Source organism: Rossellomorea aquimaris, from assembly GCF_003315075.1.
GTDB lineage: Bacteria > Bacillota > Bacilli > Bacillales > Bacillaceae_B > Rossellomorea > Rossellomorea aquimaris_C.
Genome location: NZ_QNRJ01000013.1, coordinates 1 through 49,636 on the forward strand (window position 1 = coordinate 1; position 49,636 = coordinate 49,636).

The window sequence follows — 49,636 nt, forward strand, 5'->3', positions numbered from 1 at the left end:
CGGAGGCGCAGCCGAGGAGGCTCACCGCCAGCCCCGCGGAAAGCGAGCATCCTGGAGCGGAAATCAACTATTACTTTCTCCTCTACAATAGCAACGAACTATACGAAAAGAGCCTATAAAAACATCCTGAAAAAGAGGCGGTTGCTACTGAGAAGGATAAACCAAAAAACCCCACGAAACCATCTGGGCTCATAGGGTTTTACAATCATACTATTGGGTTGAAAATATGATGGCTCTAGTCCTTACTCTTTCATGAAGCCATGTGCTCTAAACGAAGCTTATCAGCAACCATCGCGATGAACTCTGAGTTTGTCGGCTTTGCTTTCGACATACTTACTGTATATCCGAAAAGAGAAGAAATGGAATCGATATTCCCTCTGCTCCAAGCCACTTCAATTGCATGACGGATGGCCCTTTCTACTCTTGATGCTGTAGTGTTATATTTTTTGGCAATATCAGGGTAAAGTACTTTTGTAATTGAACCAAGTAATTCGATATCGTTATAAACCATAGAAATCGCTTCTCTTAAATATAAGTAACCTTTAATATGTGCCGGAACGCCAATTTCGTGGATGATGCTTGTAATACTCGCATCTAAATTTCTTGGTTTCTGTTCTGTATGCATTCTGGATGAGGAAGGTTTTTTGATGATTGAGTTTGATTTACCGCTTACTTGTCTAATGTGACTCACTAGATTTTCCATATCGAATGGCTTCAGGATAAAGTAAGAAGCTCCAAGGTCGACGGCTTTCTTCGTAACGTCTTCTTGACCGAAAGCTGTCAGCATGATGACATTAGGAATGCTCTTCTTTTCACGAAGTCGTTCGAGCACAGCAAGCCCGTCCAAATGAGGCATAATAATATCCAATACCAGGACATCAGGCTCCACTTCTTCTAACAAATCTAAACAATCTTGGCCATTATGAGCAATTCCTACTACTTCCATATCATTTTGTGAAGCAATGTAGTCTTCCAATAATGACGTAAGTTCACGGTTATCATCCACAACACATACTTTAATCGATTTCACTACAGGTTTCCTCCTCAATCCTAATTAATTCTTCTCTGTAATTTTATTCTAAATTACTTTTTCGACAATGCAACCTAAATTCCTTTTATTTTTGAAAAAAACTTAAAAAATATTATATTTTCTTTGATTTTCTAAAGATTTCTTTATATTTCGACCCTATTCGATATTTACTCAACGGTTTGTCGAATAATCTTTATTTTAACAATCTTACCGTGCTTTTGGCAAACCTTCGTTCTTTTCTAATGTCCTGTTTCTTGAATCAGGTTGATTTCACAAATCCAATTGTCAGGATAAAAAAGAACCCTTATAAGCACCCACGATCGGGACTTTAGTAAGGGTTTTCCACTTTTAGCTTGCTCGGTCATGATCTTTCTTGTAAATATCGATTCCCGCTTCACTCAGCATCCATTCAATGTGAACGCCATAGCCGCTTGTAGGATCATTTACAAACACATGCGTGACGGCTCCGATGACTTTACCGTTTTGAATAATGGGACTTCCACTCATGCCTTGGACAATTCCACCGGTTTTATCCAATAGCTTCGGATCTGTTACTTTCAAAACCATTCCTTTTGTTGCCGGATATTTCTGTGGAATGGTGCTGACAATTTCAATATCGTACATTTCCACATCTTTTCCATCTACCACAGTCAATATCTGGGCAGGTCCTTCTTTCACTTGATGAGAGAGAGCGATGGGCATTGGTTTATCCATTAGATCGTTATCGATGGATTGATTTAATTCACCAAAAATCCCGAATGGACTGTTCCTGGTAATGTTTCCAATGACGTTCCGATCAGAAGAAAAACGGGCTAATTTTTCACCTGGTTTTCCATCGGTCCCTTTTTGAATGGACGTTACTTCTGAATGAACGATCTCTCCGTTTTCAACGACAATCGGTTTTTTTGTATCCATATCAGAAATGACATGGCCAAGCGCCCCATACTTCTTGGACTTCGGGTCAAAGAACGTCATCGTACCGATTCCAGCTGCAGAATCACGAATATATAACCCTAATTTATAGTTCTTTTCTCCTTTTTCTTTTAACGGGAGCAATTGAGTTTTTACGGTCTTCTGTTCACGCTTGATCACAACGTCTAAAGATCGGGATTCTTCTCCTGCTTTCTGAACAAAAGGAGCAACATCCGCAAGTTCTTCAATTTTCGTTCCGTTTATTTCTGTAATCATATCCCCTACCTGAATTCCGGCTTTTTCGCCGGGAGACATCTTACCTGCATCTGTTTCAACCAGATGATGACCTACGACTAACACCCCGACTGTATTTAATTTCACCCCGATGGATTGACCACCCGGGATCACCTTGAAATCTTTCAGTACTTCTACATCTACTTTTTTAATGGGTAATCCAGCTAACTCAAATACCACTTCATCCTTGCCTACAGAACTTCCTTGGATTGAGAGCTGACCTTCCCCTTCTTTCAATTGAACATGTTGATTATCAGACGAACCCATCGTCGTAACGGATGCAGCCTTAGGGAGAGCAACTTGATCCCCTTCCATTACCCTTACAGAGTTCGGAGTATTGATAAATTGTTGAACCGGTTTGTAAAAACCAATAAGACAAAGCGAAACAAGGAGAATTCCACCTATACATTTTCTTAACCAATCTAAACTCAATATATTCACTCTCCTCGCTTCTAATCCACACACACTAACTATTGGCTACAGTCTTAATTTTGCCTTTAAAAGCCACATTTATAACTGGTAATCATGAAAAAAAAGCTACCCGAATTGGATAGCTTTTCATGTTTCTTTAATGGAACCTGCTAACTGCAACAATTCCTTTGCATGTTCCAATGTTAAATCTGTAATTTCCACTCCTGAAATCATTCTGGAGATTTCTTTGATCTTTTCCTTCTCTTGAAGACGTTTAACCATTGTGCTCGTTCTGCCACCTGAAAGTTTTTTCGAAATAAACAAATGACAATCCGCCATGGCAGCTACTTGCGGCAAGTGAGATATACACATCACCTGGGAATGAATGGCCACTTGATAAATTTTTTCAGCGATCGCTTGAGCCACTCTTCCACTCACTCCCGTATCCACCTCATCAAAAATGATGGAGGTGATTCCCTGGTGCTTGGAAAAGATCGTCTTCAAAGCTAACATAATGCGGGAGAGTTCTCCACCTGAAGCCACTTTGGACAGCGGCTTTAAAGGCTCACCCGGATTGGTGGATATGTAAAACTCCACTGTATCCCAACCATCCTTTTTAAAATGATGGAAGGAAAACGATTCATTTTCCCCACTTTTCACAAAACGAACGTCAAATTTCGTTTTATCCATGTACAGTTGCTTTAACTGCTCATGAATACTTGTGGTTAATTTCTTCGCCCACTGTTTTCTCGATTGCGACAGATTTCTCGCCTCTAATGATAAGTCTTTCTCAAGTGATTGTAATTTACTTTGTAAATGTTCGACATGAGAATCTTTGTTCACGATGGTTTCAATTTCTTCTTCAATCTTTGAACTATATGCAAGAATTTCTTCTACAGAGGATCCATACTTTCTCTTTAAACCGTTAATCTCGTTCAGTCTCGTTTCGATAAGATCCAAACGGTTCGGTTCAAATTCAAGTTGATCTAACTCTCCTCTTACTTGTTGAGCAGCATCTTCAAGCATATAAAAAGCATTCGAAACAGATTCCAGAGTCTTGTCATATTGTGAATCCACTTCTGCCGCTGTCTCGAGGTGACTCATGGCAAGGCCTGTCCAGTCCAGCCCTTTTCTCTCGCCTTGAATGCTGTCATACGAAGTCTGCAGCGCTTCAAAAAGCTTTTCAAAGTTCATAAGCTTCCGTTTCTCTTCCATAAGCTCATCATCTTCGTTTAATTGCAGATCCGCATCATGAATTTCTTTCAGCTGAAACTGAATGAGATCCAATCGATGCGCCATCTCCTGCTCGTTCTCATTAAGCCTGTTTAGCTGCTTATAAATGGAAAGGTACTCTCTGTATACTTCTCCGTAACTCGCGAGACCAGAAGCAATCTCATCCCCACCGAATTGATCCAATAAGGAAAGATGAAGACTTTCATTCATCAGCTCTTGATGCTCGTGTTGTCCATGAATATCAATAAGTGAAGCACCGATTTCCCTCATGATCGCAATCGTCACGAGCTTACCATTGATCCTGCAAACACTTTTTCCTGTACTCGAGATATCTCTTCTGAGGATGATCATGCCTTCTTCGATCTCTATCCCGAAGCTCGCCGCTTTCCCAATGCAAGGATGCGTTTCATTATCAAGAATAAATAACCCTTCAATTTCAGCCTTTTTCTCCCCATGCCGAACGTATTCCGAGGATCCTCTTCCACCAACCAATAAGTGAATGGCATCTATGATAATCGACTTCCCAGCTCCAGTCTCACCCGATAGAACGGTAAGGCCTTCTTCAAAGGAAAGAGAGAGGGATTCAATTATGGCGAAATTTTTGATTGATAGTTCTTGTAGCAAAACATTCACCTCAAATAAAAAGGAACTTTTCCCTCAAACAATTTAAAAGAAAAGCTTCCTATTGGATTTTGTATGAAGGGCTGCAAATACACAGCACATTAATTTAGAATTGATCCTACCCTTTATAGCATATCTAAAAAACGTTCTGAAACAATCTTTGTCTCTTCTTCAGTGCGGCAGATGATCAAACATGTGTCATCCCCACAAATCGTCCCCAGAATCTCTTCCCAGTCCAAGTTATCAATTAAAGCACCGATAGCATTGGCATTACCAGGTAGGGTCTTCATGACCAGCATATGCCCTGCCTGGTCCACCTTAACAAACGCATCAGTCAGGGTACGCTTAAGTTTTTGCAGAGGATTAAAGCGCTGATCAGCAGGCAAACTATATTTGTATCTGCCATCCATCAACGGTACTTTAACCAAATGCAATTCTTTAATATCCCTCGATACGGTAGCCTGGGTCACATTAAAGCCAGCATTCTTAAGACTTTCCACCAGCTCATCCTGTGTTTCCACATCTCTATTCGTAATGATTTCTCTGATTTTTATATGTCTTTGCCCTTTGTTCATCATAGAACATACACCTCTTACATTTGATTAAAACCTGTATAAATATACCTCTACGCTTATGTTAGCCTATTTTGTATCAGAGTACAATAAAAAAGAAAAGCGGAAGGGGCTCGTTCTGGGGCGACAAGCATAAGTCGAGTAATCCGGAAAGGCGCTCTTTGCCTTTTTGGGTTGCTTGACTTATGACCTCGAGCCCCAAGCCCCTGGAGCTGGACAATGAAAAGCGGAGGCGGCTTGGGGAGGCCCGACAAGCATAAGGGTTAGTTCAATACAGACGTCAAAAAGCCACCCTCCGAAGAAGAGTGGCCCTATTTTACTGCTGCGTTTTCGCCTTTAATTGATGATGCGCTTCCTCAATCACTTCATCGGGTGTGGTGGTGAGAAGCGATTCTCCTTCACCCTCTTGCCCCGACCATTTCAGATGAATGAGAAATTCAATATTCCCATCTCCACCTGTGATAGGAGAATAGGATAAGCCGGCGATATGGTAGCCTTCTTTAATCGATAACGTCATGATTTTCTCGATGACCATTTTGTGCACGGCAGGATCTCTCACAATCCCCTTCTTCCCAACCTGGTCCTTCCCTGCTTCAAACTGTGGCTTGATTAAAGCGACACAGTCCCCACCAGGCACCAATAGGGTTTTCAGGACAGGCAATATCAGGGAAAGGGAAATAAAGGATACATCGATGGATGCAAAGCTTGGCATTTCTCTTTGCAAATCAGCCGGGGTAACATAACGGAAATTGGTCCTTTCCATTACCACGACCCGCTCATCCTGCCTAAGCTTCCAGGCTAGTTGGTTGTATCCTACATCAAGGGCATAGGACATCTTAGCCCCGTTTTGCAGTGCACAATCCGTAAACCCTCCAGTGGATGCCCCGATATCAATCATCACTTTATCGGCCACATCCACATCAAAGACCTGCAGAGCTTTCTCAAGCTTCAAGCCGCCACGGCTCACATAGGGGATCACTTTCCCCTTTATCGTAAGGGGAATATCTTCACTTACTTTTTCCCCGGCCTTGTCCAATCTCATTTCATTGGAATAGACAAGTCCCGCCATGACAGCCCTTTTCGCTTTTTCTCTCGTTTCAATTAATCCTCGTTCTACAAGAAGTACGTCTACACGTTGTTTTTTTACTTTCATCATTAAGCCCTTTTTTGTTTTTTTGGTGTGATCGTTAAAATACGGTCTACGACATTTTCTTTGGTCATGCCGATTTCGTTCAGCAATTCCTTCACGCTTCCATGCTCGATGAAGTAATCAGGAATCCCTATGCGGTCAATCACGGCGTTATGGTAACCCTGTTCTTGCGCGAACTCAAGAACACCACTTCCGAATCCTCCTTGAAGAACCGCCTCTTCTATCGTTAAAATAGGCATTTCTTCTCCAAGGATACTCTTTAGCATCGTTTCGTCCATTGGTTTAATGAATCTCGCATTCACGACCCGAACGGAAAGACCTTGCTTCTCAAGCTCATCAGCCGCTTCCATCGCCATTGGGATCGTGGTACCAAATGTCAAAATGGCAGCATCTGTACCTTGCTTCAATACTTCCCACGTTCCGATTGGAATAGTTTTCAGCTCTGAATCCATAGGCACTCCATATCCGTTTCCACGGGGATAGCGTAACGCAATTGGACCATCATTATACTGAAGAGCCGTATTAACAAGGTGTTGACCTTCATTTTCGTCCTTCGGCATCATGATCACCATATTCGGTAAATGCCTTAAAAAGGCAATATCAAATACCCCTTGATGCGTTTCACCATCGGCACCGACTAATCCGGCACGGTCAATCCCGATGAAGACATTTAAGTTTTGTCGGCAAATATCGTGAACCACTTGGTCATACGCTCTTTGCAGGAATGTTGAATAAATGGCCAGGAATGGCTTCATATCCTGAGTAGCAAGACCCGCTGCAACCGTGGTGGCATGCTGCTCAGCAATCCCTACATCAAACATTCGATCGGGGAATTCTTCAGCAAATCCAAGCAGCTTGGACCCTACCGGCATGGCTGGAGTGATGGCGACAATTCGTTCATCCTCACGGGCAATCTTTCTGACGGTCTCACTTACAAGCCCACTCCAGGAAGGTGGTGCATTTATAGGTTTAATCAGGTCTCCTGTGTCAATCTTGTATGGACCCGTCCCATGCCATGTGCCCTGCTTATCTGATTCAGCTGGATGAAACCCTTTTCCTTTTTTCGTTATGACGTGTAATAGGACAGGACCTTTTGTTTTCTTCGCATACTGGATGTTTTCAGATAGATCATGATAATCATGGCCATCGATTGGCCCAAGATAGGTAAATCCTAATTCTTCAAAGAACATACCTGAAACAAATAAATACTTTAAGCTATCTTTCACCCGCTCAGCCGTACTTGCTAATTTGCCACCGACAGCAGGGATCCGTTTAAGGATATATTCCATTTCATCCTTCACCCAGTTGTACTTCCCGGCAGTGCGCAATCGACCAAGAACACTGTGAAGGGCTCCAACATTTGGGGCAATGGACATTTCATTATCATTTAAGACGACGATCATATCTTTCTTTTCATGACCAATGTGGTTAAGTGCCTCGAGTGCCATTCCCCCCGTTAAGGCACCATCTCCGATCACTGGGATGATGAACGAATCTTCTTTTTTGACATCCCTTGCGATTGCCATACCCATGGCAGCGGATAGTGAAGTAGAGCTATGCCCCGTTTCCCATACATCATGATCGCTTTCATTGCGTTTAGGGAAACCACATAACCCTTTATATTGTCGCAACGTATCAAACTGACACGCACGGCCAGTCAAGATCTTATGTACATACGACTGATGACCAACATCCCAAAGGATTTTATCTTTTGGACTTGAGAAATGCTTATGAAGGGCAACTGTTAATTCGACCACCCCTAAGTTTGGACCAATATGACCGCCAGTCTTAGATAGATTCTTTATTAAGAAATGGCGAATCTCTTGACTGAGCTCTTCTAATTGTTCATTCGACATATTTTTAAGAAAAGAAGGCTCCTTTATTGATAATAAATCCATGGGGTCCACTCACTTTCATCACTAAATATTTTGTTTCGCACGCTTGTAACGTTTTTTCTTGTTTTTATCTTTTTTGTCTTTTTTATCTTTAATCACTACGATGTGAAATCGATCTTCAAAAAATTGTAGAACTTTACCAACTCTAAATATTATATCCTTAGAATAGGTGATAGCAAACGTTTTTCCAAGCGCTTTGCCTCCAACGGTCAAGGAAGCTATGATACTTGTCAGTGTTACGCTTACAATATACTCTCTCAATGAGCCGCCTTCAAGCTGAAAGGATACGGCTAATTGTATAATGACAATCGCTGATGCAGTACCACTTATAATCCCTGAAATATCACCGATTACGTCGTTACAGAAGCTTGCGAAACGGTCTGCGTTCCGGACGATTTTGATTGAATAACGTGCACCGTACACTTTTTTGGCCGCCATGGCATGAAAAGGGGTTTCATCAGCAGCGGTTGCAGCAATCCCCAGCATATCAAAGAAGATTCCGATAAAGACGATGATGAGTACAACAACCAGCCCTGTATACCATGCGACTCCATTTAACACCATATTGGATGTAACTGAAAAAATAGCCGCTAACACAAATGTGATAACGGCAATGCTGACACTCCACTTTATTGAGTTTTTCATTGTTTCATTCATTATCGTTTAAACACACCGTTTCTACTGTGTAAATAGTTTGTTTATATGTAATTGGGGGGTCATATAAAGAGTAAAAATTGCAGCTTAGGTCCAGTAGGTTTTCCCAATCAGATACCGGATGTTGCCATACCGGCGGTTTCCCATTAAACCCGACTTAGCTGCGTCACCACAAGCTAGACTGGATTACCACTTAGTCCGCACTATAATCCTCTTTATATGTCCGAATATGAACAGTCTAGGAGTTTTCCTCAACAGTCCTTAACGCAATCCTTAGCCTCTTTTGCAAAGAGGATTTCATATGGGCGAAAAAGCACATATCAATGGCCAACTGATGTGTACCTTGTAACCATAATCCCCTCACTCTTCACTCAAGGCAGGCTACGCTGCTAGTGAATCATCACATCGCAGGTTCATACTTTGTTCTTATTGCATATGCTTAATGCCAGCATAAGAAACAAAGCCTCCGCGGCTCGCGGGTCAACGCCCACATGCCATTGTGGATCGCCCTCAAGCCTTACTCCCAGATATGACCCAAGGCTGGGCGCCTCAAGCCAATTCCAGGAACTTCATCGATGTGCCCTTTAGTGGATTTTTAGGCCCACCTTCAGGATTGGTGGACTGACTAGAATACTGCACCACCCCAAAATTTATTCTACTCACATTATAACATATGTTAAATAATATGCTCAAACATAGAATGGTTTTAATGATTCCGGGCAACGATCAATTGGGCAATTTCGGTAAGAAGTCGGGTATCAATAGGCATTTGTTTCAGTGATGCTAACGCTTCGTTCAAGTGGAAGTGAAGCTTTTCCTTAGCTCCTGCCATCGTCAGGAGGCTTGGATAGGTACTCTTAAGTTTTGATTCGTCGCTCCCTACAGGCTTTCCAATCATTTCTTCCGATCCTTCAATATCCAGGATGTCATCCTGGATTTGAAAGGAGAGTCCAATATGATAAGCAAATCTTTCAAGTAATTCCAGCTCTTCCTCCGACGCCTCAGAAACAATCCCGCCTGCCAGCACACTAAATATCAATAACTTACCTGTTTTATGCTCATGGATGCCTTCAAGTTCTTTCACTGATAGCTGCTTATTTTCCCCTTCGATATCCGCAACTTGTCCGCCAACCATGCCTTGAGGTCCTGCGCACTTCGCTAAAAGACCGATGAGGCTTATCTTCATGTCACTTGTAAGGTCATTGTCCTCTGCAATCAGTTGAAAACTATAGGTCAGTAAACCGTCACCGGCCAAAATCGCCATCGCTTCCCCAAACATTTTATGATTGGTCGGCTTCCCTCTTCTCAAATCGTCATCATCCATGGCAGGAAGGTCGTCATGAATCAAGGAATAGGTATGAATCATTTCGAGGGCAGACGCAGTGTTTAACCCGAGTAAAGGGTCCTTGTTAAAGGCTTTAATCGTTGCTAAAAGGAGGATGGGACGAATCCTCTTTCCTCCTGCTTGCAATGAATAGATCATAGCTCCCTTCAAGTTCGGGGGCATAGCAAGGCTTTCTATTGTCTCGACCATATGATTGGTAATCAATTCTCCATGCTGTTGTTGAAATTCTTTCAGATCAACGTGAGGATTCACCCTTTATTCCCCCTCATCCAGGTCGAAGGCTTTTTCCCCTTCATCTGTCATCATCTTTGTTAATTGGTTTTCTGCTTTTTGCAACGTATCATGACAGTATTTCGAAAGATCCATTCCTTTTTGATAGAACTCTAACGCTTTCTCCAATGGAACTTCTCCCTCTTCCAGTTTCTCCACAATCTCTTCCAATTGTTCCATAGCTGTTTCAAATGATAGTTCTTCTTTAGACTTCGCCATTATTTTCACGCTCCTCAACGGATTCAACTTCGCAATGTATTTTACCATCCCTGACATTTATCTCCAGATGGTCACCAGCTTTGACCTGCTTGGATGATTTGATCAATGTACCTTCCTCCTGATAAACCAGGCTGTATCCCCTGTCCATGACCTTTAAAGGACTCAGGGCATGCAAGGTAGACAGGGAAGAACCGAAACGATTATTCTTTTCTTTCAGCACCTGTTTAAATTGCTTTTCTACCCGCGTCTTCATAAATAAGACTCTCTCGTGTTGAATGGTGATGAGTTGTGAAGGATGTACACGTTGAAGTCGTGAGTGAAGACGGGTTAATTGATCGTGATTTTGCCTCACATGAAGGCTTATATTTTTTTGCAGCTGGTCGGTCAGCCGGTCGACGGTTTCAATTTTCTGTTGATATAGATTACGCGGGTTTCTTAAAGCGTAGGATTTCATTAAACTATTTAAGCGGCTGCGCTCACTTTGAAGCTTTGCCTTGAACGATTTGATCAGTCGTAATTTACGATTCATGATTCTTTCCAGCAAATCATCCACATGTGGAACCGCTAATTCCCCCGCTGCTGTTGGTGTAGGTGCTCTTAAGTCGGCTACAAAGTCGGCAATCGTAAAGTCTGTCTCATGTCCGACAGCAGAAATGACGGGAACTTTTGACTCAACGATGGCTTTGGCCACGATCTCTTCGTTAAACGCCCACAACTCTTCAATCGAACCACCGCCACGGCCGATAATCAATACATCTATATCCCCCAGATCATTTACCTTTTTCATTGCCCCGGCAATCGATCCTGCGGCTTGTTCCCCTTGAACCAAGGCAGGGAAAATAAGGATTTCTCCAATTGGATATCTTCTTTTGATGGTTGTAATGATATCTCTGATTGCAGCACCTGTTGGAGATGTCACAACGGCGATTCGTTTCGGAAACTTAGGAACCACACGCTTCCGGCCTTGATCGAAATAGCCTGCTTTCTCAAGCTTCTCTTTCAACTGCTCATAAGCCAAATACAGCTCACCGATTCCATCAGGCTGCATTTCTTTTACATAGATCTGATATTGCCCACCTGATTCATAAACAGAGACGTCTCCCCGAATCAACACATTCATTCCATTTTCAGGTCTGAATTTCATGGATTGATTATTACTTGAAAACATGACAGACAAGATACGGGCTTTTTCGTCTTTCAAGGTAAAGTACATATGGCCGCTTGAATGTCTTTTGAAATTAGAAATTTCCCCCCGTACGAATAGATTGGACAGGTGGGGATCTCTATCGAATTTACGCTTTATGTATTTTGTCAGAGCTTGTACCGTTAAATAACGTGATTGATCGAGTTCCATGCTCAAGTGACTCCTTTGTTTCCTGCAATTTGTGAAGGCTTTTGTATGTAGGAATACGGAAAGGGACCAGCGATGAGCTGTCCCTTTCCGTTTTATGTTACCTATAGTGTACTATTTTTCAACCGTTTTGGCGATTGGCAAGAGCCCATTCGGCAGATTTCACTGTATTATACAGTAGCATCGTAATCGTCATAGGGCCGACACCACCAGGAACAGGTGTGATTTTTCCGGCTTTTTCCTTCACTTCTGAAAAATTCACATCCCCACAAAGTGCACCGTTTTCATCACGATTCATTCCGACGTCGATGACTACGGCTCCCGGTTTAATATCCTCTGCGCCGATTAGATTGGCTTTCCCTACCGCAGATACGATAATATCTGCCTGCTTTGTATAGAAAGACATATTCTTCGTTTTCGAATGGCAATACGTAACCGTCGCATTACGATTGAGGAATAAGTGACCTGCCGGTTTGCCGACAATGTTACTTCTTCCTAAAATCACGACGTGTTTACCTTCTACTGAAATGTTTTCATATTCAAGCATCTTCATGATTCCAAGTGGCGTACAAGAATAGAAGGTATCTTGATTGGTCACCATTTTCCCAATGGAAACGGGATGAAATCCGTCCACATCTTTTGATGGGGAAATCGTTTCAATCACGGTTATTGGATTAATATGCTCAGGGAGAGGCAGTTGAACAAGAATGCCATGAATATGGCTCTGTTCATTTAACTCTTCAATTTTATTCAGCAGTTCATCTTGAGTTAAACTGGATTCATATTGATAAAGCTCTGAATGAATGCCCAGATTACTGCACGCTTTTCTCTTCATTTTGACATATGAATGAGAAGCATGGTTATCTCCTACCAGGATGACAGCCAAGCCTGGAATGACATCCTTTTCCTTAAGCTCCTCGATCTGACTGTTTAATCGTTCACGATAATGACCTGCAATGAGTTTGCCATCAATTATAGAAGCTGACATTCCACTCGACCCCTAACATTGTTAAGATTGACTTACCTTTGAAAGAACACCATTGATAAACTTGCTTGATTGATCATCTCCAAAGATCTTTGCAATTTCAACTGCTTCGTTAATGACTACATTATTAGGGACGTCTTCTACAAACAGCAGTTCATACACCCCTAAACGCAAGATGTTACGATCTACCTTTGCCAGGCGGTCAAAGGACCATTTCTCCAGGTTTTCACGAATGTGTCCATCGATACGTTCCTGATTCTCGATGAACCCGAGAACAAGCTGTTGAAGATAGGCATCCATCTCTTGATCTTCCTCCAGCACATTGGTTAACGCAACATCCGGCTCAATCCCACTCATATCTATTTGAAATAACGCTTGTAAGGCCTTTTCACGAGCAACTCTTCTCTTCATCTTATATTTACTCCTTTTACTCCATCAATTTTCATACCTTTGATAATAGCACAAACTAAGGGTAATACGCACGTCTATGTAAAAAAATCAATATTCTGACAAGAAAAGCGGAGGCGGGTTGGTCAGGCCCGACAAGCATTTCTGGGAAATCCCTGAAGGCGTTCTTTGCCTTTGGGGATTTTTCAGAAATGACCTCGAGGGACTACCCGCCGGAGCTGGACAACAAGAAAAGCGGAGCCGACTGGGTTGGCACGACAAGCACATTGGAGAAATTACAAAAGGCGCTTTTTGCCTTATGTAATTTCTCCAATGTGACCTCGAGGGACAAGGAGGCGGAGCTGGACAAGTAGAAAAGCGGAGGGGCTTTGAAAGAGGCAACAAGCATATGGCGAACCAGCCAGAAAGGCGCTTTTTGCCTTTTTGGCTGGTTTGACTTATGACCTCGAGCCTCTAAGCCCCGGAGCTGGACCAGTAGAAAAGCGGAGGCTGGAGTGCGGCCACCTCATTAGAAGAATCCGGCCAATTCACGCAATAATCCAGCCACTTTACAAAAAACACCAATTATGACACAAACCCACAAAAAAAGAACGGCCCCCTAAAGGACCGTCCCTCTCTTACATTTCGTCTTCAATTTCAGCTTCAAATTTCTGATTCTCAAATTGAATGCCTACGATATGAACATTTACTTCATCTGCTTCTAATGCAGTCATGTTAAGCAGGGCTTGACGAATGTTATCCTGGATCTTTTGAGCCACTGTCGGGATGGCTACACCGAATTTCATGATGCAGTATACATCCACGATGATTCCTTCCTCTGCAAGCTCCACTTTGACACCTTTACCGTGGTTTTTCTTTCCGAGACGCTCGACCACACCTGTTGCGAAGTTACCACGCATTTGTGATACGCCTTCTACTTCTGAAGCAGCGATTCCTGCAATCACTTCAATCACTTCAGGTGCGATTTCAATCTTCCCAAGGCCGTCTTTACCGTGAGACATTTGTAAAAGGTTTTGATTTTCCGCCATTTTAAGGCACCTCCTGAATTCACACTAGGATTTCATTACTTCGTACTTCTCTAAGAATTTCGTATTAAATTCCCCACCAACAAAGGTTTCATGATCTAATAGTTTCAAATGGAACGGGATCGTTGTGTGTACTCCCTCAACCACAAATTCACTCAAGGCACGTTTCATTCTCGAGATCGCTTCTTCACGAGTCGCTCCATAGGTGATGACTTTGGCAATCATACTATCGTAGTATGGAGGGATCATATAACCAGGATATGCGGCTGAATCGATTCTTACGCCTATGCCGCCTGGTGGAAGATACATTTCAATGCGCCCCGCTGAAGGCATGAAATTCTTCTCAGGATTCTCTGCATTGATACGACATTCAATGGCCCAACCAGTGAACGTTACTTCTTCCTGTGTAAGAGAAAGTTTTTCTCCTGACGCTACGAGAATTTGTTCTTTAATCAAATCGACTCCTGTTACCTGTTCTGTTACAGGGTGCTCTACCTGAATACGGGTATTCATTTCCATAAAGTAGAATGATTGATTTACGTAGTCATATATAAATTCTACCGTGCCGGCACCAGTATAATCAACCGCTTGGGCTGCTTTTACTGCTGCTTCCCCCATTTTAACACGAATTTCTTCTGTTAAAGCGGGTGATGGCGTTTCCTCGATCAGTTTTTGAAGACGGCGCTGAATCGTACAGTCACGTTCCCCAAGATGGATCACGTTCCCGAAATTATCAGCCAGCACCTGGATTTCCACATGCCTGAAGTCTTCAATGTATTTTTCAATGTAAACACCAGGGTTACCGAATGCAGTCATGGCTTCTTGCTGAGTGATCGTTACCCCTTTAACAAGCTCTTCCTCACTTTTCGCAACACGGATCCCTTTTCCTCCACCACCGGCTGTGGCTTTGATAATGACAGGATACCCCATGGATTCTGCAAGCTGTACAGCATCTTCTGCGTCCTTCACGATACCTTTTGAGCCTGGCACGATGGGAACGCCTGCTTCTCTCATGGTTTCACGAGCCACATCTTTCGTACCCATCTTCGAGATCGCTTCTGGTGAAGGACCAATGAAGATGATGTTACAATCGCGGCACAGGTCTGCAAAATCAGAGTTCTCGGCTAAAAATCCGTAACCCGGGTGAATGGCATCACAGTCTGTCAATTTTGCCACGCTAATGATGTTTGTGAAATTCAGGTAGCTGTCTTTCGATGCAGTCGGTCCGATGCAATAAGCTTCATCCGCTAATTGAACATGGAGTGCTTCTTTATCTGCTTCAGAATATACGGCTACACTTTCGATGCCTAAATCTCGGCATGCACGGATAATACGTACCGCAATTTCTCCTCGATTGGCGATTAATACTTTTTTTATCATATCTATTTTCGCTCCTTATTCAGGTTTGACCAAGAATAACGGCTGTCCATATTCAACCAATTGACCGTCTTTTACTAAGATTTCAGTAATTTCACCTTTTACTTCCGCTTCGATCTCATTAAATAATTTCATCGCTTCTACGATGCATACGACAGAGCTTTCATCGACTTTATCTCCAACTTTTACGTATGGACCTGATTCCGGGGAAGAAGATTGATAGAACGTCCCTACCATAGGAGACGTGATTTTATGTAAGTTTGAATCTTCTGCTTTTGGAGCTGCTTTTTCTTCTGTATTTACGGAAGGAGCTGCTTCCTGTACAGGCGCTGGAGCCTGTTGTACTGCTTGAGCTGCAGGTTTTACTTCCTCTACTGCCTGAACGACTTGTGGTTGCCCGGAAACTGATACACCATTATTCTTTTTAAGTTTAATTTTCGAACCATCATGCTCGTATGTAAACTCATCAACACTAGAATGATCTACGAGTTTGATTATTTCACGAATTTCTTGAATTTTTAACACGGTTGACACCCCTCTTATAGTTTAAAAAATTATGACTAGCTACTAATATCATACGATAATACCTCGTATAAATTCAATATGCGATTCCTACCATTCTGTAAAGCGCATACAACCCTATTCTCTATTCTAGACCTTTTTTGGAAAAAAATAAAATAATAGAAGAATTTTTTTGATTTCTGAGGAAGTTTAGGTGTGATGCAGATCAATGCATTACCTTTTTTCAAACAAAAAATGGCCGCCTGAAGGTTCCCCTTCGGCGGCACTGGTGTACACGTTAATTTGTTGGCTGGAATTCTACTGCTACCGGTTTCATCTGCCCGACTTCACTCATCACGAGGCGGATGATTTCATTCGCATCGGCGGTTGAGTGCTCTTTGTCGGATTTCACTGTAATGCGGATATTTTCACCGTTAGCTCTGACTAACGCATCTTCATAACCCATTGTTTTAATCATGGTTTCCAATACTGATTCTGTCATGGCCAACTCTCTTAAGTTCTCCATTTCTTCATAAGCAGCGCTTTTTTCCTCTGCTGATACATCAGCGTTCGCCACTTTCGCTTCCAGTTCTTCGCGAAGCTGTTCGCGTTGATCCAATACTTCAATTCTTAAAGCTTCGAACATTTCATTTCCAGCTGCGTCTGTCACGACTTCCATGTCAGACATGGTTTCCTTCCCATCTTCTTTCGCTTGCTCTTTTCCGTCCTTTTCTTCATATGCCATATCTGTCACTTGCTGTGTAGGAGAAGTAATGTAATACACTGAAAGCACGATCACAAGACTTAACATCGTTAATAACCAAACCGTTTGTTTTTTAAGTAACATCTATCATTTCCCCCTTATTTTTTGGGCAGAACCGATACCCTGTGACTTGGTACGTCTAATCCGCGGGTAACAGCTTCTATGATCCATTTTTTGATTTGTATATTATCGGCCCCTTTTGCTACAACAAGGACACCGCTGACTTTAGGTTTTTTAGTTTCTTTCACGATGGGAACTTCTTTCTCTCCATCCCTGACGATGACCATTTCTTCATCTCGCGATTTATCCTCTATCGATCGTTTTCCACCTTGTTTATCTTCTTCTGAGGTTGTTTGTGACTGTGTGGATTCATTCTTTTCATATACTTTTGACTCGGTTGCCTCTACATTGACCACAACATGCACTTCGCTGACCCCGACAATTTGATCAAGTGCTTCTTTCAATTGGTTTTCGTATTGATCTTCGTACCCTCTCATGGAGCCGTCCGATTCCTTATGGCCGGAGCCGAATGTCGCGACCTCTTCAGGTACTCCTTCGTCTACTGATTTCGAGACCTCCAAGCTGCTATCCCTGCTCCAAAGATCACTGATCAGCATAAAGGCGACACCTACTAACAGCACAATGAGAAAGTATTGAAACTTATTCCCTTTTTTATCCTTTGGCGGTGAATTGGAATTTTCTTTTGACAACCATTCCTTCAATGCGTTAAGCGGACTTTTATTAAAGTTCATTGGCTTCCCCAGTCCCCCCTTCAACTGTAATGATTATTTTGTCTGGTGTAAGATTCCATTGCTCGGCAAGTAAGGAGGCCATTTGGGACGTACTTTCTTCAGGGGTTTTCTTTCTCGGCTCAGCTCCCGTATCGATCTCCACGTTTTGAACGGTTTCAATCGTAGTGTTTTCTTGTTTGTCTTTCACTACCACTGTCACTTCTGTGATACTATCCGGGACATTCTCCAAATCATCTGCTTTTACTACAACCTTCTCAATGACCTTACCGTGTTCAACCATCATCTCCTTTTCAGCTTGTTGTTTCATTTGGACAGCCATCTGTTCTAAAATATATGCACGTTGCGAGGCTTGTATTTCTTTTTTCTTCATTTCTATTAAATTTTCTACTGAATTATTCCGGGAATCTCCATTTATATCAATTGACTTCATCACTGTATCAAAATCGGTTGACATTAATTTAAACAAAGGGGTAAGGATAATGGTGATCAACAATAAGCCAGTCACGATTTTCGCATATTTTTGCATATTGGAACTGGGAAGAAGCATGTCAATGACGGTGGCTAAGAGAACAAAGATTATTATATTTGTAATCCAATCGGTGAGAAATGACATGACGATACTCCTTCCTCTTTATCTCATCATCATCGTGATATTTCCTGCTGCAATGATGACGGTAAGACTCAAAAAGAACATAAAGGATACAATGGCAAGGGCCGCAAAGACATAAATCACACTTTTGGCAATGATATCGAGACATTCTATCACCGGTCCGCCACCGAGGGGTTGCAAGAGAGCCGCTGCTAATTTATAAATAAACGCAATCATGAGGATCTTGATTGCAGGAAAAGCTGCAATGATCAGAACAATGGCCACACCAGCGATTCCCACTGTATTCTTTAAAAGAACGGAAGCGCTGATCACTGTGTCCGTCGCATCCGTGAACATTCTGCCGACCACAGGTACAAAATTTCCTGTTACAAATTTCGCTGTTCGAATGGTAATCCCATCTGTCACCGCTGCCGTGGCTCCCTGCACGGATATGACACCAAGAAAAATGGTCATGAAGGCTCCTAATAACCCGATACTCCATGTGCGCAATAACTGTGCCAGCTGCGTCACTTTATAATGAGCGGAAAGGGTACTTACGATACTTAATAGCGCGGCCAGAAACAGCAGGGGAAGCACGACATTTTGGATCAACAAACCGCTCGTGTTCATTAAAAAGATAATCACAGGATGGAAAAATGCGGCAGATACAATTCCCCCGGAAGCTGCAATAAGGGCTAACAACAGAGGTATGAGGGCAATGATGAAGTGAATCATGGTGGAGATGGCATCCCGGGTGTAATCAATCGCCACATGAAAACTATTAAGGGCGATGATGATCAGCACCATGAACACAATGCTGTATGCAACCTTGCTGACACTCCCTCCTTCGAATGCATTCTGCAGGGATTGAAGAAACATACTGAAAATGGTGAGCATAATCAGCGTTCCTAATAGCTTCCCATTCATCACAAGCTCCTGGAAGGCGAACTTGAAGATTCCACTAAACCATGCTTTAAAGGAAAACTCTTTTTCTCCTTTTATAAAATCAACCAAACTGCCCTTTTGACTTTCAGGAAGATAGCCACCGTATTGATCCACGATACTGTTCCAGAATCCTTTTAATTCTTCGATTCCTAATTGATCTAACTGCTGATCGATCATTTGCTGTTGAATCGTCGAATCGGGCGGATTCTGTTCTTTCCCCTCTTCAGCTTGTCCACTGGAGGCTCCTACGAAAAAGATTACAAGTGCTATGACGAGTATTCGATATATTTGCAACAATTTTTTCCACCTCTTAACGTTTCGCTTATCCAGTTGGGATCATGTTGATAATCGTTTCGATAATCACCGTTAGAATAGGTACCGCCATTGCTAATATCAAGATCTTCCCTGCAAGCTCCACTTTCGCCGCAAGTGCTCCCTGTCCGGCATCCTTTGTAATGTGAGAAGCGAATTCCGCTATGTAGGCGATGCCGATAATCTTGAGAATGGTTTCTACATACACCATATTCACATTTGCATTCGCAGCAAGCTTCTCAATCATATGAATGATGGAGTAAATTTGATCGATCAGAAATAAAAAAATCGAACATCCTACAAACACAATAAGCAAAAAAGCAAAATTTGGTTTCTGCTCTTTCACGATCAAAGCCAGAAAGGTCGCAACCAGTGCTATACCAACAATTTGAATGATTTCAATCGCGGACGCCCCCTAACCCTGATATAAGAAGACCGATTTAATCTTCTGGAACAGATCATCGACAATCGAGGCTACCATAAACAGAATATAGATGAACCCAAAGAGGGTAACCCACTGTGCATATTCCTTCTTCCCGACCTGATCTAAAATCGTATGCAAAAAGGCCACTACAATCCCCACCCCTGCGATCTTGAAAATAATATCCACATCAATTCCCATATTCATTTCCCTCCTGGTTTCTAAACTTCTCGCAAGCGATTGGCATGTATAAAAGCATTGACCTATGAAGCATCGTTAGAGTAATAGAATGATCAATAATAAACCTGACAAAAACCCCAAGCTCTTCGTCATCTTTTCATATTTCCTCTGCTTTTCTATCGCCTCTGACTCTTCTCTTTCCAGATGTTTTAACGCTAACTGTATATGTTTCTGCTGGGTCATCATGTCGTGTTTGCCCAGGTTTTCTCCAAATTGTTTCAGGATTTCGTATTCACCTATTTTAAAAGCCGTTAATTTCCATATATCATTCAGGCTTTCTTCCCACGCTTTCTTCACTGAAATCTCCTGCTCCGTTAATTTCTTTGAGAACGTTTCAAAGAACCATGAAACAGGTTTTTGCAACTGCTTGGAGATCTTTCTCGTTGCTTCATGCAAAGGGGTATGGCTGTAAGTGATTTCTGCTTCCAATGACTGGAGGGCCACCTTCAACAACCGAAGCTGCCTCGGCCTTTCCGTTAAATATTTTGACGCTTCGAAACCAGCCCAGGAAGTAGAAAGCAGGATGAAAACAGCACCGATTAGTTTAATCATTTATGTCACACTCACTTTTTTCAGAAGAGATTGACCGTGTTCATTCCAGACTTCATGAACCTTACCAGGCTCATCCCCTCTCCTTAGTTCAACAAACCGCTCAATGGTTTGAAGATTCACAATGTCCTTGATCACCGGTCTCTTCGCTACTTCCGCAAATGTGGATCCATGAGTCGTCATCACAAGGGTAATACCGGCATTAACGGCTTCCTGGATAGCTTGACCATCTTCCACGCGGCCAATCTCATCCACAATCAGGACGTCGGGACTCATGGAGCGGATCAGCATCATCATCCCTTCAGCCTTCGGACATGCATCCAGCACGTCCACCCTGGGTCCGAACATCAGCTGAGGGATTCCATTTACACAGCCGGCAATTTCGGACCGTTCATCGACAATCCCTACTTTAAAAGGCGGGATCTTTTTCTCCGCGACGCCGGTCGAAATCATACGTGCAAGATCTCTTAGCAATGTCGTTTTCCCTGTCTGAGGCGAGCCGATAATCATCGTATGCTTCCAGCCGCTATCATAAACATATGGAAAGATTGATTGAGCTATGCCAAGCTTTTGTCTCGCAATCCTGATATTAAAGGAAGACAAATTCCGAATCCCTTTCACGACACCCCCCTCTAGAATGACCTTGCCGGCAAGACCGACTCGATGTCCGCCTTCAATCGTGATATATCCTCTCTTCAGTTCTTCTTCCAATGTATAAAATGAATGCCTGGATAGTTTGTTAATGAGCTGCTCGCTATCTTCCTCGGTAACAGTATAGGAAAGAAAATATGGCTTCCCCCTGGCCGTGACCTCCAACACACGGTTGGTACGAACCCTGATTTCTTCAATTCGGTCAATAAGATCTTGTGGAAGGGTCAGGACATTGTCAGAAATAGTGCTGGGTAGTAAGGCTAGAACTTCTTGCATATAGGTACCTCCTAATCTTGTTCCACTTCGGAATGTATGAACATGGAAATGAACCTTCGTACATGCTTCCCGATAATACAATGTATTCTAGTCGAATGAGATTATGACAGTAGAGTTGGAAGATTTGGGGTGGGGATTGGGAGATTTAATATAAAAAAAAGCCCGAACGAGAATAATCTCGCTCAGGCTTTTCACATTCAATTATCCACGTGATACGTAAGATCCGTCCGTTGTGTTAATGATCAATGTGTCTCCTTCGTTGACGAAGAACGGTACGTTAACCACTAATCCTGTTTCCACAGTAGCAGGCTTTGAACCACCGGAAGCTGTATCGCCTTTGATGCCCGGTTCTGTTTCAGTCACTTTCAATTCAACTGAGTTAGGAAGCTCGACTCCAAGAGTTTCTCCACCGTACATCATGATGGACACTTCCATGTTTTCTTTCAGGTATTTCAATTCATATTCAATGGAAGCAGCCGGGAGTTCGATTTGATCGTAGCTCTCATTGTCCATGAATACATGCATGTCACCATTAGCATACAAATATTGCATTTTACGGTTATCGATTTGGGCTTTTCCCACTTTTTCCCCTGCACGGAACGTTTTTTCCTGAATGGCACCTGTGCGCAGGTTACGAAGTTTGGAGCGAACGAACGCTGCCCCTTTACCTGGTTTAACGTGTTGGAAATCAATTACTCGCCAAATCCCGTTATCGACTTCAACCGTCAAACCTGTACGAAAATCATTTACTGAAATCATGTTTATTTCCTCCTATTGTCTAGTAGACCCGTCTTTAGGACTACATTGGCAGAATGATTAGATCTTTTGTGGAATGTGTCAGTGTTTCATTGGAATCTTCTGTTATGAGTGTATCATCTTCAATACGAACACCGCCAACACCTGGTACATAGACCCCCGGTTCAACCGTTACGATCATTCCAGGCTCCAGTACCACATCGGAACGGGAAGACAATCCTGGTCCTTCATGGACTTCAAGGCCGATTCCGTGTCCCAGAGAATGTCCGAAATACTCTCCATAACCTTTTTCTGTTATGTAATCACGTGCAATAGCATCCGCATCTTTACCTGTCATACCAGGCTTGATTTTTTCCATAGCCAGAAGCTGTGATTGTAGAACGACGTCATAGATCTCTTTCAATTTCTCACTTGGTTCTCCTACAGATAATGTACGTGTCATATCAGAGCAGTACCCTTTATAGTATGCTCCATAATCCAACGTTACAAAATCACCTTTTTCAATGACTTTATCACTGGCAACCCCATGAGGAAGTGCAGAACGATTACCTGAAGCAACGATGATATCAAAAGATGAAGATGTCGCTCCCGCTTTTCTCATGAAGAACTCTAATTCATTGGAAACTTCTAACTCTGTCACACCCGGTTTAATAAAATCTAATATATGCTTGAATGCTGCATCGGCAATATCCGCCGCATCCTTAATTATCTTAAGCTCTTCAGGTGTCTTAATCAAGCGTAACTTTTCCACAAGACCTGATACCGGTACAAGTTCTGCTTCCAGCACTTCACGATAGCTGTCATAAGCACTGAATGTCATATAGTTCTTCTCAAAGCCCAGTTTCTTGATCCCCAGGTTTTTCACTTGTTTGGCTACTTCCTCTTGGATGGGTCCAGTATGCTGGACGATTTCAAAATCGGCAGCCTGCTCGGTTGCTTGCTCGATGTAGCGGAAATCTGTTATGAATAATGCTTTTTCTTTAGAAATCAGAGCAACACCTGATGAGCCCGTAAAGTTTGTCATGTACCGACGGTTGTACGTACTTGTAAGTAAAATCCCGTCAAGTTCGTTTTCTGAAAAAGTCTCTCTTAATCGTTCAATCTTCATTCAATTCCACTCCCTTAATGTTCTTTATGATCGCTTGTAAAGCCAGTTCATAACCAAACAGTCCAAAACCGACGATCTGGCCAACCGTTTCAGCTGCCACGACAGATTGATGTCTGAACGCTTCACGGGCATGGATATTAGATATATGCACTTCCACTACCGGTACTGATACCGAAGCCACTGCATCTCTTATCGCATAGCTGTAATGAGTGAAAGCACCGGGATTCAGGATGATTCCCCCATACCCTTCATCCTCTGCTCTGTGTATGTAATCAATCAGTTCCCCTTCATGGTTCGATTGAGCTGAAAAGAGTTGAAATCCTTCACCTTCTGCTTGTTTCGAAAGCTTCCCCTCAAGTTGTGGCAGGGTGACATGTCCATAAATATCGGGTTCACGTTTCCCGAGCCTATTTAAGTTAGGACCATTTAAAAGCAAGATTTTTATCATATGTAAACCCCTAAAAAAATAGAATGTTCATCATGAACATTCTAACACAAACCTTATACCTATACCTACATAATTGTCTGATAATGAGGATTTGTTAATGGGATACTTCCCCTGATTTTTCTTTCTCATTCTGATGTCTCAATTCATTTTCTTCATAAGAAATCGAATAGCCGATAAATACGCCATATAAAATATACAGACAGAAGGTTGTAATCAAAGTGTGATAATCAATGGATGTAAAGGATTTAATGCTTGGGAAAAGCGGATTGAGCAGTAAAAAGAAAGCGAAGTATAACGCTACTCCGTAGGCAACTCCTACCCACATAGACTTGAATTTTCGTAATAAACCATAATAAATGAGGGCCACACCTATAGAAATCACTCCGTAAGCCACAATGGAAAGAACGATGCCGATCCATTTGTCCACCCAGTCGCCAACCGCCCAAGGCTCAAAAATAATATTCGGCTCGATTTTCGTAAAGGAAAAAAAGTAACAAATGTAGGCAATTGAACTCCATAACATCCCACCGATAAAGCCCGTCACCACAACCATTGCCATGAACGATAGTGGTTTTTCACCCTGATTCTGCTCTAAGCGTGGATTTTCCTTGCTTTCTTCCGTGCCATCCTGAATCTTTTCATGCTGTCCCTTTTGTTCAGCCATCTGAAACACCTCCATTCGTAGTATGTCCCATTGACTTAAACATTTGCATGCTTTTACTTATTTTTCATCTGTGGTTGATGAGGAAATATGGATGATAAAATCTATCTCTAGTCCTTTGATTCATTTTTTAGTAAAATAGATAATATCTTTCCAAGTTTCAGAAAATAACCCCAGTAAAAATTCACAGAAAATCGATAACTAATATGGTTAAATAACAAGGAAATTGTCTAGAATAATAGTATAGATATGTATAATGGATTGTATTGTAAGGAGGTGGCTTTGTTGAACGCTCGTAATATCTTTGTTATCACATTAATATTGTTAGCTATTGTTGGGTTGGGAACCTCACTTTTCGGAAATCCTTTAGGGCTAGTCAAACAATTACTTGTTACAGCAGCTGTGATCGGAATCATCTACTTCATTTACCGAAGATGGTTCAGCGGAAGGCGGGCTGGTAATAGTAATGAACAGAGAGCGTTTCTTAAAGCAGCCAAACAATCAAAGAGGCGGCATAAGAAAAAGTCTCCAAGTAAGCCTCAGGTATCAAACGCCTCGAAGAAACGTTCGATACGAAAGAAATCAAATGCCAACCTTACTGTAATTGAAGGTAAAAAGAATAAGAAAAACAATCGAGCCTCATTTTAGGAGCTCGATTGTTTTATTAATACGGCCATTTTTGAAGGAATGCTTCCGCTTTTGATTTCCCGTATTGAAAGAGCTCTGCTCTTTTTTCGGGAGTTAATCCGAATTCGGTCGTGAGCACACCTTCAGTAGGAATAAAAATGATGTTTTTTTCAAGTTTTCTGGAAATGTATCTTGAATCATGTGCATCTTTCATCGTAGTAAAGAGGGCTTCATACATATCAATCGCATTTTTGATTTGTTTTTTTGGCTTTCCGACCAGATCGTGACTTAACTTCACCCCGATGACCGGCCTTATCTTTTTCACATTTTCCCGATCAAACAGCCACATAGGAAAGTTACTGAGCACCCCACCATCCACCATGAAACTTATTCCTTCTAAAGATCGCAGCTTTACAGGTTCAAAGAAGTAAGGAAGACTCGCACTCATTCGTATCGCCCTGGCAACGGGAAAGGTTTCTTTCGCAATGCCGTACTTCTCAAGATCATCCGGGAGAACCAACAATCTGCCATTCGATAAATCCGAAGCGATGACCCGGAGTGAATGGGGCGGTAAATCAGCGAACGTATAAATCCCCCTCGCTTTCAGCTTTTCTTCCACCCAGCTTTCAAGCGCCACTCCCTTATATAAACCTAAACGATTGTAAACCCGAAGCCATTTTATAATAGGGAGAGAGATGATCGCGTTTGAGTCCAGCAATTTATTAAAATCTATATCATCCATGATTTCGAGGAGCTCCCTGCTCGAATAACCGGCGGCAATGAATGCTGCAATCACCGCTCCGGCACTTGTTCCTGCGAGCCTCTTAAATTTGTAGCCCTTCTCCTCCAATGCTTGATATGCCCCAATCAACGCGAGCCCCTTTATGCCTCCACCTGAAAAAACGCCATCGATGTCCAAAGGCCCCACTCCTTCAATGTCTATTACTACATCTTTAATTCACAAAGAAGGATTTTAGACTAAAAAAATAGGAGGGGAACCAGTCCCCACCTACCTTTCTTCATATATTATAGTCCGCATTTCAGCTGAGCGCCGCAGTTTGTACAAGTATTGCAGCCACCCATATCTTTTACCGTCCCTTTACGGCAGACTGGACACGTATTCCCAACTTCAGAACCGATGGACACGTCTGTTGAACGTACGTCCTGAATCGTATCAAGTAATACGATCGGCTTTTTCGATGTAGGAATGTCTTTTTGTTCCTGTTCGTCCTCGTCATCAAAGCTGTTTTCTTCTGCTTTGAGGGTAAGAACTTGTGAATCACGGCTTCCGTCCACGTACACGGTTCCACCTTTTGCTCCACCTTTATAAAGTCGCTCATACACTTTTTCAACTTGATCGACCGTATAACCACGAGGAGCATTAACCGTTTTCGAAATAGAGCTGTCGATCCAATTCTGAATCACACATTGGACATCGGCATGTGCTTGTGGAGCCAAGCTCATGGAAGAAACAAACCATTCCGGAAGATTGTCAGCATCTGCATGCGGATTTCTCTTCAAGTAATCTTCTACAATATCCGCTTTCACTTCAATGAACTTACCAAGACGACCGCTTCTGTAGTACGTGAAAGAGAAATAAGGTTCAAGACCCGTCGATACTCCAACCATCGTACCTGTTGAACCTGTAGGAGCAACAGTTAACAGATGGGAATTACGGATTCCATACTGTTCAATGTCTGTTCGGACATCCTTAGGCATTTTCTTCATAAAGCCCGTTTCCACAAATGCTTTTCGTAAAGCTTTCGTTTCTTCATCGGTGCTTCCAGTCAGGAATGGAAAGCTTCCTTTTTCCTTCGATAATTCAACAGAAGCACGATAAGCAGTTGTTGCGATGACTTCAAATACTTCATCCACAAGCTGATTGCCTTCTTCAGAACCGTATTCTTTCTCACAGTAAATCAACAAATCTGCAAGACCCATTACACCAAGGCCAACACGTCGCTCACCTAGGGCCTGCTTTTTGTTTTCATCCAGGAAGTAAGGAGTCGCGTCGATGACGTTGTCCTGCATGCGAACACCCACTTCAACGGTACGCTTCAATTTTTCGAAATCAACGGTTTTCGTCTCTTTATTGGCAAACTGAGCAAGGTTGACGGCTGCCAGGTTACATACGGAATATGGAGCAAGAGGCTGTTCACCGCATGGGTTCGTAGCCACTACCTTTTGACCGTATGCTTTCGCATTCGTCATATCATTCGCGTTATCAATAAAGAAGATTCCCGGCTCCGCAGAGTAGGTTGCACACACATTGATAAGATTCCAAAGCTCTTTCGCCTTGATCTTACGGTAAGTACGCACTTTGTAGCCTAGCTTTTCCCACTCACGGACATCCCCTACGTTGTGCCACTCTTCATTATAGTATTTCATTTGCTCTTCATTATAGCTTTCTACATCAGGGAAGCGCAGATCATATTCACGATCGTTTTCCACAGCTTCCATAAAGTCGCTTGTCAGGCAAACCGAGATATTCGCTCCTGTCAGGAATTCTGAATTATGGACGCTGTATGTTCCGCCTGTACGGAGCTTTTCTTCTGCATTCTTAAGGATTTTCGCATCAAATCCACCGTATCCAGGGATTTGTCTATAATTTAGGATTCCTTGATACATCGCTTCCTCTTGTTCTGTCAGAGGTGTGAATTTCAACTTATCCTGAGCTGCTTTTTTAATCGTTTCATCTTCTGTATTTTCAAGGAGATAACGCAGAATACGCGGGTTTTGCATTTTAGAGATGATGAATTCGATAATATCGGGATGCCAATCTGAAAGCATGATCATTTGAGCCATTTCGTTACGTTAGTTCGCTACACTAACTCTCTATGTCACCATAGAGTTCAGACCATATCTTACACTCTTATTCGAGTGCCCTCGCACTTCGGAATCGCTTGATCCCTACTCTACTACCTTCCATCCTATTGATGGGGGTTCGATGGTCGTTGAACCTTCTCCAATTTAGGAGCTTGGCTGCTGATTGTCTTTATCCACTTATTGTTTTCAAGCATTCACGCTCACCGTTTCCAGTCACGTTGTAGCCAATAAGTCATGTAAAGAGTTTCCAGCAATTCACGAGGTTTATTATAGACGAAGCACTTTAAGCTGCTTTACCACGTCTTGATCCGCCCTGCTCAACCAAATGAGTCAATTTAGCGATGTCATCCAGCCAGGAAACCGAACCGGAGGATTTACCGTTCACACCTTTAGCCAGAGTATTTCGCGGGCGAAGAGTCGATCCGTTCGTTCCGACACCACCGCCTCGGCTCATGATCTCCATCACCTGCTTGCGATGTTCTGAAATCCCTTCACGTGAATCCTGTACGAAAGGCATCACGTAACAGTTGAAGTACGTTACGTCTGTTCCGGCACCCGCTCCATAAAGCACGCGACCAGCAGGAACAAAATGCAGGTTCACCAATTCATGGTAGAACTTTTCAAACCAAACTTGTCTCTTTTCAGGAGTTTCTTCCACTTCTGCCAAGCCTGTTGCGTTACGCTTCGCAATTTGTTCATAGTAGACTTCCAGTGGCTTTTCGATTACATCAAGTGTTCTTGAGACGATACCGGTTTCCATTTCTTCCGGCTTGTCGATGGCACTTCTGTACTCTTCTTCGATCCAAACATCTGCTTTCTTCGTTTCCCAATCGATGCTTGTGATGTACCCTAATCCTCTTGCAGGGAATTTAGGATCTTCTTTGATGGTGAGGACCACGAAATCACCTTCTGAAAGAGTGATCTTTTCCGTGTCTTTGAAAGAATAGCGATCAATCATGACAAGACGGGATACACCCTTATGTGTAGTTTTCATATCCGGGGTTATGGGATGTACTTGAGGAAACAATCCAATATCCTGATTTAATCTTTCGATGTTTAATTTCATTGTGTTTTTCGACGCAACAGTCATAAAGACAACTCCTTCTATCTCAAATCTTTCATTTGTTTGTTGTTAACTTTGATGTGTAATATCAAATAATACGATATCATAGCTCAAATGGAAAAGCAATAAATAAACACAACATATAGTGTGTAAAAAATTATTCGACACACCACATATTGTGTTTCAGGTCAATAGGTCATTTGTTTGTCAAACGGATAATATGCCAATAAAAATAGAAAACAGAAGGAATTAATAGAAAATCATATAATACTCCGACCATTTCTATTAATTTAGAACTTGATATAAATCCAAGTCGCGTAATAGTTGGTAAAATAGGAAAAAAGCGACAAGCATCGCTTTTTTTCCACAAAAAATTTTTTATCGTTTGAAATTCCAGTCATCTGATTCGTACCGGGATTTGGCAAGGTCCACAACATATTGTGTTTCCTCTTCAGAAAGTTTGTATGGCTCCAGGTGAATATTCAATCCTTCCTCGAAACCTTTTTTGAATGCTTCCTTCGCCATATCCATGGTGACCGTTTCAGAACTGATTTCGTTCATCGCGACAGCCTTGCTTTTAAATGCCCGCTGCATACGCTCTTTCACCCGGTCAGATGGATAGTTAAACAGGCTGAATAGCTTATCCTCTTCAAGATCCAATAGAATGGAACCGTGTTGAAGGATGACACCTTTTTGGCGCGTCTGGGCACTTCCCGCCACTTTTCTTCCTTCTACCACCAGTTCATACCAGCTCGGTGCATCAAAACAAACGGCCGAACGTGGATTCTTTAACCCTTCCCGCTCTTCTGCCGTTTTCGGAACGGCAAAATAGGCTTCGAGTCCAAGTCCTTGAAATCCTTTTAAGATCCCTTCCGAAATCACCCGGTATGCTTCCGTAACGGTTTTAGGCATTTCCGGGTGCTCTTCAGAAACAATGACGCTGTACGTCAATTCATGTTCATGCAGAACCCCTCTGCCTCCCGTCGGTCTTCTCACAAAGCCAAGACCGTGCTCTTTCACTGCATCAAGATTGATTTCCTTTTCTACCTTTTGGAAGTAACCGATCGAGAGAGTCGCGGGATCCCAGCCATAAAACCTGATCGTGGGGGGAATCTTTCCCTCGCTATGCCAATCCAGCAGCGCCTCATCAAGGGCCATATTATAAGAAGGGGAACAATTCCCTGAGTCAATGAATCTCCATGTTTCTTTTTTCATGCATCATACCTCATTTGCATCTTCTCTTTGATATTTTGTTATGTAAAAAACCAACTTCATTTAAGTCCGTTACTAGTCTATCAAATCCAAAAGAAAAAACAAAGAAAAACAGATTGGAAAGTGTTTGCTGTAAAATAATAAATTTGTTTTGATTCTCGGGGCTTTCATGAATATAATAGAAGTTAGCGCATTTGTAGAAAGGAGCATGAATGATGGAAGGATTATATATTCTTTTAGTCGTACTTGGTGGAATCATTGTTTATTCACTCTTTACGTTCTTCTATCAAAAGAGGATTGTGAATACATTGACTGAAGAAGAATTTCGAGCAGGATATCGTAAAGCTCAGTTGATAGATGTTCGTGAAGCGAATGAATTTGATAACGGTCACGTACTTGGCGCACGAAATATCCCCCTCTCTCAAATTAAAATGAGACAAAAGGAAATCCGTGCCGATCAACCCGTTTACCTTTATTGCCAAAGCGGACTCCGCAGCGGACGAGCAGCTCAAATGCTTCACCGTAAAGGGTACCGGGATCTTCACCAATTGCAGGGCGGCTTTAAAAAGTGGACAGGCAAAGTAAAACATAAAAAATAATGTGAAAGGATTGCCTTTGGGGCGATCCTTTTTTTGATTGGTGGAAGTAGTGGGCTGGGCTCGCGGGTAGAGTTGGTTTTATATTACATAGGCCCGTCCCTCAAAAAAATCCCCGCAGCGATTGGCTGCGGGGATTTCGAATTTTATTTTCTTTAGCTTTCTTTTGTATAACGCAGTACCGGTTTTCTTGCTGCGAGTGTTTCGTCCATACGTTTGACAATGGTTGTATGCGGTGCTTCCTGGACGATTTCCGGCGTCTCTTCTGCTTCTTTGGCAATCTGGATCATGGCATCAATGAAGGAATCCAGTGTTTCTTTCGATTCTGTTTCCGTCGGTTCGATCATCATGCACTCTTCCACGTTTAGTGGGAAGTAGATGGTTGGCGGATGATATCCGAAATCGAGTAGTCGCTTCGCAATATCCAATGTTCGGACACCAAGCTTCTTCTGGCGTTTTCCGCTGATCACAAATTCATGCTTACAATGACGATCGAATGGAAGGTCAAAGTGAGGAGCCAGGCGGCGCATCATGTAATTGGCATTCAGGACGGCATTTTCCGTCACGGCTCTCAAGCCATCCGGCCCCATCGTTCTGATGTACGTATACGCACGAACGTTGATTCCAAAGTTTCCATAGTAAGGTTTTACACGGCCAATGGAATCAGGACGGTTGTAATCGAATTCGAACTTATCGCCATTTTTCACCAGGACCGGTTTTGGAAGGTATTTAATCAGGTCTTCCTTCACTCCCACAGGACCGCTCCCTGGACCACCGCCTCCGTGAGGGCCAGTAAAGGTCTTATGAAGATTTAAATGCACGACATCAAATCCCATATCCCCTGGTCTGGCTTTTGATAATACGGCATTTAAATTGGCACCATCATAATACAGCTTGCCGCCTGCTTCATGAATGATTGAAGCCATTTCCAGAATGTTTTCTTCAAATAATCCAAGAGTGTTCGGGTTGGTCAGCATCAAGGCTGCTGTATCATCTCCAACTACACGCTTCAGATCTTCCAAATCAACTAAACCATTTTCGTTTGATTTCACCGTTACCGTCTCGAAACCTGCTACAGTCGCACTGGCAGGGTTCGTTCCATGAGCTGAATCCGGTACGATGACCTTCGTACGATGTGTGTCTCCATTTGCTTCATGGTAAGCACGGATCATCATTAGACCCGTCCACTCTCCATGAGCACCGGCAGCAGGTTGAAGGGTCACTTCATCCATGCCTGTGATCTCTTTCAAATGCTCCTGAAGATCATACATCAGTTCAAGAGCACCTTGAACGCTTTCCGCTTCCTGGAGAGGATTGATATGAGCGAAGCCATTCAAGCGCGCCACGTTTTCATTCACCTTCGGATTGTACTTCATCGTACAAGACCCTAATGGATAGAAACCGGAATCCACACCATGATTACGTTTTGATAATGCCGTATAATGACGCATGATATCCAGTTCAGAAACCTCTGGAAGATGCGGTTCTTCCGTACGGATATAATCGGATGGAATGAGATCTGACAGTTCTACCTGTGGTACATCCATTTCAGGTAAGCTATAGCCGACACGGCCTTCTTTAGATAATTCAAAAATAAGAGGTTGATCTTGCTTATTCATGACAATCCCCCAATTCTGCTACGAATGCGTCGATTTCTTCTTTGCTGCGAAGTTCAGTAACAGCGATCAGCATGTGCTGTGATAAGCTGTCATCCATTAACCCTAAATCATAACCACCAATCATTTCTTTACCCAGGAGCTTTTGATTGATTTCTTTGACCGGCTTATTTACCTTTACGACAAACTCATTGAATGATGGTCCTTCAAATGCGATGGAGAATCCTTTTGTTTTAAAGGCTTCTTTTGCATAATGTGCTTTTTGGATATTTTGAAGTGCCATCTCTTTGACGCCCTGTTTTCCAAGTGCCGTCATGGCTACAGATGCAGCGAGGGCATTTAATGCCTGGTTTGAACAAATATTCGACGTTGCTTTATCTCGACGGATATGCTGCTCACGTGCTTGAAGAGTCAGAACAAATCCTCTGATTCCATCTTCATCAACGGTTTGACCCACAAGACGGCCCGGAACTTTACGCATAAGCTTTTTGTTCACGGCGAAGTATCCACAGTGCGGTCCACCGAAGGCACTTGGGATACCGAATGGCTGTGCATCACCAATGACGATATCGGCTCCTAATTGTCCAGGAGGAGTAAGCGCCCCTAATGCAAGGGGGTTTGAAGAAACAACGAACATCGCTTTTTGGGCATGAGCTACTTCTTCAATGGCTTTTAGTTCTTCTACCCTGCCGAAGAAGTTGGGATATTGAACGACTACTGCGGCAATTTCATTACTCATTAATTTCTTAAGTTCTTCCACATCCGTAACACCATTATTGTGCGGGATTTCTACCACTTCTATATACTGACCTTTTGCATAAGATCGTAAAACATCACGTGATTCCGGGTGAACAGTACTTGAAACCAGTACCTTTTTCCGACGGGTCTGCCCTGCACTCAGCATAGCTGCTTCTGCAAGAGCCGTTCCTCCATCGTACATGGAAGAGTTGGCTACATCCATGCCGGTCAGCTCACAAATCATCGTTTGGAATTCAAAAATGGCTTGAAGTTCTCCTTGAGAGATTTCCGGCTGATAAGGTGTATATGCTGTATAGAATTCAGAGCGTGATAATACATGATCCACGATGATCGGCATGTAGTGGTCATATACTCCTGCCCCTAAAAAGGATGTATGACTTTTCAGGTCAGCATTCTTCGCTGCCATTTTGGTCAGTTCTTTTACCAATTCCGTTTCTGACTTCGCTTCTTTGATTTTGTAATCCCCTTTGAAACGAACCTGCTCAGGAATATCTTCAAATAGATCGTTAACGCTGTCTACTCCAATGCTGTCTAACATTTCCCTTTGATCCTGCTCTGTCATCGGTAAATAACGATGCTTCATGACCGTCATTCCTCCCCTATTTCTTTGGTCTTTTATAGAATGGTGTGGCTACTACTTTCGCTTTTAACTTTTTCCCTCTGATCTCAACCAGTACTTCTGTATCTAAAGAAGTAAACTCTTTATGGAGTAATGCTAATCCTACATTTTTCTTTAATGTCGGTGATTGGGTCCCGGTTGTGACTTCCCCTATCTCATCTTCACCGGCATACACCTTATATCCATGACGGGGAATTCCGCGATCGATCATTTCAATCCCGACGATTTTTCTTGGAGCGCCTTCATCCTTTTGTTGTTTCAGCACTTCCTGACCATTAAATGGAACCTCTTTATTCACTTTTACGGCGAATCCAATCCCTGCTTCGATCGGCGTGATCGATTGAGATAATTCTTGTCCGTAAAGGGCAAGATTCGCTTCAAAACGTAATGTATCACGAGAACCCAGTCCGCATGGAAGCACCCCATGTTCCTTTCCTGCCTCCAGGATGGCTTTCCAGATTGCAGCCGCATCCCCTGCATCACAGTAAATCTCAAATCCGTCTTCCCCTGTATAACCGGTACGTGAAACAAGTGCATGTCTACCATCTATGTTCACTTCGGTCTGGAATTTAAAAAATCCGATATCGCTTAGTGAATGTTCGTTTGTAAGCTTTTGTAAAACCTGTTCAGCAAGTGGACCTTGAAGTGCCAATTGCGCCATATGTTCAGAGATGTTGTTGATTTCAACTCCATCGACTTCATGTTCTTTCAGCCACTGAAAATCTTTATCTATATTTGCCGCATTAACAACGAGCAAATAATCATGATCTTTTATTTTATAAACTAATAAGTCATCGACCGTCCCACCGTTTTCGTAGCACATAGCCGTATACTGAGCTCCTCCATCTTTTACTTTGGAGACATCATTTGTCATCATTCTTTGTAAGTAGTCAAGAGCCCCTTCACCCTTCACTTCAATTTCTCCCATATGAGAAACGTCGAATAGTCCAGCCCGGGTTCGTACCGCTTCATGTTCTTCTTTAATACTTGAGAATTGCACTGGTAAAGCCCAGCCACCGAAGTCGATGGTCTTTCCTCCATACTCTTTGTACACTTCGTATAAAGGTGTTTGTTTTAACTCTGACATGACTTTTCCCCCTTTATCTTCCTTACATGCATAATCCTTAACCAAGTTTTATCCCATGAAAAAAGGACAGAAAAACCCCTTTTCATAAAGAAGTTTTCTCTGTCCTTGCACCTGAAAGTTTACCGAAGAACGGCTTTCCCCTTTGGTGGTTTCCTGAGTCGGAAACACTCTCCAGAGTTGCGTCCAACAAGAGTCTTTTTGCCTGAGAGATTCACACTTAAATGTGCTTGCTCCTTCGGCGCTGTATGCACAGTCTCTCCCCTTGTTATCATTCGCCAATATTCCTTGAAACATTTGGTCATACTAGAAATATACAGAAGAAATGTTGTAAATGTGAATGTTCGGATTTTCGAGTTTTTTAAACATTAGAAAATCTATTTTCATCCTACCATTAAATACGAGGATTGAGCAATCATTTTTATTAGAATTAAGGAGATGTTTTTCAGATGAATGTTGAGGTTTTATTTGATGAAGAATGGAGCGAGGGTCTCGAGAATTTAATTGATAACGATGGCCCATGGGGGAATTGGGAGCTATATAAGCTGGCCATCGAATTTGAACATCATCTTGCAATTCCGAACTTTGAAGGCCTGCAAGCACCAAAACATTTGGCAAATGTCACTCCGCTCCCCCATCAGTTGGAAGCAGCAAAGCAGGTTGTCGAAACGATGAACGGAAAAGCGATCCTTGCAGATGAGGTCGGATTAGGTAAAACCATTGAAGCCGGATTGATATTGAAAGAATACATGATTAGAGGATTAGTGAAGAAAGTATTAATATTGGTTCCTGCATCCCTGGTCTCTCAATGGTCCTATGAATTGAACAGTAAGTTTTTCATTCCGGCTGTTCCGCAACGAAAAAGTTACGTATGGGATCAGTGCGATATTGTCGTATCATCCATGGATACCGCTAAGCGGAGCCCTCATCGGGAAAAGGTCTATGAACAGGACTATGATTTGGTGATTATCGATGAAGCTCACAAACTAAAAAATCATAAAACAAAAAACTATGAATTTGTCCAAAACCTAAAAAAGAAATTCTGCTTACTGCTGACAGCGACACCTATCCAAAATCGTGTCGAAGAGATTTTTCATCTGGTTTCTCTCCTTAAGCCGGGACATCTCGGAAATGAATCCGGTTTTTCTGAAAGATATAAAAAAGGGGACCGTACTCTTCAAGAGGATGAACATTTAAAAAGTCTCATTAACAAAGTGATGATCCGTAACAGACGCAGCGATACGGGTATAGAATGGACAAAACGTCACGTAAAGACTGTCTTAATCGATTTTAACGAGGCTGAAAGAGATTTATATAACAGCATCGATTTGCTCAGGGGGAACTATGATGACTGGGCTAATTCAAGCTCCTTCTCTCTATTAACGCTTCAAAGAGAAGCATGCAGCTCTCGTGAAGCAGTATTTTATACCCTTAAAAACATGCTGGAGAAAAAAGAAAACCCAACAGCAGGTTTTGAGAATACAATAGGCACTCTTATGAAAAAAGTAGAAAACGTGACAATGAACTCCAAGGCTCAGAAAGCACTTGAAATCGTCCAATCGATCAATGACAAAGTGATTATATTTACAGAGTACCGGGCAACACAGCTCTATCTGCAATGGTTCTTAAAACAGCATGGAATAAGCTCCGTACCGTTCCGAGGTGGATTTAAACGGGGGAAAAAGGATTGGATGCGTGAACTTTTTCAAAAGCATGCACAGGTGTTAATTGCTACTGAGGCCGGAGGGGAAGGAATCAACCTCCAATTCTGTCATCACGTGATCAACTTTGACCTGCCATGGAATCCTATGAGGTTAGAGCAGCGAATCGGTCGTGTCCACCGTCTCGGACAGACAGAGGATGTTCATATTTACAATTTTGCTACCAAAGACACGGTAGAAGAACATATATTGAAGCTTCTTTATGAAAAAATCAATCTCTTTGAGCGGGTGATCGGAGAATTGGATGAAATCCTGACCCGCCTGGATTTCCGCGACTTCGAAGAGCATGTAACCGATATTCTTTCTTCATCCAGAACGGAAGGGGAAATGAAGATTAAAATGGAGAATTTAACGAGTATGATTCAATTTGCCGAACAATTAAAGGAGGAGAAATCAAATGCAGCAGCACGAAATTCATCAATTTCTTGAGAGATACTTCGTGGCTAATGGATGTGACCTGGTTGCGAACGGAGACGGTCATATGACCGTCCAGCTCACGATTGATTTGGATAAGGAGCTGATGAACCGTCCGTTCTACTGGCACTACCTTGAGAAAACGGGAGGTATTCCAAACCCAATGACATTATCCCTTATAACGAATCCGGATAAAGCACCTGAAGACTTAAAAGGAGAACCTATTCATTTTGGTTCTCCGCGGTTACACCAAATCTTCCATTCAACACGAAATTTAGCAGGATATATACGGTTATACGAAAACCGGCTCACACCGAGTGGTCAGCAAACCCCTCTTCATCCATGGCTTGGACTGAATATCAAAATTTCGTATCAATCCAACCGAAAGAAAGACAGCATTCGAAGCATGGGATTGAACCTGATCAACGGAGTCATTCAGGAAAACTTTCATTCGTCATTGATGTCCAGAAACCTGACACCTAAGATTCCTGATTTCTCGTTCACATTGACACCGATCATCAAACCGAAAAGCGGAGTGAACCGCATTCAGACTTTCCTGTATGAAGAAATTAAAAAAGAACCGGTTGAATGGGCTGAGCAGGCACGAAAGACGTGGGAGGAAGATTTACAATTGTTGAATCACTTTTATGGAGATCAAGAGGAAAAGCCCGAATCCTATTTTATGGAACAACAAGCATTGAAAGAACAGTATGAGCCTAAGATTTCCATTGATATCATCAATGGCGGGATTTTTTATTTACAGCATTCAAGTTAACGGTAAACGGAGTGAGTGCATCACACACTTACTCCGTTTTAATCCAAAAAAAGACTGCCAAAAGGCAGCCGTTAACTATTTATTTTTCTTAAACATGATCATGAAAGCATATGGGATGATCCCGAACCAGCGAAATAGGAATGGTTCTCGCTCATTCTTCCGTTGCTTCTTTATACTTTTACGTTCATGAGGTGATTTTTCATAATGTTGGACAAATGTTTGTGTTATGAATTTAACATAATCATTCACTGACATAAAAGCACCACCTCCTGCTTTTATCAGTATGCCCGGGCTAAGGTAATTTATTCAGCTTGCCCATCCAGATGAGGTAGTATTTCTTCAATGACCTCTTCTATCGTTTTATTGTCTGTATGAATCGTTATGGAGCTTCCACTCTCATACAGTGGGAAGCGGAGGTTGAATAAACCCGATAAACGTTCCTTGGAGTTATTTTGTACGAGTGGACGATTTTCATCGCCTTCTAAACGGGACCATAATGAAGCAAAAGGACAAGTCAGGTGGAATACAAAGTCCTGTTGTCGTAAGATCTCCCGGTTCTCTTCCCTTTCAATCACTCCGCCACCCGTGGTGATAATCGCTTGCTTGTTGGCTAACTCAAGGAGCACTTTGTTTTCCAAATCCCTGAAATATTGTTCTCCCTGCTGGTTGAAGATTTCTTTAATAGACTTTTTCTCTTTGTGTTCAATGTAACTGTCCATATCAATGACCGGTAGATTCACTAGTTCCCCAAGATGCTTCCCAATCGTCGTTTTTCCTACCCCCATAAATCCAATAAAGAAAATCGGTTTCATATTCTACTCCCAACTTATTATGTGTTTTGTTTCCCTATTATACACAACCGTCGTTGGAAGAAAAAGCTCCTCATCCCGTTTGAAGGTCACTTCCAATCGTATTTCATCCTGGTTGACCATTTCGCTGTGGGTCAAGATTTCACCATAATTCCCTTTCAATTGTTTGGAAGTAAGCATCCCACCCTCCATCTCCAACAGGATAGCATGGGACACACTCACGTTTCTTTCATAAATGTTTTTCATATTTGTTAAGTATAGATATTTACTAATGAAAAGATCCTTCGCAGCAAACCCTATCGATAACACAAACATTAGAAGCAATAAAGTATAGGGCAAAATGAATCCCTTATTGTTCAGGCATTCCTTCTCCTTGTTCGGTTGAAAAGTAAAAGAATTCCCCCTCCACTTCTTCTCCCCCCACAAACTCCAAATCCATATGCACTCCCTGGTTAATGGATGCAAAGCTAAATGAATCCACTGACTGCAGAACCACTTCATGACCTTGATTATTTACCCTCCTTCGAATGGAATGATTATACTTTTCATACGAAATGGATTCACCACTCACCAGAAAAGAGATCTTATCGTGAGTGATCACTACACTTTCTCCTTTCCATAATTCATTCCTCAGGCTTTCATTGAATAGATTCCATTCATAATAATGGGGAGGAACCATATCCTGTTTAATCGTAGAGAAACCCTTCATGATGAGAGGGATGCATAGTGAAATCATGCAAAATACTGTAAAGCTTAACAGAGCCTCGATCAGTGTATATCCTTGGTTATTCAGCCTTTGAGATACAGACTTCATGGGGATCTGCACCTCTTTTATGATATTGGACACACGCTTCTTCATTGCCTCCCCCTTTCCAATCGAGTTCATACCTGACTCCTTTATACATTCTGGTATGATCCTCATACTCGTGACTGACGATTGCCTTCTCCACCCCTTCTTCAAGAAATTTCAAAGCCTCCACCTCATACTGAAGTCGTTGAAGTTGGGAAGCATAGTCAATGAGAAATGGGATAAATACGCCTGCAATCATAAGGATGCAGCTGAAGGCAATAAGGGTTTCCGGAAGTGAGAAACCTTTAGTATTCTTGTACATAAAATCTCCCTTGCCCAATTTGAAACATGAGCTGAATCATGGTATCCCCCATTTTAAAGTTCAGCTTGCCGAATCGGTTTGTATTTCCATTCGGGTAGAATGTGATGTCTCCCAAGCTGTTGATTGATGTAATCTGAATGGAAGATGAAATCTCTCTTGTGACGATTGTTTGTCTAGTAGCAGTTTTCGCCACGTATTTATTTGTTATGGGGTAAAAAGTCACGGTGATGGGAACCTGGTGTCTAATGCTGTAGCTTTGGATCTGATAGAGGTCTGATTGGAGCTGGGAAAGAAATAAGTCCTTTTCATTACCTTCTTTCATGGGCAGGATGGAAAAGCTGACCCAAGAAAGAAGGGTCGTGAAAATCAATAAGACGACAAGCATCTCAATAAGGGTATACCCTGCTTCCCCCATTTCTTTCTTCATTAATTAGAGGCTACCTTCCCTTCGGCATCAATGGTGATGGCACTACCGTCGGGGCAGGCTTTATAATCCTCATTTAAATACCCATCTGTGACGAGGGTATCTATGGTGACCGGAAGCGCATTCCCATCCATTTTGTAGGCCTCCACCTGGCCTTCCACCATGTGGACAAATGCTTCGCATCCTTTCGAGTTAATGGAATTGCTTTGGTTGGTGACGTTGGGGATTGTAATAAAAAGCAATACAGATATGACTAATAGAACAATCATCATTTCAATCAGGGTGAAGCCTTTTTGGTTTTTGAGCATGGTGTTCCTCCTTGGGTTTTGGGTATTTGTGACTATGGTGAACGACGAAATGCATTTATTTTGCTGAATGCAGGAATTGGCTATATTCAGATATTTCCCTAAATCCCCTGCATCATCTGAAATAACGGCATCATAATGGAGAAGTAAATCGCCATGATGAAAAGACCTACAAAAGTGAAAATCATGGGCTGAATATATTTTAGCAGTGCATTGGTATTCTCCTCTAATTCTTGAAAGCATATCTCGCTATAAAGTCGCAGCTCTTCTGCTAATCGTCCGTTGGATTGCCCGTGATGCACCACAAAGGGTAACTCTTTTTGAAAAAACGGAAGCGAGGAGAAACATTCATGAAATGGTTTTCCTTCTTTTAATCCCTTGATCAATCTTTTTGAAATGAATTGTAGGGTTGGTCGGAAGGATTGACTTTCGATGATGAGAAGGGACTCTGTGATGGATACTCCGCTTGTGAGAAGGAAGCTTAGTTCCCTGGCAAAAAAGTGTGAATGACCAAGCCTTAAATAATTTGAAAGATAAGGAATTTTGCATAGGGTGACTGATATTTTAATAGGAGAAATTCTTTTTTTGAATAGGAAGAATAATATGGTGAAGATAATGAGTGATAGTAAAAAGCTACTAAAAATCATTGGGAAGCTTTCGATGAAGTGTATGAGGTAATTTAGATTCGCTGAAGGTTCATATCCAATAGAAGTATACAGAGACTGAAATCTTGGAAATAGCACTTTTCTTAGTAAGACCATCATTAATATCGAGACGATGATGAGCATTAATGGATACTGAATGACTTGTTGAATTCTCTGCTGGTTTTTCCTTCTTTTTATCAGATAGTTTCCCGCCTCTGATAGAGTGTGACCCATTTGACCATGATGCTCGGCGAAATAAATCTGTGCACTGACGTGACTCGGGATATTCAGCTGTTTGTTGATGACGGAAGAGACGGACTCTCCTTTTTGCAAGGATCCAATCATTCTCTTTTTTAATTTGATCGTATTCTTTTCTTTAGGGAGCAGGAGAAAATCGATGGCTTCCGAAAAGCTATACCCCTTTTGGAGAAGGTCTCCAAGTCTTTTAAGAAACTTTCCTTGATCATCGCTTTTCTTCATGTACCCATTTCCTATATTCAAGTTCTGAAACAAATCCTAGTGCCACCCCCTTATTGATCAAGGTCTGGAGTGTATGATACTGATACTGGACCGACTCCCCCTTCGCCTCCTTTAATACTTCTTTCAAAGCACTTCCGGTTACAATTTCATATACAGATGCCATGTTCAGAGTTTTTACCCGATGGCATTTCCCACCACACTCTGCTTTGCAAACCGGACACACTAACCTTAGTAATCTCTGGGCTGAAACGGCCAGTAATGTCTGTTCAATGTCATGCCACTCTACTCCTAACTCCATTAAACGATAGATCGCCCCTTTTGCATCCCTCGTATGCATCGTTGAAATGACCAAATGACCAGTTAAGCTCGCCCTTATTGCAATCTCCGCCGTTTCCCGATCGCGGATCTCCCCTACCATGATAATATCCGGGTCGTGTCGTAAAATCGCTTTTAAGCCGGTGGAGTACGTTATCCCGGCTTTTTCATTCACTTGTATCTGTACCATATCCTCATGCATCTTCTCCACGGGATCTTCCAGTGTGATCACATTGCGGTTCAAGGCTGCAGAACAGTGGTGAACAAGGGAATACAAAGTCGTTGTTTTCCCACTGCCGGTCGGTCCTGTGAACAAAATGAGACCATGAGAATACATCAGTAGTGCGAGTAATTTTTTTGCAGATGAAGGATACAGGGACATTTTATCGATTGGTATCTGATACTTTTGGGGGAGTATTCGAATGACGAGACTTTCTTTTAAATGAGTGGTTGGTAAGGTAGATATTCTGAGAGATAGAGGTGTATTACGAACGGTAAGACTGAAGGAACCACTTTGCGGCATTCGTTTTTCTCCAATGTCCATGGAAGCCATGAACTTTAAATGGGCTATCAATCGTTCTGCCTGATCCGGATCAATCGTCTGGAACGGTACTAATACCCCGAGCTTTCTAAACTGAATCAAGTAATCTTTCGTTCTGGGTATGACATGAACATCTGTCGCATCACTGCTGAATGCTTCTCCAATCATCACTTCCGATAGGGATTCTACTGAGTGAAATATACATTGGCACCACCTTTCTGTTTTCCTAACTTAAGATATACGACATTAATTTACAAAATCCTTCTTTTTCTTAAAAATTTTTAATGGAAATCATTTCTTCCATGCTCGTACCCCACACCAGTCATTCACACATTTCCCCCTCGCCCATATACATAAAAAGAATAAATATCATAAAATCGAAAGTCGTGACGATATCCCATGAGTAAATACATGGATTACACCTCTGATGAAGCACAATTCTCTTTTGATGTGAATAAAAGTCCCTTATATAAAAAAGACAATGAAAATTTAATAAATATCTTAGGGGTAAATCAGTTGAATACATTGGATAACTCTTCGCTGCTTGATATCTATTTAAGTAAGCATAATTTTGTGGAACCACACTACCATCAGAACGCAGCTGAACTGGTTTATTGTATTTCTGGGGGAGCTACCGTTTCCATGCTCAATCCATTTACAAAACAAATTCTGAATTACCGTATCTCTCCAGGACAGGTAGCCAATGTCCCACAAGGCTGGTGGCATTATGAGGAAGCCTCCCAAGATCAAACTCACCTTTTGGCCATTTTCAACGCCCCTACCCCGGAAGTAGTACTTGGTTCAGATATCTTAAAGTTAACGCCATCAAGTGTCATGGCTTACAATTATTGTATGGATGAAGCCGAATGGATAAAAACGACTGAAAAAGTGAAACCAAGTACTTACATTGGTCCGGCTTGCCTAGAACCTCAAAGGCATTCATCTACACGACAGTCCCATTTCACCTATTCCCCATACCACTATCAATATCAACCAAACCCTTATTATTATCGTCAGTGCGTTCCCAAAACCTTTTAGAAAGCGGAAGGAAATTTGTTATAAGATCAAATGAATAGAATTTCTAAATACAACCATACTATATTTTGTAAACACGATTCAATGGGCTATAGCCAAGCGGTAAGGCATCGCACTTTGACTGCGACATGCGTTGGTTCGAATCCAGCTAGCCCAGTATTAAAAGCGGAGGCGGCTTGTTCTGCCCCGACAAGCATAAGGCGAAGCTGCTGAAAAGGCGGCTTTTTGCCTTTTTGGCAACTTTGACTTATGACCTCGAGGGGCTAGCCGCCGGAGCTGGATATTAGAAAAGCGGAAGGGCTTTGTTCAGAGGCGACAAGCATAAGATGAGGCACCCGGAAAGGCGTTTTTTGCCTTTTTGGGTGCCTTATCTTATGACCTCGAGCCTCTAAGCCCTGGAGCTGGACAATCTAAAAGCGGAGGCGGCTTGTTCAGCCCCGACAAGCATAAGGCGAAGCTGCTGAAAAGGCGGCTTTTTGCCTTTTTGGCAGCTTTGACTTATGACCTCGAGGGGCTAGCCGCCGGAGCTGGATATTAGAAAAGCGGAAGGGCTTTGCACAGAGGCGACAAGCATAAGATGAGGCACCCGGAAAGGCGTTTTTTGCCTTTTTAGGTGCCTTAGCTTATGACCTCGAGCCTCTAAGCCCTGGAGCTGGACAATCTAAAAGCGGAGGCGGCTTGCTCAGCCCCACAATCATATTGAAAACGGCAGGCACTTTTCAAAAAGTGCCTGCCGTTTTCAATCCAACCTATTATTCATTATACATTTAGCTACTTTTCTTCAACGGTCTGTTCTTGTTCGCTAGGCTTTGTAATCCCTCTGGATTGTATCCGACCACCAGCTTTTTACCGTCTGTTAACAAGGGTCTGCGGAGAAGTTTTGGCTCTTCAATAATTAATTTAATCACTTCTGATAGAGGTAATTCGTTCACATCTTTCCCTAAGTCTTTGAAGGTTTGGCTTCTTGTAGCCAATATTTCATCGAGTCCGTCGGTGGTCAGGGACAGTAGCTCCATTAGCTCTCTATGGGTAGGCGTCTCTCTGAATAGATGTCTTTCATCAAAATCAACGGAATGGGCAGTCAACCATTTCTTGGCTTTACGGCAAGAGGTACAGCTTGGATAAGTAAAAAATGTCAGGTTATTCACTTTCATGACCTCCTTAAATTTAAGCTTGCATGTTCATGATACGTTAAACATATTGTACATTAGTTGTATAACTTTTGTATAGTAATATCCCTTGGAAAATTGTGAACTTTTTATAAACAATGAATGAATCAAGCTATAATAGGCTTTCCATTCATATCCATTCTTTTTCTCGAGGCTTATAATAGAGTTATTAACCACAAAATTGAGGTGTTCCTTGAATGGATATGACACTGAAGGTTACAAGCGTACTTTCAGACCCGACCCGGTATTCCATTTACTTGTACATTTGTGAGAGAAAACATGAGCTTTCAGTTCAAGACATCGCCGAGAAGTTTCATATTCACCCGAATGTTGCCCGTCTACACCTATCAAAGCTGGAAGAGATCCGAGTGTTGCAATCAGAATATGTAAAGACCGGCAAAGGCGGCAGGCCAGGCAAACGATATATTCCTTCTGAAGAAGTCGTGCAGTTATCCTTTCCTCCCCGTGACTTCCGTTTACTTAGCGATCTCACCATTGCCTCATTAGCTAAGCTCGGAGAAGAAGGGTTCAGGGTTTTGGTGGAGACAGGATATGAGTACGGTAAAAGCTTGGTGGACCACTACCTTGAAAGCCGTAACCTATCCTTAGGTGGGGTAACTCAAGCTGAAAAGTTGCAAGTTTTATCACAAATTGCCAAATCAATCGGCTTTACTTTAGATGAGTCAATCAGTGATGCGGATCCCATCAGGTTCCACTATGATCATTGCCCTTTTAATGAAAATGCTCAGCTGGAACCCTTGTTCATATGCGGTTTACACAACGCGTTATTAAAAGGTATGTTTGAAACTCTATACTCTGTGGAAGAATTTAAACAAGAAGAAAATATGATAAATGACTGTTCCACGTGTAGATATCACGTAATCGTCACAAACTAAAAGCAAACGGATATTTACTTTTATGGTAGTATTCATTTATAATATTGAATGATGGACTTAGGGTGCAAAGGAGGGTTACATATGGATCGTATGTTTAGAGTTCTTGGATTTTGGACTGGTATATTTGCTGTAATGTTCTATCTTGGTGATATGACCACGACATCATTAATCTTTTTAGGCCAAACAGGATTCTTCATTATGCTTAGCTATTTAAAACTGTCCGAACGTATGTATATTTACATTTTCGGTGCTTACTTAACAGTGTTCTTTGCTGGATTTACTTACTGGACGACCTTTATGATGACTCCGGGTGCAGGAGGACACTAAAAAAAATTCCCTTTAGCTTATGGCTCAAGGGATTTTTTTTGTGCAATTTAAAACCCATTTAAAAATGGATTTGAATCCATCTCACCTTCAATCGATGTTTCCGGACCGTGACCAGGTAGAACCGTCGTATTCTCTGGCAACGTTAACAACTTTTCATGAATGCTTGCCAGCAGCTCTTTATGATTTCCTCCAGGCAAATCGGATCGCCCGATACTGCCCATAAATAACGTATCTCCCGCTAATACAATTCCACTTTCTTGTACATAATAAGAAATACTACCAGGTGAATGACCAGGGGTTTCAAATAACTGCAGCTTAAAATCACCAATGGTCAGATGTTTTTCATTTGTTAATATGTAATCAGCAGGCTTAAGTCGGATCAGGTCACCCATCATGAATAATTGTGACCCGTTTAATGAAGGATCCAGTAACCACTTAGCTTCTTTCTCGTGGACATATACCGGAATGCTATAATTGTCACGTACTTGATCAACTGCTCCAATATGATCAAAATGAGCGTGAGTAAGGAGAATGGCTAACGGAGTATACGAATGATTCTCTAACCACTGAATCAGCTTCTCCCCTTCTCCACCCGGATCGACGACCAGGCATTCATTTTTTGTGTTCCATAGAATATAGCAGTTGGTTTGTAAAGGTCCTAACGGAATTTGTTTCCACTGCAACGTCTCCACCTCCAAATGTGATACTATTATTGTAGCAGAACTTATCACATCATAAAAACATGGTGGATAGAGCGCCATAGAAGTGTCAAATTTTTGACCTCGACAAACAGAGGAAAAAAATATAAAATGTTAATGAGTGCATTTATGTACATATGGTTATCAGGTAGTAAAACGCATTTTAATGAAAGGGGTCATATAAATGGGTCTTGTAATTATTACAGCATTGGTTACATTATTAGCATTGTTTGCAGTAGTAAGCACTTTCAAAAACAAGAATGCCATGGGAATTCTTTTCTCACTGGCAACATTAGGCATTTTTGGTTGGTTTACAATTATGACTGTCCTTCACTCTGGTTACCCAGGTGGGAATTAATTAAACAAATGAATCATCATAAAAAAGCCTTCCGTTTCATAACGGAAGGCTTTTTTCCTTTTAACTAGGGTACCCGAAAGTTATGTAGGCACTAAAAAGTACCCTATAGACCTTTACAATGGGTACGTTATAATAGAAATAAGTTTAAGATGATCAGGATAATAGCCAATGTAGCGGTCTATCCTATATGGAAAGAATCGTTCTGGAACGGAGGTTTATTCATGAAAAAATATAATATACCTGTAGAGGCTTCCTTAGAAGTCATCGGGGGCAAGTGGAAAGTTGTGATTCTCTGTCATTTGATCAAAAGCAAGCGAAGGACCAGTGAATTGAAGAAACTGATGCCTGGAATCACTCAGAAAATGCTGACGCAGCAGCTGAGAGAGCTCGAAGCTGATGGAGTCATCAATAGAATTATTTACAATCAAGTTCCCCCGAAAGTAGAATACGAATTAACGGAGTATGGATGGTCATTAAAAGGACCTTTAGATATGCTATGTGCATGGGGAGAACAGCATATTGAAAAAACCTATCCTGACAAAAGCGAAGTGTTGGTGGATAGTGAGGAAGCATAGTTCAGCAAACCAATGGGGTGAGTATCTTTAAGATACCCACCCCTTATTTGTTGCTTATGGTTCTAGTCTACGCTGTACAGAAGAAAGTTTCCCTTCCATTGTCGACTTCTTATCACGGCGGTCATCGATTCGAATATTTGTTGCCACTCGTTTGATCCCCTGTTGGAAAGGCGATTCATGAATGTCTTGTATGACCTGAAACAAAACGGGAAGATCCCCCTCGATGATGGTATTCATCGGAGTCAGTTGAAAACGGATTTCCCCTTTTTCCTCATACTCTTTAAGTATTCTATGTAAGTCCGCTACATAGGAACTTACACTTGGTGATTCCGTCCCGATTGGAATGACTGTTACATCAACGATTGCCATTATAGATCTGCTCCTTCTTCTTTCAGTAGTTGAATGATGGTTGAGTCCGTCAAATCGATTACTTTCTCAAGTTGATTTCCATATAAACAATAGTCCCCATTTGGTGAACACTGAATAGGTTCTAAAGGAAGATCCTCAAAAAGAACATTTTCTCCTCCAGAAACCGTATCCCATTCTTCTAATGAGAATGTCCCAGAGTAAGTATCAAAGGAACCCGGTTCATTTGCCACGAAAGTAATCAACTGACCCTTCCCTTCTATCATATCATAATAAGGAATTAACCAATCAGAATAACGGCTCAACAGATCTACTGTAAATTCTGACTGAATCTCACCATTTGCAGTAATGAATTGATACGCAAACGGACCTTCTTCTTCACGAGAAAAGATAGATAAAAGAGAATCCTTAAATTGATTGAAGTGGACGCTTGTATCCACAATCATTTCCTTCTCACCACCCTGAATATTCTGGGATATGAGTGGAGCCGCAACGCTGATTTCTTCCTTATTCCAATCTTGAAAAAGAATGGAAGATTTTGATTGCCACTGAACAAATGGCTGCTCTACTTCAATAGAATCCATTGTTCCCTCTTCTACATCAATATGAAAAACTTGAAAGCTCCAATCTTCGCTGAAGCTGGTCATGAGTAAAGCATTGTCATCAAACTGGTTCCAAGAATGAGTCAGTTCGTAGGATGGAATGTCTTCCTGAAATAGCACCTCTCCTGCTCTGTCTATTATCGTCACCCGGGCTGAATACGAGGCAGGTGCAGAATGTATGAGTATTTTTTTCCTATCGGGTGAGATGCTTGCACTCACAAATGACGAAGGAATACCATAGATTTTCTTATTGCTTCCATCATAGAGATTATATATATATAAAGAGGATAGATCATCATCATTTTGTACGGATAGAATCTCTGAATCTGAAAGCCAGCCTATGTTTTCTACAAAACGGTCCTGAGCAAGAATTCCTGCAACGACTTCCTTGTTTTCAGGCTTCTCTTTCACGGGGGGAGAAGTTTGAGTTTGTTCAGTTTGACAAGCTGACAGCCACAGAATACTTATTAGAAAAAACAGCAATACATTTACCTTTTTCTTATTCATAATCCTTCTCCCTCCCTCCATTCTTTTCATACTAATTAGTACGTTTCAAAGCAGAAAATGTTTCAAAATTATTAAAAAAACATTACAAAAATCCAAAAAAGTGATGACCAGATGTTCACTCGCACACCATTTGGGTCACCACGATCGGTTATTCTTTAAATAGGATGATGATTTATTTTACTCCTGATTTTCACTTTGTACAATAGTTATTTATGGAACCTGTCAAAAGATTTTTCGATTCATTTTTTATGATAAGTCGAATTTCATACAGTCTTGTCGGGGCTGAGCGAGCCGCCTCCGCTTTTGTTTCATCCAGCTACGGCGGCTAGCCCCTCGAGGTCATAAGCTAAATTGGCCAAGAAGGCAAAGAACGCCTTCCCAGCCAATTCATCTTATGCTTTTCGGGGCTGAGCGAGCCGCCTCCGCTTTTGTTTCCT

54 protein-coding genes, 1 tRNA gene, 2 pseudogenes and 2 riboswitches are annotated in these 49,636 nt (G+C 42.0%); of the genes and pseudogenes, 10 read left to right on the forward strand and 47 right to left on the reverse strand.

Annotation, left to right across the window (positions count from 1 at the left end; genetic code table 11):
* Positions 1 to 250: 250 nt before the first annotated feature.
* From spo0A to DET59_RS15090, 27 genes are all read right to left on the reverse strand, one after another.
* Positions 251 to 1,030, reverse strand: a complete 780-nt coding sequence (spo0A, locus tag DET59_RS14955) for a sporulation transcription factor Spo0A (protein WP_113970450.1) — start codon at positions 1,028 to 1,030, stop codon at positions 251 to 253.
* Positions 1,031 to 1,378: 348 nt separating this feature from the next.
* Complete coding sequence (gene spoIVB, locus DET59_RS14960) at positions 1,379 to 2,668, reverse strand: SpoIVB peptidase (protein WP_113970451.1); 1,290 nt, start codon at positions 2,666 to 2,668, stop codon at positions 1,379 to 1,381.
* 126 nt (positions 2,669 to 2,794) lie between these two features.
* On the reverse strand, positions 2,795 to 4,504 hold the full coding sequence (gene recN / locus DET59_RS14965; protein ID WP_113970452.1) for a DNA repair protein RecN: 1,710 nt from the start codon (positions 4,502 to 4,504) through the stop codon (positions 2,795 to 2,797).
* A 122-nt stretch (positions 4,505 to 4,626) separates the two neighbouring features.
* Entirely contained in the window at positions 4,627 to 5,076 is a 450-nt protein-coding gene (ahrC, locus tag DET59_RS14970) for a transcriptional regulator AhrC/ArgR (protein WP_044340153.1), read from the reverse strand.
* Positions 5,077 to 5,389: 313 nt separating this feature from the next.
* Complete coding sequence (locus DET59_RS14975; RefSeq protein WP_113970453.1) at positions 5,390 to 6,226, reverse strand: TlyA family RNA methyltransferase; 837 nt, start codon at positions 6,224 to 6,226, stop codon at positions 5,390 to 5,392.
* 2 nt (positions 6,227 to 6,228) lie between these two features.
* A complete protein-coding gene (gene dxs / locus DET59_RS14980; protein WP_113970454.1) occupies positions 6,229 to 8,121 on the reverse strand; it encodes a 1-deoxy-D-xylulose-5-phosphate synthase in 1,893 nt (630 codons plus the stop codon).
* A 21-nt stretch (positions 8,122 to 8,142) separates the two neighbouring features.
* Positions 8,143 to 8,775 (reverse strand): CNNM metal transporter family protein, encoded by a 633-nt coding sequence (locus DET59_RS14985; RefSeq protein ID WP_113970455.1) that lies wholly within the window; start codon positions 8,773 to 8,775, stop codon positions 8,143 to 8,145.
* A gap of 703 nt (positions 8,776 to 9,478) precedes the next feature.
* Complete coding sequence (locus tag DET59_RS14990; RefSeq protein ID WP_397540953.1) at positions 9,479 to 10,369, reverse strand: polyprenyl synthetase family protein; 891 nt, start codon at positions 10,367 to 10,369, stop codon at positions 9,479 to 9,481.
* Positions 10,370 to 10,372: 3 nt separating this feature from the next.
* Positions 10,373 to 10,606 carry an exodeoxyribonuclease VII small subunit gene (gene xseB / locus DET59_RS14995; RefSeq protein WP_113970456.1) on the reverse strand — a complete coding sequence of 78 codons (234 nt, stop codon included), beginning with the start codon at positions 10,604 to 10,606 and terminating at the stop codon, positions 10,373 to 10,375.
* Positions 10,593 to 11,960 carry an exodeoxyribonuclease VII large subunit gene (xseA, locus tag DET59_RS15000; RefSeq protein WP_113970457.1) on the reverse strand — a complete coding sequence of 456 codons (1,368 nt, stop codon included), beginning with the start codon at positions 11,958 to 11,960 and terminating at the stop codon, positions 10,593 to 10,595. The genes xseB and xseA overlap by 14 nt, the downstream gene beginning before the upstream one ends.
* A 118-nt stretch (positions 11,961 to 12,078) precedes the next feature.
* Complete coding sequence (folD, locus tag DET59_RS15005) at positions 12,079 to 12,945, reverse strand: bifunctional methylenetetrahydrofolate dehydrogenase/methenyltetrahydrofolate cyclohydrolase FolD (RefSeq protein ID WP_113970458.1); 867 nt, start codon at positions 12,943 to 12,945, stop codon at positions 12,079 to 12,081.
* A 21-nt stretch (positions 12,946 to 12,966) separates the two neighbouring features.
* Complete coding sequence (gene nusB, locus DET59_RS15010) at positions 12,967 to 13,353, reverse strand: transcription antitermination factor NusB (RefSeq protein WP_113970459.1); 387 nt, start codon at positions 13,351 to 13,353, stop codon at positions 12,967 to 12,969.
* 614 nt (positions 13,354 to 13,967) lie between these two features.
* Positions 13,968 to 14,378 (reverse strand): Asp23/Gls24 family envelope stress response protein, encoded by a 411-nt coding sequence (locus DET59_RS15020; protein WP_113970461.1) that lies wholly within the window; start codon positions 14,376 to 14,378, stop codon positions 13,968 to 13,970.
* A 24-nt stretch (positions 14,379 to 14,402) separates the two neighbouring features.
* Positions 14,403 to 15,755, reverse strand: a complete 1,353-nt coding sequence (gene accC / locus DET59_RS15025) for an acetyl-CoA carboxylase biotin carboxylase subunit (RefSeq protein ID WP_113970462.1) — start codon at positions 15,753 to 15,755, stop codon at positions 14,403 to 14,405.
* A gap of 15 nt (positions 15,756 to 15,770) precedes the next feature.
* The gene (gene accB / locus DET59_RS15030; protein WP_113970463.1) at positions 15,771 to 16,277 is read right to left on the reverse strand and encodes an acetyl-CoA carboxylase biotin carboxyl carrier protein; all 507 of its coding nucleotides are present in this window, start codon (positions 16,275 to 16,277) and stop codon (positions 15,771 to 15,773) included.
* 274 nt (positions 16,278 to 16,551) lie between these two features.
* Positions 16,552 to 17,100 (reverse strand): SpoIIIAH-like family protein, encoded by a 549-nt coding sequence (locus tag DET59_RS15035; protein ID WP_044340042.1) that lies wholly within the window; start codon positions 17,098 to 17,100, stop codon positions 16,552 to 16,554.
* A gap of 14 nt (positions 17,101 to 17,114) precedes the next feature.
* Entirely contained in the window at positions 17,115 to 17,768 is a 654-nt protein-coding gene (gene spoIIIAG / locus DET59_RS15040) for a stage III sporulation protein AG (RefSeq protein ID WP_113970464.1), read from the reverse strand.
* Entirely contained in the window at positions 17,758 to 18,381 is a 624-nt protein-coding gene (spoIIIAF, locus tag DET59_RS15045; protein ID WP_113970465.1) for a stage III sporulation protein AF, read from the reverse strand. The genes spoIIIAG and spoIIIAF overlap by 11 nt, the downstream gene beginning before the upstream one ends.
* 18 nt (positions 18,382 to 18,399) lie before the next feature.
* Positions 18,400 to 19,596, reverse strand: a complete 1,197-nt coding sequence (gene spoIIIAE / locus DET59_RS15050) for a stage III sporulation protein AE (RefSeq protein ID WP_397540954.1) — start codon at positions 19,594 to 19,596, stop codon at positions 18,400 to 18,402.
* A gap of 28 nt (positions 19,597 to 19,624) precedes the next feature.
* Positions 19,625 to 20,017, reverse strand: a complete 393-nt coding sequence (gene spoIIIAD / locus DET59_RS15055) for a stage III sporulation protein AD (RefSeq protein ID WP_172655798.1) — start codon at positions 20,015 to 20,017, stop codon at positions 19,625 to 19,627.
* 12 nt (positions 20,018 to 20,029) lie between these two features.
* Positions 20,030 to 20,236 carry a stage III sporulation protein AC gene (gene spoIIIAC, locus DET59_RS15060; protein ID WP_034758004.1) on the reverse strand — a complete coding sequence of 69 codons (207 nt, stop codon included), beginning with the start codon at positions 20,234 to 20,236 and terminating at the stop codon, positions 20,030 to 20,032.
* A gap of 75 nt (positions 20,237 to 20,311) precedes the next feature.
* A complete protein-coding gene (spoIIIAB, locus tag DET59_RS15065) occupies positions 20,312 to 20,827 on the reverse strand; it encodes a stage III sporulation protein SpoIIIAB (RefSeq protein WP_113970467.1) in 516 nt (171 codons plus the stop codon).
* Entirely contained in the window at positions 20,828 to 21,751 is a 924-nt protein-coding gene (spoIIIAA, locus tag DET59_RS15070) for a stage III sporulation protein AA (protein WP_113970468.1), read from the reverse strand.
* A gap of 201 nt (positions 21,752 to 21,952) precedes the next feature.
* Positions 21,953 to 22,510, reverse strand: coding sequence for an elongation factor P (gene efp, locus DET59_RS15075; protein ID WP_113970469.1), 558 nt, complete (start codon positions 22,508 to 22,510; stop codon positions 21,953 to 21,955).
* Positions 22,511 to 22,550: 40 nt separating this feature from the next.
* The gene (locus DET59_RS15080; RefSeq protein ID WP_113970470.1) at positions 22,551 to 23,615 is read right to left on the reverse strand and encodes a M24 family metallopeptidase; all 1,065 of its coding nucleotides are present in this window, start codon (positions 23,613 to 23,615) and stop codon (positions 22,551 to 22,553) included.
* Positions 23,605 to 24,063, reverse strand: coding sequence for a type II 3-dehydroquinate dehydratase (gene aroQ / locus DET59_RS15085; RefSeq protein WP_113970471.1), 459 nt, complete (start codon positions 24,061 to 24,063; stop codon positions 23,605 to 23,607). Before aroQ ends, DET59_RS15080 begins: the two co-directional genes overlap by 11 nt.
* A 94-nt stretch (positions 24,064 to 24,157) precedes the next feature.
* Positions 24,158 to 24,727, reverse strand: a complete 570-nt coding sequence (locus tag DET59_RS15090; protein ID WP_113970472.1) for a YqhR family membrane protein — start codon at positions 24,725 to 24,727, stop codon at positions 24,158 to 24,160.
* A gap of 282 nt (positions 24,728 to 25,009) precedes the next feature.
* Here DET59_RS15090 and DET59_RS15095 point away from each other — a divergent pair, with 282 nt between their 5' ends.
* Entirely contained in the window at positions 25,010 to 25,372 is a 363-nt protein-coding gene (locus tag DET59_RS15095; RefSeq protein ID WP_258549694.1) for an SA1362 family protein, read from the forward strand.
* A 16-nt stretch (positions 25,373 to 25,388) separates the two neighbouring features.
* Here DET59_RS15095 and DET59_RS15100 read toward each other — a convergent pair whose 3' ends face one another.
* From DET59_RS15100 to DET59_RS15115, 4 genes and pseudogenes are all read right to left on the reverse strand, one after another.
* Positions 25,389 to 26,270 (reverse strand): patatin-like phospholipase family protein, encoded by an 882-nt coding sequence (locus DET59_RS15100; protein ID WP_113970474.1) that lies wholly within the window; start codon positions 26,268 to 26,270, stop codon positions 25,389 to 25,391.
* Between the two features lie 107 nt (positions 26,271 to 26,377).
* Positions 26,378 to 28,153 (reverse strand): annotated as a pseudogene (locus tag DET59_RS15105) (vitamin B12-dependent ribonucleotide reductase); the annotation flags it as partial.
* 319 nt (positions 28,154 to 28,472) lie between these two features.
* Positions 28,473 to 29,267: pseudogene (locus DET59_RS15110) on the reverse strand (ribonucleotide reductase N-terminal alpha domain-containing protein); the annotation flags it as partial.
* A 351-nt stretch (positions 29,268 to 29,618) separates the two neighbouring features.
* A complete protein-coding gene (locus tag DET59_RS15115) occupies positions 29,619 to 30,455 on the reverse strand; it encodes a lipoate--protein ligase family protein (RefSeq protein ID WP_113970476.1) in 837 nt (278 codons plus the stop codon).
* A gap of 212 nt (positions 30,456 to 30,667) precedes the next feature.
* Between DET59_RS15115 and DET59_RS15120 the strand changes: the two genes are divergently transcribed.
* Complete coding sequence (locus tag DET59_RS15120) at positions 30,668 to 31,051, forward strand: rhodanese-like domain-containing protein (RefSeq protein ID WP_113970477.1); 384 nt, start codon at positions 30,668 to 30,670, stop codon at positions 31,049 to 31,051.
* A gap of 152 nt (positions 31,052 to 31,203) precedes the next feature.
* Here the strand turns inward: DET59_RS15120 and gcvPB are convergent, their stop codons facing one another.
* Genes gcvPB through gcvT form a run of 3 tightly spaced genes read right to left on the reverse strand, consistent with a single transcriptional unit; the run spans position 31,204 to position 35,129 of the window.
* On the reverse strand, positions 31,204 to 32,667 hold the full coding sequence (gcvPB, locus tag DET59_RS15125; RefSeq protein WP_113970478.1) for an aminomethyl-transferring glycine dehydrogenase subunit GcvPB: 1,464 nt from the start codon (positions 32,665 to 32,667) through the stop codon (positions 31,204 to 31,206).
* Positions 32,660 to 34,006, reverse strand: a complete 1,347-nt coding sequence (gene gcvPA / locus DET59_RS15130; protein WP_113970479.1) for an aminomethyl-transferring glycine dehydrogenase subunit GcvPA — start codon at positions 34,004 to 34,006, stop codon at positions 32,660 to 32,662. Before gcvPA ends, gcvPB begins: the two co-directional genes overlap by 8 nt.
* Positions 34,007 to 34,022: 16 nt before the next feature.
* Positions 34,023 to 35,129 (reverse strand): glycine cleavage system aminomethyltransferase GcvT, encoded by a 1,107-nt coding sequence (gcvT, locus tag DET59_RS15135; protein WP_113970480.1) that lies wholly within the window; start codon positions 35,127 to 35,129, stop codon positions 34,023 to 34,025.
* Between the two features lie 97 nt (positions 35,130 to 35,226).
* Positions 35,227 to 35,306, reverse strand: a riboswitch (glycine riboswitch).
* Between the two features lie 3 nt (positions 35,307 to 35,309).
* Positions 35,310 to 35,401, reverse strand: a riboswitch (glycine riboswitch).
* Between the two features lie 174 nt (positions 35,402 to 35,575).
* Between gcvT and DET59_RS15140 the strand changes: the two genes are divergently transcribed.
* Positions 35,576 to 37,276 carry a DEAD/DEAH box helicase gene (locus DET59_RS15140; RefSeq protein WP_113970481.1) on the forward strand — a complete coding sequence of 567 codons (1,701 nt, stop codon included), beginning with the start codon at positions 35,576 to 35,578 and terminating at the stop codon, positions 37,274 to 37,276.
* Positions 37,245 to 38,036 carry a YqhG family protein gene (locus DET59_RS15145; RefSeq protein WP_113970482.1) on the forward strand — a complete coding sequence of 264 codons (792 nt, stop codon included), beginning with the start codon at positions 37,245 to 37,247 and terminating at the stop codon, positions 38,034 to 38,036. The genes DET59_RS15140 and DET59_RS15145 overlap by 32 nt, the downstream gene beginning before the upstream one ends.
* A gap of 75 nt (positions 38,037 to 38,111) precedes the next feature.
* On the opposite strand, the gene DET59_RS15150 is transcribed toward DET59_RS15145, so the two are convergent.
* From DET59_RS15150 to comGA, 9 genes are all read right to left on the reverse strand, one after another.
* Positions 38,112 to 38,291 carry a YqzE family protein gene (locus DET59_RS15150; RefSeq protein ID WP_044340022.1) on the reverse strand — a complete coding sequence of 60 codons (180 nt, stop codon included), beginning with the start codon at positions 38,289 to 38,291 and terminating at the stop codon, positions 38,112 to 38,114.
* Between the two features lie 47 nt (positions 38,292 to 38,338).
* Positions 38,339 to 38,848 carry a shikimate kinase gene (locus tag DET59_RS15155; RefSeq protein WP_113970483.1) on the reverse strand — a complete coding sequence of 170 codons (510 nt, stop codon included), beginning with the start codon at positions 38,846 to 38,848 and terminating at the stop codon, positions 38,339 to 38,341.
* Between the two features lie 3 nt (positions 38,849 to 38,851).
* Positions 38,852 to 39,184, reverse strand: coding sequence for a hypothetical protein (locus DET59_RS15160; protein WP_113970484.1), 333 nt, complete (start codon positions 39,182 to 39,184; stop codon positions 38,852 to 38,854).
* Positions 39,185 to 39,194: 10 nt separating this feature from the next.
* Entirely contained in the window at positions 39,195 to 39,704 is a 510-nt protein-coding gene (comGF, locus tag DET59_RS15165; RefSeq protein ID WP_181778183.1) for a competence type IV pilus minor pilin ComGF, read from the reverse strand.
* Positions 39,631 to 39,957 carry a hypothetical protein gene (locus DET59_RS21725; RefSeq protein WP_181778184.1) on the reverse strand — a complete coding sequence of 109 codons (327 nt, stop codon included), beginning with the start codon at positions 39,955 to 39,957 and terminating at the stop codon, positions 39,631 to 39,633. The genes comGF and DET59_RS21725 overlap by 74 nt, the downstream gene beginning before the upstream one ends.
* A complete protein-coding gene (comGD, locus tag DET59_RS15170; protein WP_113970486.1) occupies positions 39,941 to 40,384 on the reverse strand; it encodes a competence type IV pilus minor pilin ComGD in 444 nt (147 codons plus the stop codon). The genes DET59_RS21725 and comGD overlap by 17 nt, the downstream gene beginning before the upstream one ends.
* Positions 40,384 to 40,689 carry a competence type IV pilus major pilin ComGC gene (gene comGC, locus DET59_RS15175; RefSeq protein ID WP_113970487.1) on the reverse strand — a complete coding sequence of 102 codons (306 nt, stop codon included), beginning with the start codon at positions 40,687 to 40,689 and terminating at the stop codon, positions 40,384 to 40,386. The genes comGD and comGC overlap by 1 nt, the downstream gene beginning before the upstream one ends.
* 98 nt (positions 40,690 to 40,787) lie before the next feature.
* Positions 40,788 to 41,810, reverse strand: a complete 1,023-nt coding sequence (gene comGB / locus DET59_RS15180) for a competence type IV pilus assembly protein ComGB (protein ID WP_113970488.1) — start codon at positions 41,808 to 41,810, stop codon at positions 40,788 to 40,790.
* Positions 41,794 to 42,867 (reverse strand): competence type IV pilus ATPase ComGA, encoded by a 1,074-nt coding sequence (gene comGA / locus DET59_RS15185; RefSeq protein WP_472924304.1) that lies wholly within the window; start codon positions 42,865 to 42,867, stop codon positions 41,794 to 41,796. Before comGA ends, comGB begins: the two co-directional genes overlap by 17 nt.
* Positions 42,868 to 43,065: 198 nt before the next feature.
* Between comGA and DET59_RS15190 the strand changes: the two genes are divergently transcribed.
* Both DET59_RS15190 and DET59_RS15195 read left to right on the forward strand, forming a co-directional pair.
* Positions 43,066 to 43,704, forward strand: coding sequence for a cupin domain-containing protein (locus DET59_RS15190; RefSeq protein WP_113970490.1), 639 nt, complete (start codon positions 43,066 to 43,068; stop codon positions 43,702 to 43,704).
* A gap of 82 nt (positions 43,705 to 43,786) precedes the next feature.
* Positions 43,787 to 43,858, forward strand: a tRNA-Gln gene (locus DET59_RS15195).
* A gap of 610 nt (positions 43,859 to 44,468) precedes the next feature.
* On the opposite strand, the gene DET59_RS15205 is transcribed toward DET59_RS15195, so the two are convergent.
* Positions 44,469 to 44,849, reverse strand: coding sequence for a Spx/MgsR family RNA polymerase-binding regulatory protein (locus DET59_RS15205; protein ID WP_113970492.1), 381 nt, complete (start codon positions 44,847 to 44,849; stop codon positions 44,469 to 44,471).
* 218 nt (positions 44,850 to 45,067) lie between these two features.
* Here DET59_RS15205 and DET59_RS15210 point away from each other — a divergent pair, with 218 nt between their 5' ends.
* Positions 45,068 to 45,766 (forward strand): helix-turn-helix transcriptional regulator, encoded by a 699-nt coding sequence (locus tag DET59_RS15210; RefSeq protein ID WP_113970493.1) that lies wholly within the window; start codon positions 45,068 to 45,070, stop codon positions 45,764 to 45,766.
* Positions 45,767 to 45,847: 81 nt separating this feature from the next.
* Entirely contained in the window at positions 45,848 to 46,093 is a 246-nt protein-coding gene (locus DET59_RS15215; RefSeq protein WP_113970494.1) for a DUF2626 domain-containing protein, read from the forward strand.
* Positions 46,094 to 46,140: 47 nt separating this feature from the next.
* Here the strand turns inward: DET59_RS15215 and DET59_RS15220 are convergent, their stop codons facing one another.
* Positions 46,141 to 46,776: an MBL fold metallo-hydrolase gene (locus tag DET59_RS15220; RefSeq protein WP_113970495.1), complete on the reverse strand. Its 636-nt coding sequence runs from the start codon at positions 46,774 to 46,776 to the stop codon at positions 46,141 to 46,143.
* Between the two features lie 199 nt (positions 46,777 to 46,975).
* Between DET59_RS15220 and DET59_RS15225 the strand changes: the two genes are divergently transcribed.
* Positions 46,976 to 47,149: a DUF2759 domain-containing protein gene (locus DET59_RS15225; RefSeq protein ID WP_113970496.1), complete on the forward strand. Its 174-nt coding sequence runs from the start codon at positions 46,976 to 46,978 to the stop codon at positions 47,147 to 47,149.
* A gap of 221 nt (positions 47,150 to 47,370) precedes the next feature.
* Positions 47,371 to 47,724: a winged helix-turn-helix transcriptional regulator gene (locus DET59_RS15230; RefSeq protein ID WP_113970497.1), complete on the forward strand. Its 354-nt coding sequence runs from the start codon at positions 47,371 to 47,373 to the stop codon at positions 47,722 to 47,724.
* Positions 47,725 to 47,778: 54 nt separating this feature from the next.
* Here DET59_RS15230 and DET59_RS15235 read toward each other — a convergent pair whose 3' ends face one another.
* Both DET59_RS15235 and DET59_RS15240 read right to left on the reverse strand, forming a co-directional pair.
* Complete coding sequence (locus DET59_RS15235; RefSeq protein WP_113970498.1) at positions 47,779 to 48,093, reverse strand: MTH1187 family thiamine-binding protein; 315 nt, start codon at positions 48,091 to 48,093, stop codon at positions 47,779 to 47,781.
* Positions 48,093 to 49,199 (reverse strand): YqgU-like beta propeller domain-containing protein, encoded by a 1,107-nt coding sequence (locus DET59_RS15240; RefSeq protein WP_113970499.1) that lies wholly within the window; start codon positions 49,197 to 49,199, stop codon positions 48,093 to 48,095. Before DET59_RS15240 ends, DET59_RS15235 begins: the two co-directional genes overlap by 1 nt.
* Between the last annotated feature and the right edge of the window lie 437 nt (positions 49,200 to 49,636).

What these genes read in the sequence shown, in the direction of transcription:
- ahrC (WP_044340153.1), bottom strand. Translation starts at nt 5,076, where the DNA reads ATGAACAAAGGGCAAAGACATATAAAAATCAGAGAAATCATTACGAAT.
- DET59_RS14975 (WP_113970453.1), bottom strand. Translation starts at nt 6,226, where the DNA reads ATGAAAGTAAAAAAACAACGTGTAGACGTACTTCTTGTAGAACGAGGA.
- dxs (WP_113970454.1), bottom strand. Translation starts at nt 8,121, where the DNA reads ATGGATTTATTATCAATAAAGGAGCCTTCTTTTCTTAAAAATATGTCG.
- DET59_RS14985 (WP_113970455.1), bottom strand. Translation starts at nt 8,775, where the DNA reads ATGAATGAAACAATGAAAAACTCAATAAAGTGGAGTGTCAGCATTGCC.
- xseB (WP_113970456.1), bottom strand. Translation starts at nt 10,606, where the DNA reads ATGGCGAAGTCTAAAGAAGAACTATCATTTGAAACAGCTATGGAACAA.
- xseA (WP_113970457.1), bottom strand. Translation starts at nt 11,960, where the DNA reads ATGGAACTCGATCAATCACGTTATTTAACGGTACAAGCTCTGACAAAA.
- folD (WP_113970458.1), bottom strand. Translation starts at nt 12,945, where the DNA reads ATGTCAGCTTCTATAATTGATGGCAAACTCATTGCAGGTCATTATCGT.
- nusB (WP_113970459.1), bottom strand. Translation starts at nt 13,353, where the DNA reads ATGAAGAGAAGAGTTGCTCGTGAAAAGGCCTTACAAGCGTTATTTCAA.
- DET59_RS15020 (WP_113970461.1), bottom strand. Translation starts at nt 14,378, where the DNA reads ATGGCGGAAAATCAAAACCTTTTACAAATGTCTCACGGTAAAGACGGC.
- accC (WP_113970462.1), bottom strand. Translation starts at nt 15,755, where the DNA reads ATGATAAAAAAAGTATTAATCGCCAATCGAGGAGAAATTGCGGTACGT.
- DET59_RS15035 (WP_044340042.1), bottom strand. Translation starts at nt 17,100, where the DNA reads ATGTTACTTAAAAAACAAACGGTTTGGTTATTAACGATGTTAAGTCTT.
- spoIIIAG (WP_113970464.1), bottom strand. Translation starts at nt 17,768, where the DNA reads ATGAACTTTAATAAAAGTCCGCTTAACGCATTGAAGGAATGGTTGTCA.
- spoIIIAF (WP_113970465.1), bottom strand. Translation starts at nt 18,381, where the DNA reads ATGTCATTTCTCACCGATTGGATTACAAATATAATAATCTTTGTTCTC.
- spoIIIAC (WP_034758004.1), bottom strand. Translation starts at nt 20,236, where the DNA reads ATGGGAATTGATGTGGATATTATTTTCAAGATCGCAGGGGTGGGGATT.
- spoIIIAB (WP_113970467.1), bottom strand. Translation starts at nt 20,827, where the DNA reads ATGATTAAACTAATCGGTGCTGTTTTCATCCTGCTTTCTACTTCCTGG.
- spoIIIAA (WP_113970468.1), bottom strand. Translation starts at nt 21,751, where the DNA reads ATGCAAGAAGTTCTAGCCTTACTACCCAGCACTATTTCTGACAATGTC.
- efp (WP_113970469.1), bottom strand. Translation starts at nt 22,510, where the DNA reads ATGATTTCAGTAAATGATTTTCGTACAGGTTTGACGGTTGAAGTCGAT.
- DET59_RS15080 (WP_113970470.1), bottom strand. Translation starts at nt 23,615, where the DNA reads ATGAAGATTGAACGATTAAGAGAGACTTTTTCAGAAAACGAACTTGAC.
- aroQ (WP_113970471.1), bottom strand. Translation starts at nt 24,063, where the DNA reads ATGATAAAAATCTTGCTTTTAAATGGTCCTAACTTAAATAGGCTCGGG.
- DET59_RS15090 (WP_113970472.1), bottom strand. Translation starts at nt 24,727, where the DNA reads ATGGCTGAACAAAAGGGACAGCATGAAAAGATTCAGGATGGCACGGAA.
- DET59_RS15115 (WP_113970476.1), bottom strand. Translation starts at nt 30,455, where the DNA reads ATGAAAAAAGAAACATGGAGATTCATTGACTCAGGGAATTGTTCCCCT.
- DET59_RS15120 (WP_113970477.1), top strand. Translation starts at nt 30,668, where the DNA reads ATGGAAGGATTATATATTCTTTTAGTCGTACTTGGTGGAATCATTGTT.
- gcvPB (WP_113970478.1), bottom strand. Translation starts at nt 32,667, where the DNA reads ATGAATAAGCAAGATCAACCTCTTATTTTTGAATTATCTAAAGAAGGC.
- gcvPA (WP_113970479.1), bottom strand. Translation starts at nt 34,006, where the DNA reads ATGAAGCATCGTTATTTACCGATGACAGAGCAGGATCAAAGGGAAATG.
- gcvT (WP_113970480.1), bottom strand. Translation starts at nt 35,129, where the DNA reads ATGTCAGAGTTAAAACAAACACCTTTATACGAAGTGTACAAAGAGTAT.
- DET59_RS15140 (WP_113970481.1), top strand. Translation starts at nt 35,576, where the DNA reads ATGAATGTTGAGGTTTTATTTGATGAAGAATGGAGCGAGGGTCTCGAG.
- DET59_RS15145 (WP_113970482.1), top strand. Translation starts at nt 37,245, where the DNA reads ATGCAGCAGCACGAAATTCATCAATTTCTTGAGAGATACTTCGTGGCT.
- DET59_RS15150 (WP_044340022.1), bottom strand. Translation starts at nt 38,291, where the DNA reads ATGTCAGTGAATGATTATGTTAAATTCATAACACAAACATTTGTCCAA.
- DET59_RS15155 (WP_113970483.1), bottom strand. Translation starts at nt 38,848, where the DNA reads ATGAAACCGATTTTCTTTATTGGATTTATGGGGGTAGGAAAAACGACG.
- comGF (WP_181778183.1), bottom strand. Translation starts at nt 39,704, where the DNA reads ATGAAGAAGCGTGTGTCCAATATCATAAAAGAGGTGCAGATCCCCATG.
- DET59_RS21725 (WP_181778184.1), bottom strand. Translation starts at nt 39,957, where the DNA reads ATGTACAAGAATACTAAAGGTTTCTCACTTCCGGAAACCCTTATTGCC.
- comGD (WP_113970486.1), bottom strand. Translation starts at nt 40,384, where the DNA reads ATGAAGAAAGAAATGGGGGAAGCAGGGTATACCCTTATTGAGATGCTT.
- comGC (WP_113970487.1), bottom strand. Translation starts at nt 40,689, where the DNA reads ATGCTCAAAAACCAAAAAGGCTTCACCCTGATTGAAATGATGATTGTT.
- comGB (WP_113970488.1), bottom strand. Translation starts at nt 41,810, where the DNA reads ATGAAGAAAAGCGATGATCAAGGAAAGTTTCTTAAAAGACTTGGAGAC.
- DET59_RS15190 (WP_113970490.1), top strand. Translation starts at nt 43,066, where the DNA reads ATGAGTAAATACATGGATTACACCTCTGATGAAGCACAATTCTCTTTT.
- DET59_RS15210 (WP_113970493.1), top strand. Translation starts at nt 45,068, where the DNA reads ATGGATATGACACTGAAGGTTACAAGCGTACTTTCAGACCCGACCCGG.
- DET59_RS15215 (WP_113970494.1), top strand. Translation starts at nt 45,848, where the DNA reads ATGGATCGTATGTTTAGAGTTCTTGGATTTTGGACTGGTATATTTGCT.
- DET59_RS15225 (WP_113970496.1), top strand. Translation starts at nt 46,976, where the DNA reads ATGGGTCTTGTAATTATTACAGCATTGGTTACATTATTAGCATTGTTT.
- DET59_RS15230 (WP_113970497.1), top strand. Translation starts at nt 47,371, where the DNA reads ATGAAAAAATATAATATACCTGTAGAGGCTTCCTTAGAAGTCATCGGG.
- DET59_RS15235 (WP_113970498.1), bottom strand. Translation starts at nt 48,093, where the DNA reads ATGGCAATCGTTGATGTAACAGTCATTCCAATCGGGACGGAATCACCA.
- DET59_RS15240 (WP_113970499.1), bottom strand. Translation starts at nt 49,199, where the DNA reads ATGAATAAGAAAAAGGTAAATGTATTGCTGTTTTTTCTAATAAGTATT.